The organism is Parasediminibacterium schistidii (assembly GCF_046546515.1).
Taxonomy (GTDB): domain Bacteria; phylum Bacteroidota; class Bacteroidia; order Chitinophagales; family Chitinophagaceae; genus Parasediminibacterium.
The window spans coordinates 57,672-115,342 of record NZ_JBKHKJ010000009.1 but is presented as its reverse complement, the minus strand read 5'-3'; the positions used below and the strand labels follow the sequence as shown (position 1 = coordinate 115,342).

General features: G+C 41.1%; 35 protein-coding genes and 1 tRNA gene (2 of these 36 cut by a window edge). 13 read left to right on the top strand and 23 right to left on the bottom strand.

What is annotated here, in order from left to right; all coding sequences use genetic code 11:
- The 4 genes from serS to ACHFIY_RS07215 form a co-directional block, all read left to right on the top strand.
- Window positions 1-806, top strand: partial view of a serine--tRNA ligase gene (gene serS, locus ACHFIY_RS07230; RefSeq protein WP_410845402.1) — the 3' portion only. The gene continues 466 nt to the left of window position 1, outside the view; only the last 806 of its 1,272 coding nucleotides appear in the window; its start codon lies beyond the left edge, outside the window; the stop codon is at window positions 804-806.
- A 117-nt stretch (window positions 807-923) separates the two neighbouring features.
- Window positions 924-2,375 carry a TolC family protein gene (locus ACHFIY_RS07225; RefSeq protein WP_410845401.1) on the top strand — a complete coding sequence of 484 codons (1,452 nt, stop codon included), beginning with the start codon at window positions 924-926 and terminating at the stop codon, window positions 2,373-2,375.
- Window positions 2,376-2,521: 146 nt separating this feature from the next.
- Complete coding sequence (locus ACHFIY_RS07220) at window positions 2,522-3,883, top strand: efflux RND transporter periplasmic adaptor subunit (RefSeq protein ID WP_410845400.1); 1,362 nt, start codon at window positions 2,522-2,524, stop codon at window positions 3,881-3,883.
- Window positions 3,883-4,896: an NAD(P)H-dependent glycerol-3-phosphate dehydrogenase gene (locus ACHFIY_RS07215; RefSeq protein WP_410845399.1), complete on the top strand. Its 1,014-nt coding sequence runs from the start codon at window positions 3,883-3,885 to the stop codon at window positions 4,894-4,896. The genes ACHFIY_RS07220 and ACHFIY_RS07215 overlap by 1 nt, the downstream gene beginning before the upstream one ends.
- A gap of 11 nt (window positions 4,897-4,907) precedes the next feature.
- Here the strand turns inward: ACHFIY_RS07215 and ACHFIY_RS07210 are convergent, their stop codons facing one another.
- The 3 genes from ACHFIY_RS07210 to ACHFIY_RS07200 form a co-directional block, all read right to left on the bottom strand.
- Window positions 4,908-5,288 carry a clan AA aspartic protease gene (locus ACHFIY_RS07210; protein WP_410845398.1) on the bottom strand — a complete coding sequence of 127 codons (381 nt, stop codon included), beginning with the start codon at window positions 5,286-5,288 and terminating at the stop codon, window positions 4,908-4,910.
- A gap of 52 nt (window positions 5,289-5,340) precedes the next feature.
- Window positions 5,341-6,375: a UDP-3-O-(3-hydroxymyristoyl)glucosamine N-acyltransferase gene (lpxD, locus tag ACHFIY_RS07205; protein WP_410845397.1), complete on the bottom strand. Its 1,035-nt coding sequence runs from the start codon at window positions 6,373-6,375 to the stop codon at window positions 5,341-5,343.
- A 269-nt stretch (window positions 6,376-6,644) separates the two neighbouring features.
- On the bottom strand, window positions 6,645-7,847 hold the full coding sequence (locus ACHFIY_RS07200; RefSeq protein WP_410845396.1) for an HD domain-containing protein: 1,203 nt from the start codon (window positions 7,845-7,847) through the stop codon (window positions 6,645-6,647).
- A 1,197-nt stretch (window positions 7,848-9,044) separates the two neighbouring features.
- Here ACHFIY_RS07200 and ACHFIY_RS07195 point away from each other — a divergent pair.
- Both ACHFIY_RS07195 and ACHFIY_RS07190 read left to right on the top strand, forming a co-directional pair.
- Complete coding sequence (locus tag ACHFIY_RS07195; protein WP_410845395.1) at window positions 9,045-9,455, top strand: response regulator; 411 nt, start codon at window positions 9,045-9,047, stop codon at window positions 9,453-9,455.
- 356 nt (window positions 9,456-9,811) lie between these two features.
- Window positions 9,812-9,943 carry a hypothetical protein gene (locus ACHFIY_RS07190; protein ID WP_410845394.1) on the top strand — a complete coding sequence of 44 codons (132 nt, stop codon included), beginning with the start codon at window positions 9,812-9,814 and terminating at the stop codon, window positions 9,941-9,943.
- Between the two features lie 149 nt (window positions 9,944-10,092).
- On the opposite strand, the gene ACHFIY_RS07185 is transcribed toward ACHFIY_RS07190, so the two are convergent.
- The 9 genes from ACHFIY_RS07185 to ACHFIY_RS07145 form a co-directional block, all read right to left on the bottom strand.
- Window positions 10,093-10,572, bottom strand: coding sequence for a hypothetical protein (locus ACHFIY_RS07185; RefSeq protein WP_410845393.1), 480 nt, complete (start codon window positions 10,570-10,572; stop codon window positions 10,093-10,095).
- A gap of 90 nt (window positions 10,573-10,662) precedes the next feature.
- Window positions 10,663-11,538, bottom strand: a complete 876-nt coding sequence (locus ACHFIY_RS07180; protein WP_410845392.1) for a YicC/YloC family endoribonuclease — start codon at window positions 11,536-11,538, stop codon at window positions 10,663-10,665.
- Window positions 11,539-12,299: 761 nt separating this feature from the next.
- Entirely contained in the window at window positions 12,300-14,135 is a 1,836-nt protein-coding gene (locus tag ACHFIY_RS07175) for a SusF/SusE family carbohydrate-binding protein (RefSeq protein WP_410845391.1), read from the bottom strand.
- A 5-nt stretch (window positions 14,136-14,140) separates the two neighbouring features.
- Window positions 14,141-14,947, bottom strand: a complete 807-nt coding sequence (locus ACHFIY_RS07170) for a hypothetical protein (protein ID WP_410845390.1) — start codon at window positions 14,945-14,947, stop codon at window positions 14,141-14,143.
- A gap of 11 nt (window positions 14,948-14,958) precedes the next feature.
- Window positions 14,959-15,474, bottom strand: coding sequence for a DUF5004 domain-containing protein (locus tag ACHFIY_RS07165; RefSeq protein WP_410845389.1), 516 nt, complete (start codon window positions 15,472-15,474; stop codon window positions 14,959-14,961).
- Window positions 15,475-15,496: 22 nt separating this feature from the next.
- Complete coding sequence (locus ACHFIY_RS07160) at window positions 15,497-16,843, bottom strand: RagB/SusD family nutrient uptake outer membrane protein (protein ID WP_410845388.1); 1,347 nt, start codon at window positions 16,841-16,843, stop codon at window positions 15,497-15,499.
- Window positions 16,844-16,921: 78 nt separating this feature from the next.
- On the bottom strand, window positions 16,922-19,987 hold the full coding sequence (locus ACHFIY_RS07155; protein ID WP_410845387.1) for a SusC/RagA family TonB-linked outer membrane protein: 3,066 nt from the start codon (window positions 19,985-19,987) through the stop codon (window positions 16,922-16,924).
- Between the two features lie 718 nt (window positions 19,988-20,705).
- Complete coding sequence (locus tag ACHFIY_RS07150; RefSeq protein ID WP_410845386.1) at window positions 20,706-21,896, bottom strand: aspartate aminotransferase family protein; 1,191 nt, start codon at window positions 21,894-21,896, stop codon at window positions 20,706-20,708.
- Between the two features lie 108 nt (window positions 21,897-22,004).
- Entirely contained in the window at window positions 22,005-23,135 is a 1,131-nt protein-coding gene (locus ACHFIY_RS07145) for a formimidoylglutamase (protein ID WP_410845385.1), read from the bottom strand.
- Between the two features lie 301 nt (window positions 23,136-23,436).
- On the opposite strand from ACHFIY_RS07145, the gene ACHFIY_RS07140 reads away from it, so the two are divergent.
- Entirely contained in the window at window positions 23,437-24,789 is a 1,353-nt protein-coding gene (locus ACHFIY_RS07140) for a hypothetical protein (protein WP_410845384.1), read from the top strand.
- Window positions 24,790-24,872: 83 nt separating this feature from the next.
- On the opposite strand, the gene ACHFIY_RS07135 is transcribed toward ACHFIY_RS07140, so the two are convergent.
- Both ACHFIY_RS07135 and ACHFIY_RS07130 read right to left on the bottom strand, forming a co-directional pair.
- Entirely contained in the window at window positions 24,873-26,102 is a 1,230-nt protein-coding gene (locus ACHFIY_RS07135) for an aspartyl protease family protein (protein WP_410845383.1), read from the bottom strand.
- A gap of 1,093 nt (window positions 26,103-27,195) precedes the next feature.
- Entirely contained in the window at window positions 27,196-27,624 is a 429-nt protein-coding gene (locus ACHFIY_RS07130) for a DUF5606 family protein (RefSeq protein WP_410845382.1), read from the bottom strand.
- Window positions 27,625-28,091: 467 nt separating this feature from the next.
- Between ACHFIY_RS07130 and ACHFIY_RS07125 the strand changes: the two genes are divergently transcribed.
- Window positions 28,092-28,436 carry an Hpt domain-containing protein gene (locus ACHFIY_RS07125; RefSeq protein ID WP_410845381.1) on the top strand — a complete coding sequence of 115 codons (345 nt, stop codon included), beginning with the start codon at window positions 28,092-28,094 and terminating at the stop codon, window positions 28,434-28,436.
- Between the two features lie 140 nt (window positions 28,437-28,576).
- Window positions 28,577-31,411 carry a beta-galactosidase GalA gene (galA, locus tag ACHFIY_RS07120; protein WP_410845380.1) on the top strand — a complete coding sequence of 945 codons (2,835 nt, stop codon included), beginning with the start codon at window positions 28,577-28,579 and terminating at the stop codon, window positions 31,409-31,411.
- A 161-nt stretch (window positions 31,412-31,572) separates the two neighbouring features.
- Here galA and ACHFIY_RS07115 read toward each other — a convergent pair whose 3' ends face one another.
- Complete coding sequence (locus tag ACHFIY_RS07115; RefSeq protein ID WP_410845379.1) at window positions 31,573-32,229, bottom strand: tetratricopeptide repeat protein; 657 nt, start codon at window positions 32,227-32,229, stop codon at window positions 31,573-31,575.
- Window positions 32,230-32,366: 137 nt separating this feature from the next.
- On the opposite strand from ACHFIY_RS07115, the gene ACHFIY_RS07110 reads away from it, so the two are divergent.
- Window positions 32,367-32,438: transfer RNA gene (locus ACHFIY_RS07110), tRNA-Arg, on the top strand.
- 1,262 nt (window positions 32,439-33,700) lie between these two features.
- On the opposite strand, the gene ACHFIY_RS07105 is transcribed toward ACHFIY_RS07110, so the two are convergent.
- Together ACHFIY_RS07105 and ACHFIY_RS07100 are read right to left on the bottom strand one after the other, a co-directional pair.
- Window positions 33,701-46,441 carry a YDG domain-containing protein gene (locus ACHFIY_RS07105; RefSeq protein WP_410845378.1) on the bottom strand — a complete coding sequence of 4,247 codons (12,741 nt, stop codon included), beginning with the start codon at window positions 46,439-46,441 and terminating at the stop codon, window positions 33,701-33,703.
- Window positions 46,442-47,411: 970 nt separating this feature from the next.
- A complete protein-coding gene (locus ACHFIY_RS07100) occupies window positions 47,412-47,936 on the bottom strand; it encodes a DUF2480 family protein (protein WP_410845377.1) in 525 nt (174 codons plus the stop codon).
- Window positions 47,937-48,094: 158 nt separating this feature from the next.
- Between ACHFIY_RS07100 and ACHFIY_RS07095 the strand changes: the two genes are divergently transcribed.
- Both ACHFIY_RS07095 and ACHFIY_RS07090 read left to right on the top strand, forming a co-directional pair.
- A complete protein-coding gene (locus tag ACHFIY_RS07095) occupies window positions 48,095-48,565 on the top strand; it encodes a DUF1203 domain-containing protein (RefSeq protein WP_410845376.1) in 471 nt (156 codons plus the stop codon).
- 1,047 nt (window positions 48,566-49,612) lie between these two features.
- Window positions 49,613-50,470, top strand: coding sequence for a helix-turn-helix domain-containing protein (locus ACHFIY_RS07090; protein WP_410845375.1), 858 nt, complete (start codon window positions 49,613-49,615; stop codon window positions 50,468-50,470).
- Window positions 50,471-50,486: 16 nt separating this feature from the next.
- Here the strand turns inward: ACHFIY_RS07090 and ACHFIY_RS07085 are convergent, their stop codons facing one another.
- The 6 genes from ACHFIY_RS07085 to ACHFIY_RS07060 all read right to left on the bottom strand — a co-directional run bounded on the left by ACHFIY_RS07085 (window position 50,487) and on the right by ACHFIY_RS07060 (window position 57,207).
- Window positions 50,487-51,359: an ABC transporter six-transmembrane domain-containing protein gene (locus ACHFIY_RS07085; RefSeq protein ID WP_410845374.1), complete on the bottom strand. Its 873-nt coding sequence runs from the start codon at window positions 51,357-51,359 to the stop codon at window positions 50,487-50,489.
- Window positions 51,360-51,480: 121 nt separating this feature from the next.
- Window positions 51,481-52,968, bottom strand: coding sequence for an SET domain-containing protein-lysine N-methyltransferase (locus ACHFIY_RS07080; RefSeq protein WP_410845373.1), 1,488 nt, complete (start codon window positions 52,966-52,968; stop codon window positions 51,481-51,483).
- A 123-nt stretch (window positions 52,969-53,091) separates the two neighbouring features.
- Entirely contained in the window at window positions 53,092-54,216 is a 1,125-nt protein-coding gene (locus ACHFIY_RS07075; RefSeq protein WP_410845372.1) for a D-alanine--D-alanine ligase family protein, read from the bottom strand.
- A 15-nt stretch (window positions 54,217-54,231) separates the two neighbouring features.
- Window positions 54,232-54,720, bottom strand: a complete 489-nt coding sequence (locus ACHFIY_RS07070) for an SET domain-containing protein-lysine N-methyltransferase (protein ID WP_410845371.1) — start codon at window positions 54,718-54,720, stop codon at window positions 54,232-54,234.
- Between the two features lie 253 nt (window positions 54,721-54,973).
- A complete protein-coding gene (locus tag ACHFIY_RS07065; RefSeq protein ID WP_410845370.1) occupies window positions 54,974-56,428 on the bottom strand; it encodes a hypothetical protein in 1,455 nt (484 codons plus the stop codon).
- A 167-nt stretch (window positions 56,429-56,595) separates the two neighbouring features.
- Window positions 56,596-57,207 (bottom strand): phosphatase PAP2 family protein, encoded by a 612-nt coding sequence (locus ACHFIY_RS07060; protein WP_410845369.1) that lies wholly within the window; start codon window positions 57,205-57,207, stop codon window positions 56,596-56,598.
- 374 nt (window positions 57,208-57,581) lie between these two features.
- Between ACHFIY_RS07060 and ACHFIY_RS07055 the strand changes: the two genes are divergently transcribed.
- Window positions 57,582-57,671 carry the beginning of a hypothetical protein gene (locus tag ACHFIY_RS07055; RefSeq protein ID WP_410845368.1) on the top strand. The gene runs 147 nt beyond the window's last position, so 90 of the gene's 237 nt are visible here — the first part of the coding sequence; the start codon lies at window positions 57,582-57,584; its stop codon lies beyond the right edge, outside the window.

The following is a 57,671-nucleotide window of genomic DNA, read 5'->3' as shown; positions in this document are numbered from 1 at the left end:
AACTAGGTAATAAAGTTACCGGCAGCGGTTTCCCTTTTTACACAGGCAAGGGGGCAAAACTACAACGCAGCTTGGTGCAATATTTCCTAGATTTCAATACCAATGCTGGCTATTTAGAATACCTGCCGCCCTTTATGGTGAACGAGCAAAGCGCATTTGCCACGGGTCAGTTGCCAGACAAGGAAGGGCAAATGTACCATGCCACGGAAGACAAGCTATACCTGATACCTACGGCGGAAGTGCCTGTTACAAACGTATATAGGGATACTATTTTGAAGGAAGAAGATTTGCCAGTAAAAATGACGGCCTACAGCCCTTGTTTCCGCAGGGAGGCAGGCAGCTATGGCAAAGATGTGCGTGGGCTAAACAGGGTACACCAGTTTGAGAAAGTAGAAATAATACAAATAACCCATCCCGACAAAAGCTATGCCGTTCTAGACGAGATGGTTGCCCACGTAGAGGCTTTGCTAAATGCTTTGCAACTGCCTTACCGCATCTTGCGTTTGTGTGGCGGCGACATGGGCTTTGCCAGTGCCATTACCTACGACTTTGAAGTTTATAGCGCCGCCCAAAAACGTTGGCTGGAAGTGAGCAGCGTAAGCAATTTTGAAAACTTCCAAACCAACAGGATGAAATGCAGGTTTAAAGACGGTAACAATAAAACCCAGTTGGCACATACCCTCAATGGTAGCTCCCTTGCTTTGCCGCGGATAGTGGCTTGCTTGCTAGAAAACAACCAAACAGCAGAGGGCATAGTGTTGCCAGCAGTGCTGCATAGCTATTTTGGTGGCAGGGTGATTGTGTGAACCTGATACCCCCATCCCCTAAAGGGGCGTTAAGGAGGCGTTAGCTAGCACCCCTTTAGGGAATGGGGGCATAATTTTTTGCTAACATCAAAGTGTTTCGTTTATTTTTGAGTAATTATGAGACGCATATTATATCTCTCCTTTATCATCATAACCCTTGAAGCCACCGCACAGGACAATACTGGCAAGTGGGACTTGCGCCGTTGCGTTGATTACGCAATGAAAAACAATATCTCCGTGAAGCAAGCCGATGTGCAGGCGCGCATTGCTGCCTTGCAGCTAAAGCAGGCACAGTTGGCCAAATACCCCAATGCAAGTTTATCCTCTGGCTTGGGCACTCAGTTTGGCCGCTCAATAGACCGAACTACCAATATTTACAGCGATGTGCAGTCGCTTTACCAAAACATACAATTGCAAAGCGGCATACAGGTATATAATTTCAACCGATTAAAGAATACTGTTGACTATGCCCAGTTTAGCGCACAGGCTGCTTTGATGGATGTACAAAAAGCTGCCAGCGATGCCGCCCTAAGCGTTTGCACTTATTACCTGCAAGTACTGGCAGCAAAAGAGCAAGTAACCATTAGCCAGGTACAAATAACCCAGACAAAAGCTCAATTGGATATTACACAAAAAAAAGTGCTAGCCGGCGCATTGCCAGAACTGAACCAAGTAGAACTGGAAGCACAATTGGCCAACGACAGCAGCACTTATATAACCACTCAAACAACTTTTGAACAGAATGTGCTGGCCTTAAAAGGCGTGCTAAACCTAGATGCGGCTGCACCTTTTGAAGTGGTAATACCCGAAGCAAGCAATATACCTGTATTGCCTTTGGCAGAGTTGCAGCCACAAGCTGTGTACCAATTGGCTTTGGGCAACCAGCCATTGCAAAAAGGCAACGACTTGCGTATAAAAGCTGCCGACAAAAACATACAAGTGTACAAAGCCCAAATGTACCCTACGCTTAGCCTTGGGGTGAACCTAGCAAGCAATTTTTACAATGCCTTTAAAAAATATGGTTACAGTTTCAACGGCTATGTACCCAATGGCGATTTAGTTACTATTGGTAGCAATACATACACTGTTGCTACCCCAAATGCCACAATTACTCAGTCCAAACGCAGCTTTGGGCAATTGTGGGAAGGTTATGGCAACCAACTAAGCAATAACTTTGGCCAAACCGTTGGTTTTAGCCTTAGCGTTCCTATTTTCAACAATGGGCAGTACCGGATAGCTTATGAACAATCGAAGCTGAACTATAAAACACAATTGCTGAACAAGGAAGGTGCGGACAATACATTGAAGCAAAATATTTTTACTTCTTATACCAATGCCATTTCCGCCTTGCAAAAATTGAATGCTGGCAAGAAAAGCGTGGAAAGCAACCAAAAAGCCTATGATTTTGCTACAAAAAGGTATGATGTAGGCTTGTTGAGTACCTTAGACTTATTGACCAATCAAAATAATTTGTTGCGTGCCAAGTTGCAACAGGCCAGTAACGAATATGATTATATCTTTAAAATGAAATTGCTGGAATTTTACAAAGGGCAGGGGCTGAAATTGTAAGAAACAGTAGTTAGGCGAGAGTTGAACGGGAATCGCAAGTTGGTTGCCGATGACTTGCGATTCCCGTTTAACTGTCTATAAACTGCCTTTATTTTCCGATCAACTCCCGCACACTCGCGATTTTTACTTACGACAAAAAAATTACAATGAATAAAACATTAATCTGGATAATAGTTGGGGTGGTGCTGGTAACAAGCGTTTTGTTTGGGTTGAAGAAAGCGGGTATTATAGGCAAAGAAGAAGGCGTGCTTGTAGCCACTGAAAAAGCACAGGTACGCACCATTACTGAAACAGTAAATGCAAGCGGCAAGGTGTACCCAGAAGTCGAGGTGAAAATAAGCCCAGATATAAGCGGTGAGGTAACTGACTTATATGTAAGCGAAGGCGACACCGTGAAAAAAGGCAAAGTGCTGGCAAAAATTTATGCCGACATATATGCTACACAACGGGACCAAGTGGCCGCTGGCCTCACCCAAGCACAGGCGCAGCTTGGCAACTCTGCCGCCAGCATTGTGGGCTTGAAAGCCACGCTAGACCAAGCAAAAGCCAACTACGACCGCCAGCAAAGGCTGTTGAAAGACAAAGTAATAGCCCAATCGGAATTTGAAACTGCACAGCAAACTTATTTAGCTGCACAAGCCAACTACCTTGCTGCACAAGAAGGGCTTAAAAGTGGCCAGGCTAATATTTTAGGCAACAAAGCCCAGCTGGCCAAAGCAGACAAGGACATTAGCCGTACCATTATTACCGCCCCGATGGATGGGGTAATCAGCTTGCTAGCCATTGAAAAAGGCGAGCGGGTGGCAGGAAACAGTTTTAACGTAGGTACAGAGATGATGCGTATTGCCGACTTGGGCAGCATAGAAGTAAGGGTAGATGTGGGGGAAAACGATATACCCAAAGTGAAAATTGGCGATTCGGCATTGATAGAAGTGGATGCCTACACAGGCCGTAAATTCAAGGGGCTTGTATATAAAATTGCAAACCCAACTACGAGCCTTACTTCTAGCACTACCGATGTTACGGAATACAAAGTGCATATCCGCTTGCTGCTGGATAGTTATAAAGACTTGATAATACCTGGCAAAAGCTTCCCTTTCAGGCCCAATATGAGTGCCAGTGCCGATATTCAAACAAAAACGAAAGTGGGAGTATTGTCTGTGCCGCTGAATGCCGTTACTACCCGCAGCAACAAGCCTGAAAAAACGAAGGCAGACAAGAAAGATGACAATTCCGAGGCAACTACAGATGCCAAAAAATCTGTTACTGCCGATGAAGGGTTTGACGAAGTAGTTTTTGTGTTGCAGAAAGACGGTACCGTAAAAAAAGTAAAGGTAAAAACTGGGATACAGGATATTAACAAAATAGAAATCATAGAAGGGCTGCAAAAAGGCGATGAGGTAATTGTAGCCCCATACACACTGATAAGCAAGACCATAAAAACGGGCGACAAGGTAAAAGTAGTGCCAAAAGAAAAATTATACGAAGACGATAAGAAGAAGGACTGATGACTCAATTTGGAATAATAGGAAGCGGCAGCTGGGCAACAGCATTGGCTAAGATATTGACCGACAATGGGAATAAAATCCACTGGTGGATTAGGAATAGTAATACCATTGCGGCCATCAAAAAAAGGAAACACAACCCGCATTACTTGGGGGCTGCCTATTTTGATACCCACCAACTGCTTTTAAACAATAATATAGAAGAAGTGGTGGCGCAGTCAGATATACTAGTTATTGCCATACCTTCTGCATATACCATTGATGCTTTAGCGGTTTTGCCTAAGGATGCTTTCATTGGCAAAAAAATAGTATCGGCCATAAAAGGTATTTTGCCCGATACCAACCAGTTGCTGAATGAATATTTGCTGGAAAATTTCAATGTAGCAATTGAGGATTATTTTACTGTGCTAGGCCCATGCCATGCAGAGGAAGTGGCTTCGGAAAAACTTTCTTACCTTACTTTTTCGGGCATAGATGAAGCATTTGCAGCACAAATTGCGAAAAGCTTTGCCACGGAATATATCAAGACAAAAGTAAACCACGATATATTAGGCGTTCAATATGCCGCTGTATTAAAAAATATTTATGCACTTGGTGCGGGTATTGCCCATGGATTAGAGTATGGCGATAATTTTTTAAGTGTATATATAGCCAACTGCGCCCATGAAATGGCCGGTTTTTGCAAAAAAATGGTATGGGACAAAGAAAGTGAGGAAGAGCAAAGGAATATTAATTATTCTGCTTCTGTTTACCTAGGTGACTTGTTGGTAACTTGCTATTCGCTATATAGCCGAAACAGGACTTTTGGCAATATGATTGGCAAAGGCTACAGCGTTACCGCCGCCCAACTAGAACTGAATATGGTAGCCGAGGGTTACAACGCCAGCAAGTGCATTTACAAAGCCAACGAGCTAGTGCAGGCAGCAATGCCTATAGCCACCGCTATTTACCAGATATTGTGGGAGCAGCTTCCTGTGGGTGAGGGGTTTAAGCTGATAGAGGGGTCATTGGTATGAAGTGTAGCAATTTATTTTGCATACCCCCTTGCAATATTGGGGCTTTCGAGGTTCACGCTTAGTTTTAGCGATTTTGGCTGCACTATCAAATACATGTCTTCCATGGGCACTGCCCCAAGCAATACCTCGTCGCCCATGATAATAGCCCCAACAAAACAACTCCTGTTCTCAAAGCTTACTTTTACAGGGCCGACATAAGGAACACTGCGTGAACTTACATCCGCTATGGTTGCTTCTCTGGTTTCAAGCGTAACTAATTGAAGCTGGATGGCTATATGGTGAGGCAATACCAAATAGGTAGCCCCCGTATCAACCAAACATTTGGTAACTAATGGCTGTAATTCTGTTTTTACAGGGTTTGAAAGCGTTATGAAAGAATAAACTAACCCCATAATACACCAATTATGAAATGAAAATAATACCGAACTATATTAGCAATTGCTATTAATTCCCCTCTCCCAGCCTTTTCTCCAGTTCCCTTACCCTTTTTTCCAGTTCAGGAAGGTTTTTGTACAATGCTTCTAGGCGTTTCATAAACATAAAGTTATCTGCTGGCATACCCGTAACAGATGTGTTTTGTGTTTTAATAGATTTTGACACGCCGCTTTTTGCATTAATTTTTGTGCCATCGGCAATATTAATATGCCCTGTAAGGCCTGCCTGCCCGCCAATCACTACATTCTTACCCACTTTGGTGCTTCCGCTTACCCCAACTTGGGCAGCCATCACTGTATTGTTGCCTATTTCTACGTTATGAGCTATCTGTACTAGGTTGTCTAGTTTTACCCCCTTGCTTATTATAGTAGAACCCATAGTAGCCCTGTCTATGGTGCAGTTGGCACCAATTTCTACATCGTCTTCAATAATTACATTGCCAATTTGGGGTATTTTTTTGTAGCTGCCATCGGGCAATGGGGCAAAGCCAAACCCATCGCTGCCAATAACGCTGCCCGCATGTATAATCACATTGCTGCCAATAATACAATCGTGATAAATTTTTACGCCCGGGTGTAGAATAGTATTGTTGCTAATAGTAACATTATTGCCAATAACTACCCCGGAAAATAATTTTACCCCGTTGCCAATGGTAACATTTTCGCCTATATAGGCAAATGCTGCCACAAAAACATTGCTTCCAACCGTGGACGATTCAGCAATATAAGAAGGCTGCTGTATGCCAACTAATTGCTGGCTTACTATTTCCTCATATTTCAGCATCAGCGTGGCAAATGCTGAATAGGCATCTGCAACACGCAGCAAGGTGGCGGAAGTAGGCTCTTTTAGCACCAAGCTGTTGTTTACAATAACAATAGAGGCTTTTGTAGTATATAAAAATTCTTCGTATTTTAAATTGGACAAAAAGGCGAGCTGCCCCTCTGTTGCGTCTTCAATTTTTCCAAAACTGGCCACAGAGGCGTTCTCGTCTCCTTCTATTTTGCCATTGATCATCATCGCAATTTGTGCTGCAGTAAATCGCATATTCTTATAAATGTAGTTATTTGATGTCGTTTTTATACCACTGATTTTTACTACTCGGGTAGTATTTTACCACATAGCCACAAGTAAGAGAACTGAAATATGCACTTGTCCTATTATCATCAAGGCAAACATAGGCCATTCAAAATCGTTTTTTTTTTTGTAAACTCTACCTATTTTAAAACCTATGCTGGCCTAATCTATACTAATATGCCCTTTTTTCAAATGGGAAATCTATGTGCCTTTTGTGCCTATGTAGTGCGTAGTAACAATCAACCTAAAGAACAAATGTAGAATTTTTTAATTGGGGCGGAAATAGTTTGATGAATCAGTGAATTGTCCACACTGGCAATGTCTTTTACAGTGCCATCTTTTAGCAAAATATTTATTTTTTCGTTGCCAATTTTGTACATGGTATTGTCTGCCTCGCCAGTAAAAACAAAATAACTAGCATCATCAATGCTTATTTGTAGCCTCTTGGCTGCATCCCCTACTTTTTTCGTTACTAGATCATTTTCAAAAGGATCTGCTTGCAATTTTATTTTCAACAGCTCGCGGTTCAATATGCGCTTGCAAAGGTTGCTCAATACAAAGTCGGGGTGTTTTACCCAGCGTTTCATGGCGAATGAACAGTCAACATCGTCTAGCTGGCAAAAGTTATCCAGCATTTCTCTGTTTATTGTTCCATCAAATTCATACAAGAAAAAGTCTAACGCCCCACCTATTGCTAGGCTATTGTCGCCATTGGATACCAATACCCTTGCCCTTTTTAAAATATTTACCAGCATTATTTCTGCGCTCAGCACGGTTTTGTGCAGGTACACCTGCCAATACATTTGCCGCCTTGCCACTAAGAATTTTTCTATACTGAATATGCCTTTTTCTTCTACCATCAGCTCGCCGTTTTTCACGGTCAGCATTTTCAAAATGCGGTCATAGCCAATTACTCCCTCGCTCACGCCCGTGAAAAAACTGTCCCTTGTCAGGTAGTCCATCCTATCCACATCTATTTGACCACTTACCAACTGGTGCAGGAATTTTTTAGGGTAAGTATTAGTAAAAATAGCAATGGCTGTTGACAATTGCCCATTAAAATCATCGTTCATGGCCTGCATCATATATAGGCTCATTTGCTCGTGGTGCACGCCTTGCAGCAACTGGCCTTCCAGTGCGTGCGAAAAAGGACCATGCCCTACATCGTGCAGCAAAATAGCAGCTTTGGCAGCCAGTTCTTCCTCGTCGGTTATTTCAACCTCTTTGGCTTTTAACTCGTTAATAGCATTGCACATTAAATGATAAGCCCCTAGTGCGTGGTGCAGCCTTGTGTGCACTGCCCCCGGATATACCAAATAGGCCAATGCCATTTGGTGTATGCGCCGCAAACGCTGGAAATAAGGGTGGGCAATAATATTAAAAATAAGCGGGTGGTTGATAGTGATAAAACCATATACCGGGTCGTTGATTATTTTCTGCATTGGTGTAAAGATAATAGCAAGATGGTATTGTAGGTTTTGCAGAAAGATTAAAAATTAGTTAGTGAAATTGCCACAAAGACTCAAAGGCTCGAAGATGCACTTAGAAAAAAGAGTACACGATTTGTATTTTCTTTTCACTTAAAAACTTTGTGCCTCTTTGTGTTTTGATGCCTTAGTGGCAATTGGGTGCATAAAAGTTATTCGCTTTTTATATTAAAAAAGCAACCTTGCCAAACCTTACCCCAACGAAAGACCGCGACAAGTTACCTAAAGGAAAAGGCAACAGGAACAGGGCAAGGAGACAATATTTGCATATTTTTAATAATGTATTTTTTATCTTGCTTTTTATTAAAATAGTTTCAGTTTTGCCATTTTTGTGGGGTTTTAACGCTTTTTCTTTTTTTCAAAAATCGTTGCCTCCCTTGTAAACCATTGATTATCAACAATAACATCAAATTTTTGTGCGTAATTCGTGCTTATTTTGTGCTTATTTTTTGAGTGATTTGTGCTTATTTTTTGCGTATTTTATGCATATTTTGTGCGTGATTTGCGCGTATTTTACAGCCATAAATACAAGACCAAATTTTGAGACTACAACTATCTTAATATTAGTAAAAAAAGAACTACGATTAGGATGCCAAGACACTAGTTTGGTAAGTAGTTTGTATCAAGTGCATTTCTACCACAAAGATAAGCTTTTTATAGATTTGGGGGGGGTATCAACAGGGCAAACGCATCAAAATTTAATCTGTGCCTAATTGCCTATTTTATTCAAAAATGCCTCTTTTCAGTCTTTTTGCCTCATAGCCGGCGGGCTTCAACCTCACCCCCAGCCCCTCTCCAAAGGCGAGGGTAGCTTTGGCACCGCCACTCTATTTTATCCTTTGAAAAAAATATGCTGCGCATTTTTTTCAAAGGATAAAATAAGGTGGCATATGCCAGGACTGGTGTCAAACTCGAAGATTCGAGCAAAATGAATTTTGATGCGTTTACCCTGGGGGTATCAAGACGAAGCGAAAAAGTTTTGTGCACCCGTGGCAATCTGCAACACAGGCTTAAATTTTTTTTATCATATTCAAAGTAACTATGCTACATTTAAAACTCGAATAATGATTTTTAAGTTATGTTGGCTCGTTTTGTGCAAATAAACCAGCATATGCACAAGGGCGGAAAGTAAAAAAGTGTAAATTGCTTGAAATGGAAAATTTGAAAGTTTTGATAGTGGACGATGACCCGGTGGTGGTATTGATGCACAAGCGAATTGTTGCCAATTGCAACCTTTCGAATGCGCCATTGACTTTTAAAAATGGGAAAGAAGCCTTTGAGTACATCTCCAATACAAATGACAACAGTGTTTACCTTGTGTTGCTGGACATTAACATGCCCGTGATGAATGGGTGGGATTTTTTGAACTCCATACAGGAAATGCCCAACGACAGTCGTTTTTTTGTAATGATGGTTAGTTCATCCGTTTCGGAGCCCGACAAGGAAAAAGCAAAGGAATATTCACAGGTAATTGGCTATTTGGAAAAGAACTTAAATGCCACGGTTTGCAAGGAAATAAAAAATATTGATGCTATTTCGCATTTTTTTACAGAAGAGGCATAGTTGTTGCTCATGGAAAATAGTACAGGTTTTTTACGACAAAATGCTATTTATTAGGGGCTGCCAATGTTTTTTTTTCAAATTTAGAAATGGATGAAAACATTTTTTTTTGTAAAACATTAATAAAAAGTTAAAATATTCAAAAAGTTTTTGCATATTTGCCTTGGAATAAAAAATTAGTAATGCTACAAAAACAATCACATAATACCATATTGAACAAGTGTTTTGATGCCTGTGTGTATCAATCGTGTAGTGGGGGATTATATTCGTGTTGGTAAAACAGCATTTGATAATAATAAAGAAACCCCCGCAGTATGAATGCGGGGGTTTTTATTTTTAAACAATAAAATTTTTACGACATGAAAATTTTAAGGACCATCATCAAATTCTTTGTCAAACTAGTATTGATATTGAAAAGGCGTTTTGTGCAAAGCATAGACCAAACAGAAGAATTTTTCCTAGGGGCTGAAAGTTATAAACAAGTGTACTGAAATAAACAGTAAGTGCATCAGCATATAACCCGGCCTCCTGAAACGAGGCCGGGTTTTTTATGCCCCTGAAATGAGTGCGTTGTAGGCATGATGTGGAAAAGGCATGAAGGTTGAAAGTAACGCAAAAAGTTTTGGAAAAATTGCAGTGACTATTTGGATATAATCAAGTTGTTGCTTATGCTATCGAAATTGCTGACTATATAATTGTCCCGCTTATAGGAAATGAAAAAGCTATAACAAATTGGGGGGGTGCCGCTAAACAAACCGCCGTACTTCTGCTCGAGGTTTTGGAATTTCATTTCAGATATAGAGACCTTTTTATAGTCGAAAGGGTTGACTATTTGCCAGTCGTACTGATCGTTTATTTGCCAGCTATTGTTGGTTGCATATAGGCTTATGCTGCTGTCTGTATTTGTAACATATCTTGTATTTTGTGGCGATAGCAATACAGAATCTAGCTGTTCCATAAACTTCTTGCCTATGGTGAACCTGCGAAGGATAATTGTATCAATGTTGCTACTGTCGTATGAATTGAATACCAAGTTTAGGCCAATATGGCTACACTGGTACGTTTTAGTACAAGACACTAGCACAAAACTCATAACAAATATGAAAACAAGCTGCTTCATTTATAGTTAACACTGGTTTTAAAGTGATAATTATTGCTTTTTTACAAAAATATTTTTCACCACATAGGCACATAGAACACAAAAATAACCCTATAACACATTCAATACCTGTTCCTTAGCTTTTTCTAGCTCGTCTTTCATCAGCACCACGCATTTTTGTATCTGCGAGTCGTAGGCCTTGGCACCTGTAGTATTTATTTCTCTGCCAAACTCCTGCAACAAGAATGACAATTTTTTGCCTTTGCTTTTGTCTTTCTCTTCCAATATTGTTTTAAAATAACTAATGTGGTTTTTTAGGCGCACCTGCTCCTCGCTAATGTCTATTTTTTCTATGTAGTAAATCAGTTCTTGCTCCAAACGGTTGCTGTCGTAGTTTTCTTTGCCTACTTTTTCTTCCAGCAATTTCTCGAAGTTTTCTTTTATTTTCTGCCTCCTGTTGGGCTCCAGTGCTACTATTGCTGTGCTTTGTGCTTCTATATTGGCTACCCTGATTAGCATATCGGCCTCTATTGATTTGCCTTCGTCTAAGCGGTGGACTATCAAATCAGCAATGGCGGCTTTCAGCACTATTTTAAACTGCTCCCATTCCTTTTCGTTCAGTATCTCGGTAGAGTTTACCATTATTTCCGGCATCCTCAAAATAGCTGCCAACAATTGCTGCGTATCGGCCTGCAGCTCATCGGCTATCTGCATCACGGAAACATAATAGGCTTTCAGCAAATCGGCATTGATGCTGATGGGTTTTGACACCCCGTTTTGCTTGATGGTGATAAAACATTCAACGCTGCCCCTTTCCAAGCCTTCGTTCAGCATAGTCCTTATATCAAATTCGTAAGGCTTTAGCAAAGCTGGCAGCTGCATCCTAATGTCGAACTGCTTGCCATTGAGCGAGCGCAGCTCAATTAAAAATATTTTGTCGCCAATGGTTTGTTCGGAGCGGCCGTAACCTGTCATGGAATAGAGCATAGAATAAAGTTGTTTTTACAAGGAGACTAATCCTTCTGCCCATATCACGGAACTGCCATGAAACCAAGGACTGAAAAATAAACATTGTAAAAATAACAGAAAAAATTGTTACGACTCACCACATATATTGCCGATTGTGTATAAAAGCGTTTTGCTTTTTTATTAAACCTAAATTTTTCAATTGAAATTGATTGCAAGCCCCAACTAATTCAAAGACAAGTGCAAAACGAGAATATTTGCACATTTTTAATAATATCAATTTTGCCTCCTATTTTTATTAAAATAGTTTCAGTTTTGCCAATTTTGGAGCTTTTTGTTGTTCGCGTATTTTTCAAAAATTGTCTCCTCTTATTTAAATCATTGATTATCAACAATATCTAAAAAAAATAATGCGTAAAACGCGCGTATTTGGTGCGTATTTTTTGAGTGATTTCTGCATATTTGGTGCGTAATTTATGCTCATTTTATGCTTGATTTGTGCGCATTTTACAGCCATAAATACAAGACAAAATTTTGAGACTACAACTATCTTAATATTAGTAAAAAAAGAGCTACGCTTGGGATGCCAAGACACTAGTTTTGTAAGTAGTTTGTATCGAGTGCATTTTTACCACAAAGTTAAGATTTTTTGCATTACCGTTGTTTAAGGACAAAGCGAAAACTTTTAAGTTCCAAATAAAATAAGAAGCACCTAGCAAAACCCTTAAAAAAGGCTTATGCTAAGTGCTTCCGTGTAATGTAACACTTGGTACTAAAAATTCTTATTGAACAGAATATGTTTGCGCATATTCATCAACAGTAATGGTATAATTGCCAGCAGTTGCTACGGACAAATTTGCCCCATTGTTATAAGAGAGTTTGCCACCGGTTCCACCGTAGCTAAAGTCCCAACTACCTTTCTTGATAATGAATTTGAATTCGCCAGCGGTAAGGGCTACAACACCTTGCCATTTGCCATTACCCATATAGGTTAATGGTGGCCTTTGCGCGTCTGTTTGTGTAGCCGAGTTGTCCCATCCACCAACAGTGGCAGCACCAATCACATACATATTACCTTCATTCAGGGTATATTTTACGTTATTTACATCAGTGCCATCCCATATTACCCTATACCTTCCAGCAGCAGGTATATTAGGCATATTATCTGCGTTGGTAACCAATGCAGAACCTGAAGGCCCTGTAGAACCATAGCTCCTAGTTTCATCAACCGTTTTAGAACCATTGTCCCACTGGTCGTTATCAATTATCTTCCATCCATCAGCAGTAAAGTCGTGGATACCAAGGAATAAGTTAGTACCTATATTGCCCATAGCACCAGCAGGGAATACATTGCCTGGGACCCAGCCAACACCATTAACTGCTGCACCTACAAAGCCCATACGGCCAAGGCTAATGTTTATTTTTAAAGTTGTCCTATTAAAACTAATGCGATAAACGCCCGCAGCAGTTACTTTAAGGTTAGAACCATTATTGGAAGTTGCATCACCTGTTACAGAACTGCCGTTAAAAGTAATAGGACTCACGCCGCCAAAAGCTATATCCCATCCCCTTCCTTGTGTTAACTTAAATTCTGTTCCTGCTGGCAAGTAGATATAAGTGTAATACAAATTATTGGTTAAACCATCCCTTGTATCTCGTATTAGTTCTGGGGCATTTGCTGGGGTCCAGTCTGTACCATTACCAGTTGCGGTTTGATACCCACCCGGCATATATACCCTTACTTCCCTTAAAATACCCACTATATTTTCATAAGTAGATTGTTGTTTCCATGTACCTGAAGTAGCTACTACCGTCCATTTTAACAGTGTAGGGGCAGATAAGTTTGTAAATCCTTTGCCTACCAAGCTATCGCTGATTGTTTTGTAAGCAATAGAAGCTAGTGTGTCTGTACCAGCAGTATTAGATGCTACGGTAAACAAAGGCTTTGTCCAATCTACTGGTATTTCATTGCCATTGGCATCTAATTTCCTTTCAGCAAACAATACTTGGTATTTTACAGCTGGGCTGCCTACAGCAGGTATTGACTTAGTCCAATTAAACACAATATTGTTTGTAGTAGAACCTGGGTCGATAGCAATTGGTGTAACTGTGGAAACTGGGCCTAGAATAACAAAAGGCGAAGTAGCGTTTCCAAAACGGGTGATAGACAAATTGAACACATTATTTGCCAATAGTTGCGTGCTGCCATTGTCGGCCTGAACAGTCCAGATATAATCTGTTGACGCATTGGCTTTGATGCCTTTGGCATTCAACGAATCGTCGATTTGCTTATACGTAAGGGTAAGTTTAGTATCTACCCCGCCATTGTTGGCAGGAACCGATAAAACAGGGTTTGAAAAATCACCAACCGATTTTAGTGCCAACAACCATTTATAGGTGGGGAGGGTTTTTAACCCTGGGGTTGATGCCCCCCATGTAATGTCAACAGTGGCACTAGGCGTAGAAGCGTTTAGCAGCAAAGAAGTGCCAGATGTAGGTGTTTTTAAATTAAAGCCCACCAAACCCTCGCCCGTGGGTGTGTTGGTTGCCAAGTCTGCCTTTTTACAAGCGGCAAAAGTTGCAGCCATTGCTATGAAAGCGATGAATATTTTTTTCATAAATTTTATTTTAAAGCTGTAAATATGATTTCTGATTCCGAAGAAGTAACACTAGCAGCCGCACCAGTAACATCTAAGGCAGTGCCTATGAATTTGTACCTGAACTTATATAGCGAATGCCCTGTAGTAGGCGTGAAATTGTCGCTTATTACCAACGAAGCATTCCAAATATTACTGGTTACTTTTTTTACAGGGAAAGTAAGCGGGTTGCCCACTTGTGTGCCAGCCTCGTCAAAGGCCGTAACAGTAACTCCTGTTGCGGTCATGCGTTGTTCTTGCACAATAGTACTTAAAGTTCTTTCAAAATTTAGGGTTACAATATCGTCCTTATCGACCTTGGCAGGGAAAATCCTTAGCGTTGTAGGCTTAAAAACCAACAAATCGAAGAAATAAGGCTTGAAATCTGGTGTTTGCTTACTTCCGGTTTGAGATTTAACCAAAAAGCCAAAATCTTTTAATTGACCAGGTGACTGGGAAAACAAAGCAACGCCAGACGTAACTTTAAACGACCATTTATTGGTACCTGCAGCAGTCATTTTTGCCGTAACAGGCGAATTGCCCCATGCAGTGTTGGTATAACCATCCTTGGCTGGATATGCTGCCTTGTCAGCATCGCTTGTTGGCGATGTGTTGGAGAATATCCATATATATGCTTCTGTTTCGCCCGCCATTGGCGTGCCGCTCACATCTACTGTAAGCGTAAACGCATCATTAGCCGTGAAGCTGGCAGGCACAAACGATGGGTTCTGTGCTTTTGCAGTACCCATGCAAAAAGCAAGTGTTAATGTAAATAAAAATGCTATCTTCTTCATGCTTAAATAGTTTATTGTTTAGAAAATTCATAGCTATAGGATATCAATAGCTTTGGTTTGGTAGTAGAATAATCTGATTTTGTAGCTGCCAATTTTAAAATAGGCGTTGCACTCAATGGCAATGAACCTAGCGTAACGGTTGCAGTGTCTTTACCACTTACCAATGTAACTATTTGTGGCGTTTTTGCATTGTCAACAGTCCAGGTTCCACTTGTTAACTTAATTACTTTTGGAGATTTGCCTGGCACAGTAGTAAATGTAGAGGGCACTCCACTAGCTAAATTAAGTGTTAACTTAAAATCGGTAAATGGAAAAGCAGTGGTTAAGTCTGCTGTTTGCACATTGATGGGATCGTAGGAATAACCATTGTTTTTTGCATTCTCGTCTGTTTGCGTAACCTTACTTAGACTCCATGTGCCTGCAAGGGTAGCAACAGGGTCGATAGGCGTTCCTACAGATTTATATTTCTCGGGCTGGCAGGCGAACAGAAGCGTGCAAGCCATTATTAATAGTGATACCTTTTTCATATTATTTATCATTTTTAGCATTTTAGAAACAACCACCTTCAATATTCATTTGGAAAGCTGCATTGGCATCTTGCTCCCCTTTAGGAAACTGGAGAATCAAACCGTTGCAATTCCATGGTGAACCCCTCCTATCTATATTGGTACCATTCCTTACCCCAATACGTTTAATTTCTTGTATCCGGTTGCCTTCACCAACTAATTCCAGCTCTCTTTCGTACCTCGTTGTACTAATAACCAAAGCTGCTACGGCATTGGCAGGCAAATTTTGAGATATGCCATTATAAGCCCTTGCCATAATGTCGTTAATATCTTTAATGGCTGTAACCAAGGCGGCAGGGTTTGATGCTGCTATTTCAGCACCAGCCTCGGCACGTATCAGTTTTATTTCTGTTAAGTGTACAATGGGAAGATCGAAATAATCTTTATTATACTTAGTGCTTACGTTTAGCCCTTGCTGTAACGTATTGCTGTACCATGCTTGCCTTACATCGCCTGGCTTAGCATTGGCATGGTTAAAAAATTGGTCTGTGTAGTTATAGCTTGGAGGGTTTTTATCAGAACGGTACTTGCCCCTTAGTTCAGAACCTGGGTTATACACAATTGTTTGATTAGGTAATACCAAGATGCCCTCTGTACTCACCCCTACGTCATAGCGGCTACTATAACTCATGTCTAGCTGAAACTTGTTGCTGCTAATTACTTTGTTGGCATAGAGATAAGCATTGGCAAAGTCATTCATTTGAAAATATACTTTGGCCAAGTAAGCTTCCGCAGCATATTTGGTAGCTGTATAGTATTTTGTAGTACCCAATGGGGCAGTGGGCAACAATGAATCTGCAGCTTTTAAATCGCTGATAACCTGATCATATACTTGCTTTACAGTGGAACGCAGTAAAGAATTTGGAATAGTATTCACCCTTAATGGTATCCCCAAATGACTATTGTCAGGCGAATAACCATAAGGCTGCGCTAACAATCTAACCATTTCAAAATGAGCCATCCCCCTTAGAAAAAAAGCCGAGCCTTGTATAAAATTTTTGTTAGAGTCTGCAAGACTAAGCGATTCTAAAGTAACATTTGCTCTATTTATAATTGCGTAAGCTTTTTTATACAAATCATCCCTTGTACCGCCAAAAATAGAATTTTGCCTCCTAAATATTTCGCCTTCATCGCCCGTAAACTTGCTACCATTCAATTGGTCGCCAAGCAAATCACTTACCTCCTGTAAACGGCCGCCAAAAAACTCATCATTGCCTACAAGTGTATAGGCACCATAGATAAAGCTTATTAAATTTGAGTCTGTTTTAATAGCCTCTTCTTTTGTCATTTGTTTTTCTGGTGTCCTATCCAAAAATTTAGAACAAGCCATGAGAAATATTGAAAATAATATGCAAATCGTTATGAGTTTGCTGCTATACTGCTTCATAATATACTTTGTTTTAATAGGTTAGAAATTTACATTCATGCCGAATATGAATGTTTTTTGAGATGGTGCAGTAAGGTAAGTAACATTGGGGCTCAAGTTCCTGTCCTGCGGATTTTCAAAATCCCTAGTTATTTCAGGGTCACCACCTGGGTACTTTGTAAAAGTGAGTAAGTTGGTGCCTGTGAGGAACAACCTTACGTCTTTCAAGAAGGATTTGCCCAAAGTGCCCCTCGGTATCCTGTACCCTACTGACAATTCCCTTAACCTTAAATAAGAAGCATCCCGCAGAAACATGGTAGAGTTAAATTGGTCTTCACTTGGCACTCCAGGATAGTCAGTAGCACTTGCCAACAATTTAGGGTACTGCGTTACGTCACCCGGTTTTGTCCACCTGTCTAAGAAGTCTTTCCTAAAGTTCCAGAATTTCTGAGTTACACCTAGAAATTGGTATTTACCAGAATTCTCATAAATCTTGCCACCTATTACATAACTAAACAGCACAGAAAAATCGAAATTCTTGTAGTTTAATGAGGTATTGAACCCTCCGATATAATCTGGCATTACACTACCTGCATATACCCTATGGTTTAACGAAAAAGTTTTGGTTTGCTTGCCATTTTGATCCAGCCAAATGGGCAAACCATCGGTAGGGTCAACACCATGATAGCGCACCAAGAAGTTTACACCAACAGGCAACCCTTTTACAATACGGGTATCGTTAGTACCACCTTTCACTGCATCTGGTCCCAATTCATATTCCAATACCTTGTTTTGGTTTTTGGCAATATTGCCACCTACTGCCCATTTCAAGTCCTTTTTATCAATTATTTTCACATTGGCATTAAATTCTACACCTTGGTTTAAAATTTTACTATTATCCAAGTTTCGCCATATATCCGGAATACCAGCAGATGTAGCCACACCAGGCTGCAATAAAATATTGGTTGTGGTTTTGTGGTAGTACGCAATTTCGCCTGTTACCCTGCTACCAAACAAGGCAAACTCCACAGCTACGTCCACATTATGTAGTGTTTCCCAATGCAGATTTGGATTTCCAATTCTATTTAAATATAGAGTTGAATGGCCATTGTAGGTTATCCCCCCCCCCTGATAGTCATCTTGATAGCTACCATTTGGATAATTTGCATTGCCTACTATACCATAGCTAGCACGCAATTTTAAGAAGTTAATTTGCCTTATGGGCTTCATGAAGCTTTCGTCACTAATTGTCCATCCAGCAGAAAGGGCAGGAAAAAACCCATGCTTGTAGTTAGAACCAAACTTAGAAGAACCATCTATCCTTCCCACAGCTTGAAACGCATACCTGCCCTTGTATATATAATTTACCCTTGCAAAAAAACTATTGAAAGTATATTGGTCTTTGCTGTGGTTGATGCCACCCGGTGTGTTTGCCTTAGCAGAATCTACCAAATGGTTGTATAGCCCCATTTGCTGGTAAAAAGGCTTATTGGTAGATGCATTAATGCCTATACTATAATCTTTTAGGTTTTCTTCTTGTGCCTCTGCGCCCAATAGGAAATTAAACTTATGGTCGTTCGTTGGGTTCCACAGATAGTTTGCAGTGTAAGTGGTTGTCCAGTTGGTACCCCAATATGGCGACCGGGAAGCATAACCAGAATCAGCCACAGATTTTTGCGTCAATACATTGGTTTGGTACTGATCGTCTGATGAAAGTACATATTCAATTGAGCCTGCTGCTTTTAAGAATAGGTTGTTTATTGGTTGATATTCCAATGACAAACCACCCAGCAACCTGTTGCTTATCTCGCGCCTTTGCGATTCATTTAAAACTCTTACAGGGTTAGTCTTAGCAGTAAAATAAGTACCATCGGCATTGTAAACTGGGTAAATTGGCAGCGCACTACTCATGGCATCACCAATACCCCCAGCATAAGAAGCATTTACACGGTGGTTAACGCCACGGTTATAACCACTGGTAAGTGAAACCTTAACTTTGCTGCTTACCAAATAATCCAGGTTCAACCGGGCAGATATACGCTCATAGCTATTGTTTTTTAAATAACCCGCTTCATTGCCATAAGTAAGGTTGGCAAAGGTTTTTAATTTTTTATTGCCTTGGGTCATTGAAATGCTGTGGTCGTCAATAAAACCAGTCCTTGTCAGCAAATCCCACCAATCGGTATTAGTGCTATCAGCCTTTGCATAAGTAATGCCATCAGGCAAAGTTGCCTTCCCCGTATTGCCACTATTAAACCATGCTTCCTGACGCAGTTGCAGCCACTCGGCACCATTTACAAAATTTAATTTCTTAGAATAAGTAGCCCCACCCAACTTGGTAGAGTAAGTAAAAGATGGCTTCCCAGCCTTGCCCCTCTTGGTAGTAACCAAAATAACGCCATTTGCACCACGGCTACCGTAAATACCTGTAGCACCTGCATCTTTTAATACTTCTATTGATTCAATATCGTTTGGATTGATAGATGCCAAAGGATTTTGGTTCATAGCACCGCTATTGCCCCTTAAAAACTGATCGGCAATAAAAGGGATACCATCTATAACATACAAGGGATCGCTAGAAGCAGATATAGAACCTACACCCCTGATCCTGATTACAGAACCTGAACCTGCTAGGCCATTGCCTTGTATTACTTGCACGCCAGGTGCTTTGCCTTGCAACGCAGCTTCAAAGCTTGGGCCAGGCACAGACGAAATTTTGTCGCCACTTACCCTTGATATTGCTCCTGTAACATCCCTTTTCCTTTGCACGCCGTAGCCAATTACCACTACTTCGCTTAAAGAGGCATCTGATTGCACCAAGCTCACTGAAATTTCAGCTCCAGTTGCATCTATCAGCCGGGAATTATACCCAACAGACGAAACGACGAGTATTGATTTAGGCCCCGGAACTTTAATTTTAAAGCTGCCGTCGTTGGTTGTTTGCGTAGCGGCTTTGCCTCCTTTTACCTGCACGGTAACATTAGCCAAGGGCGAGCCGTCTTTTGAGTCGGTTACCCGTCCGGTAACCACTTTTTCCTGTGCAAAGGCTGTGATGCTATTTATTAGCAGCAACATCACCAGCACAGCGAGCAATCGTTTACAATTCATAGTTAAAGTTTTACTGGTTTACTTAAAAAAAGTTGTTTTAAATTTTAAAAATGTGGGGGATTTATTTTGCCCGTAGGCATTGTATAAGGAGCGGGGAGCTAAGCTTTTGTAAATTGTATGCCAAGGAAATAACTGGCAAACGGCAAACAGGCAATAATCGAGTTTTCATATATCCTTTTTAAAAAGTAGCAATCGCAATATTCAATGTGTATTTTCTACACATTGAAGCACAAAGATGTGTACTTTTTACACAATAAAGAAATTTTTTTTTAACCTTTCCTTTTAATAATTGCGGGGGTGTATTTTTTGGCAGGAATTAAGGGTTATTTAAGGGCAAATTAAGGGGGATGTTAGAAAATTGAATGGAGGCGAGAAGGAGAAAAGTCATCTCGCAATACATGAGCCCTAACGCCTCCGAAGAGCTACTGTGCGTATACAAATCTCATTAACGCAAACGTTGCCCTCTAGCATGTTAACCTCACCCCCCAACCCCGACCTCACCCCAACCCTCTCCTAAGGGAGAGGGAGTAAGAACAAAGGCGAGGGGGAGCCAACGCTTGACAAAATGCAAGTGGTTTTATGATAAATTTTACTTGCAGCAATCTTTTTTGGATAAAACTAAAAAGTGCAAAAAAAGATCTGTATATACTCTAGCTGTATGGCATATTGGGAGGGGCAAGCCCTCTGTATGTTTATTGGGCGGGGGCAAGCCCAGCCCCTACGCATTTGCCACTTCTTCAATGGCTTGTACTATTAGCTTGCACATATTGGTTAGTTCTGTTTCGGTAATAATTAAGGGGGGAGCGATGCGCATACTGCGGTCATTAAACAAAAACCAATCGGTAATTAGCCCTTTGGCAATACATTTTTTTATGATGGCGTGATTAGTGGCAAAACTGTCAAACTCCACTGCCATCCACAAACCGCTAGCACGGCGAGCCACAATGGCGGGGTGCTGTATGTATTGCAGCAATATTTGCTCTTTAGCGGCCACTTCGGCAATATAGTTGTCCTCAAGCAATACTTCCAAGCCAGCTTTGCCAGCAGCACAGCTAACTGGGTGGCCACCAAAAGTGGTAATATGCCCTAGCACAGGGTTTTCGGTTAAGGTAGCCATTAGCTTTCTATCTGCAATAAAAGCACCAAGAGGCATTCCGCCACCAAGGGCTTTGCCAAGCAATAAAATGTCTGGCACAATGCCGTATTGCTCAAAAGCCCAAAGACTACCCGTGCGGCCAAAGCCTGCTTGTATTTCGTCTAATATCAGTAGCACGCAATGCTTATCGCATTGTTGACGGATGGCTTTTATCCAATTTGGGTCGGGCTGCACAATGCCCGATTCTGCCTGCACGGTTTCCATTATTACACATGCGGTTGTGCTATCAATTGCATTTATGGCTGCTTGGCTATTGTAGTCAACATGGGTAATGCCAGGCAGCAAGGGGCGGTAGGCATTCCGGAAGTACTCATCCCCTATCATGCTCAATGCCCCTTGGGTGCTGCCATGGTAGGCTTTGTTGAAACCAATCATCTTGGTGCGGTTGGTAACACGCTTTGCCAGTTTCATGGCGCCTTCAGTTGCCTCGGCGCCGCTGTTGGTAAAGTAAACGCAGTTGAGCGAGGCTGGCAACAACTCGGTAAGCATTTTTGCATACGCTACCTGCGGCTGCTGTATGTATTCGCCATAAACTATCAGATGCATGTATTGTGCGGCTTGCTGCTGCACGGCCACCACTACCTTGGGGTGGCTATGGCCAATGTTGGCTACGCTAAAGCCGCTTATCATGTCCAAATATGCCTTCCCATCGGCATCATGTATATATATGCCTTCGGCCTTCACCATTTCCAGCCCTATCGGGGCATTAGACGTTTGGGCTATATGCTGGAGGAACTGATTGCGGAGAGACAATTTTAATTAGGAATTAGGAATTAAGAATTAGGAATTGAAGACCAAGAATTATGAATTAGGAATTATTACGGACCTTACTCGCTTTGTCATTCCTAATTCCTAATTGAATCAAAGCCTTTCCATTGCCCTTAGCCATCTTTCGGGCATTTCGTTGTTGCTTGCAATGATATAATCTAGCTTGCTGCAGGCAATAAAGGCATCGTTGTTTAGCTGCATCCACCAGCGGCCTGTTTTTTTGCTTTGCAAAAAAACGGTTTCTACTTCTGCAAATGCCATGGTGAACTCGTAAAAATGAGAGCGATCTTCCAACTGGGCTTCTTGCTTGCTTTTGTAAATGCCGTCCATCACATACCACAGTAAATGGCTGATTTGTATAGCCGTAAGCCCATGATTGTCAAGGGCTGCATCGTACCCATAAATGCCAATGGAACTCATTTGGCTGTTCATGCCCGCATACTGCATCAGGGTGCAGGCTTCCTCGCCTGTAAACCCGTTGGGGGTAAGCAAATTAGCCGGGGCGTGTGCGTGCTGTATGGCTGCAATGTCAAAACTAAGCAGGTGACTGTTGCGTATGGCTGGCTCCATTTCCTCTAGGTTTTCCTTCACTTTGCCCACCCTGAAACAATCGAAGCGCAGCTTGTCTATTACTTCCAGCATCTGGGGATGCACAAAATAGCTTTGGAAGCCAATATGGTTGTAATGCTTTATAAAATTAGGCTCACCGGTAAGCATTTCCATCAAGAAATTATCTGCTGCCAACACGCTGTCCATGTCTAGGTCTATACGGGCATCTATACAGGTGGCTTCTATTATTTTTTCCAAGGAAACATAAGCCCCATATTGTGCAAGTGTTACATCGTGGCTGCCGCCTAGTATTATTACCCGTTTGCCCTTGGCTATCAATTCGGCCACTACTACTTTCAAAGCGGCATAAGTATCTTGTATGCTTGCACCCATTTTCACATTGCCAATATCGGCCACGGAAACATTTTTGTGCCAATGGAAAAGCGCATAAAAAGCCTTGCGCACCGCATCGGGGGCATCGGTATTATTGTTGCCGCCAGTGCCACGCATTTCGCCACAACCTACAATTACCATGTCTGCCTGGCTAATGTCGGGGAACTCCTCCTCGTAAGCAGCTATGTGGCGGCCTAGCTGGGTATCTTTGTACCCTACGTCATTACTTAGTTCGTACAGGTTGATGGGTTCCAAAAAATCAATTATAGTATCTATAATCATGTATTCAGTGCGTTTGTACAAACATAGTTTAATGCGGTATTATATAAAGCAAGTGGGGGTAAATATAGCGGCATATCAAAGTTGCCACAAAGGCACAAAGGCTCGAAGTGGCACTAAGAAAAAAAGCAAAACGATTATTTCTTTCTTTTTCTTCTTCCCTTAAAACTTTGTGTTGCTTTGTGTTTTCGTGCCTTAGTGGCAAATCACTTGGGTGGCGCATGGGTAGTAACCATAAAATTTAAGTATTATTTAGCCTGCAGAATGCCCATCCATTTCCCCCTAAAGCCTTACTTTGTAGCCAATGCTGGCAAAACACTGCTTTTATATTATCCTTGGGCTTATGTGCTGGCAATGCAGGTTGGCTGCACAGCAAATAGTGCAATTGCCTGGCGGAGTATATGTGCAGTCTAAGAACCTGCGCAGCATGATTGATGAATCCTCCGTTTTGTATCCGGGGCAAGACATCAGCAAAAAAATAAAAAATAGTATTTTCATAAAGGTGTTCACCAGCCAAAAGTCTTGCTTTGTAGGTGAGCCACTATTGGTTACCTACAAGCTTTTTACTAGACTAAACTCCCAATCCAAAGTGGTTGACCCACCCACTTTTACTAGTTGCAGCGTAGTAGAAATGACAACCAACGAGCCATCGGAAAGGGAAGAATACCTTAATGGCATTGCTTATAAGTCGTACATCATAAGAAAAGTGCAACTATTCCCTTTACAGGATGGGCTATTGCAGTTAGGGGTAGCCACTGTGGACAATGACTTATTGTTTTATGAAAAAGATGGAGTAAGCTATAGAATAATTACCAAAAAAATAAAGCTTGTAAACGAGCCACTATCCGTACAAGTAAACCCATTGCCTACTGATACGCAGCAGCATTTGTTTACAGGCGTAGTAGGCAATTTTTTTATGAACGTAAAAGTAAAAAAGCCGATAGATTCCGCCAATGACAACAACGCACTGGAACTAACCATTACTGGCAAAGGCAATTTTATGAACTTGGTTTGCCCCACCATCAACTGGCCATTAAATATACAGGCTTATGAATCACAGGCTACTGAAAAATTAGATAAATTGTCCTTCCCTGTGTTGGGAGAAAAAAAATTCATTATCCCATTTAGCTGCAAGCAAACCGGGGATGCGGTGATTCCCCCCATACAATTTTGCTATTTTGATGCTGCAACAAAAAAATACAGCACTGTACAAACTGACAGTATCCATATAACCGTTAACCCAGCTGCCCCAATAATTGACACTTCAAAACTTTCTGGCGACATTACCAATACCAAATACATTTGGATTGTGCCTGCCATTGCCTTGGCGGCAGGGCTTGGCTTATTTTATTTTTTTGCCCCTAAAAAGAAAAGAAATGTTGAAGAAAAAGTATTGGCAGCAAAAGAAACAGGCATCAAGCCATTAATAACAATTGATTATGCAAGCCACTTGTCTGCTTTGCTATTGATAGAAAACGAAAAAGGGTTTTTTAAGGAAGGAAAAGTACTCGCATCCATTTTATTGCAAGATGGGCAATATGAAACCTATAAAACTGACTTGACTAATGTTATCGTTTATTGCAATCAGGCTTTGTACGCTCCTTTAGCAACTGATAGAGCGGTAGTGGTTACTGTATTGAGAAAGGTGATTGGATAGAAGCATAAAAAATCGTGTTCAAAAGCAATCATATCTTGAACCTGGATTTTGCACCATAGTACAATGTTAACTGGCTACTTAGTTTATCTCCTGTCTAATATGTTTTTTATTTTTAGCTTCAATACTATTAAATCATTATCCCGAGAAACAATTACATTAACTGCTGCACTTGCATTTTGAAATGCCAGCTTTACCAATTGTATATTTTTAAACAGTACTTTATCTACCCCTAAAATAATATCCCCCGTTATAAACCCTGCTTTTTCGGCTGGGGAACCTGGCATAATATCAACAACCGTAACCGCATTGCCTATCTCATAAATACCTAACCCCGTGTAGGCATAATCGAAAGAATCGAGATAATGCTTATTTGGCTTTATGTAAATGCTTGCCTCTTGGTAATTTAAAACAACATTGAAGCGCCTTAAAAGGTCATTGCCTATCACACCCCCCAATATTGGGTATGCAGTAACATTGAAATCGTCTGTAAAAATATATACAGGCACGTTCTTAAACCTATATGGCCCCAAGTGTACTTGCTTTACAACAGACAAATCCATTGGCTTCTTGCCACCAAGACCTTCTGCCTCGGTGGGGTAGCGTTTCCTTTTTTTCTTTAGCAGCAAGCTATCCGTTACAAAATCCTGCGATAAAAGCATGCACAACCCCGCACCTGTGTCAAAAATAAAATGACTTACTACCTGCCTATTGTCTGCTATAGAAAGTTGCTGCATGGCCAGTTGCGAGAAATCAGGGTTCAGCAAGTACCCTCCGCGCGGATATTTGAAAACGCCAGGGCTATATACTTCTATCATTTGCAGGTCATAGTCTATCTTTACAATATAGCGTTTCAGGAAGCTGTAGCCAATAATGCCATCAATTTTTATCCCATATACGCTGGTAAGCAGTTCGTAGTTGTTGATGTGGAAGTTGAGGGTATCTACATCTAGCCCGGGCAGGTGCAGGCAATGGTTGTTGGCAAAAGACACTTCTTTTACGCCAGCAATGCCCCTTATCAGCTTGCTGGTTGGCTGTTGTTTTAATTGAAGCAACGCTGCCGTAGTAGAATCAATTGATATGCCGCCGCAGCCCGTATCAAAAACAAAAGTGAGTGAATCTTTCTTGTCGTCAAGCCTGGCATTTACAAGGATGATGCCGCCTGTAAGCTGTGTAAAAAAGAACCGTGTTAGCAATTTGGCTGGTTGTGGCACAAACTGTTCCTGCCCGGTAGCATACACCGAACACCAAAACAAGCACCTAAACAAGCAAGCTTGTTTTTTTATAAAGTGGTTATATGCAGCCCTATTTGCCATGACAAAGCAATGAGTTGATAAATTTAACACTTTTTAATTACCATTTACCAAATAGTTAGGCGATGGCCTAGGTGCATTTCAAATCTTAGCTTTTATTGCCCTTTTATATTTGTTAGCAACATACATAATTGATCGTAATATCCGCACCCTAAATACCGGCCTATGGCCATCCCTCAGAAGGGGAATTGTATACGCACAGTAGCTCGAAAGGGGGAGGGCGCAAGAACAAAGGAGGGAATGTGAAGAAATAAGCGAAGATTTGGAATGGATTTTTCTCTTCTTTTTCGTGATTTATTTTTTTTACTATTTTACTTTATTGCCCGTAACTCGTTGTTATTCAGCTATTTTTCTTTTTTTAAGCCTGATTTTTTATTATAATTTAAGTGAATTTTATGATAATTTATTGATAATAGAATGATAGTTTTATAATAATAAAGTGATAATTTACTGATAAGAAACTGATAAGATTTTGATGGTGAATTATCATTTTCCTAAGCCAACTAATATTCGATGTAGGAAGCAAGCCCAAGGTGCCCTTAGTTGTTACTACTCAGGTATTTTTTCACCACATAGACACGTAGTACACCTAGATTTGAGTGAGTAAAAGAAAGAAAACATAGTTTTTAACCTATTTTAAATTTCATTATATGACTATAGAAGCTAAAAAGTAAGCAAAGCATTATGTTTTCTTTCTTTTTTCTTACCTATGTGCCTATGTAGTGAGTAGTAACTCTGGGTTTATTGTAAAATTCGCATGGATAGGTATATAGCACAAAATAAAAATCCTATATGGGGGAAAAATGCCCCCATGAGCATCCAAAAATGCCCCCATATAGGATACTTGTTGAACGAAAACTTTGAAATGCACCCTATATAATGAAAAGAAAAGTAACATATTGCTAGCTTGAATAATAACGATGTTGGGTAGCTAAAAGTATCTCTAAAGCAACTGGTGTTTAGCTATAAACTTTTATGCGTTGGGCTATACCCATCGCTAGTATATAACACCCCTTCAGGGCTTTACAGCACAATTTGCAATGATTTGGTTGTATAGGAGTTTTTTGCTCGCAACATACCGGAATTAATAAAAAAATTATCCTTCCGCTTCTTCATCATCCCCTTCTTCCCCAGCAGGTGCTTCGCTCAATTTCAATGGCACTTCGTTCTTTTTCAACACATTGAACCATTTTACCATTTTCTTCATGTCGCTTGGGTACACCCTGTCAAAATCCATTTCGGGGTAAACGATGGTGAAATAGGCTTTTACTGCCTTGGGGTCTTTTTCCGAAGGTATGGGCTCCTCACTTTTTTCCATTGCAATGAAAATTTCCACTAGGTTTACGTTTTCACGTATAGTGAACACTTCTATTGTTTCCAAGTGCGAAAAAGTATTGACACGGGAAGACACAAACTTTATACTGCTGTCTTCCAAATTTTTAACTATTGCCCCATCTGTCCTGTTGCCCACCAATTCAAACAAGCCCGGCATACCAGTGATTGACATTAACTTACTATATTCCATGTGTTCTATTTATGAACGTGCAAAATAAGGGGAATTGGGCAGATATGAATGTGAAAATGAAATATCGTAGCGAAACTTACAATGGCTACCCAAACCTAGACTGTTTTGCAAACCTTCTAAGTAGGCTGTTCAGAATGGGCTTTAAAGACTTCATACAGTTTTAAGCGAAGGTTTAACCACAAAGAACACAAAGTTTTTCGCAAAGAAGCACAAAGAAATGTTGCAAGAAGTTCAAACCTTCCATGCTTAGCCCCAACTGTTATTATTTACCACGGGTTGCACCCGTGGCTACCATTATTCAACCCTTATCGAGGTTTTTTGACGCAATATTAGTTTCCCAGCCATCAGCAGTTAAAAAAGAGCATTAGCCTGCTTCTCTGTGTTTTTGTGGCTTAATTGCAATTTTATTAATTTTGCAACTATTTCTTAATAATTTTCGTCCCAATTTATCCAATACCCCCTACAATATGCTGTACAACTTATCCATGGTAGAACTGATGGGAGATAATGACCCAGCGTTTATCAAAACCCTGCTAGGGCTTTTTATAGAATCTATACCGCCAGACCTTGAAGCCTTAAACCAAGCCTGGGCGGAGAAAGATTGGGACAAGGTTGCTTTTGTAGTGCACAAAATGAAGCCCACTATCGATAGCTTAGGGGTAGATACCCTAAAGCCCACCATATTGGCACTGGAAGCAAAAGGCAGCAAGGACAAACTAAGCCTATCAGTTATTGCTGGGCACATAGAACAGATAAACGCTGCGCTTCAACAAGTAATCCTGGACATGAAAGCCGATTTTCCTGATTTGTAAGCACCCCAATTCCTTGCCTCTTTTGTGCCTTGACACTCGCATTTTTTTGTCGAGCAATAATTAATGTCATTTCAACACTTTTTAAGGAAATTTAAACTTTTCTTCGGATACTTGCAATTCAAATAATTAAACTTGCCGCGATGAAAATTCCTATCCTTTTTTTTTTCTTTCTCTTTTTATGTTGCCTGGGAGCTACTGCCCAAAAACCTGCTGCCCCTGTTTATGCGGCACACGAACGCTTGTCTCTGGACAATGGCTGGCGTTTTTACCTAGGCGATATACCTTTCCCCGTTATTAAAGGGCAAGGAATGAGCTACCCCAATGCAAAAGCTGGCAAAGCATGGGGAGCGGCCGCCCCGGAATTTGACGATACCGACTGGCGTTTGCTAAACCTGCCACACGACTGGGCTGTGGAATCGCCGTATGACTCTACAGAAAATGCAACCCAGGGCTATCGCAGAAGGGGCTTTGGCTGGTACCGCCGCAACTTTAAGTTAGACCCGAAAGACAAGGGCAAATACTTGGAACTCCAGTTTGATGGCATTGCCACCAATTGCACAGTTTGGGTGAACGGCACCATACTGCACCGTAATTTTTGTGGCTATACTTCTTTTTATATTGACATCACAGCAATGGCAAAATATGGCGATGACTTAAACAACATTGCCATTCGTGTAGATGCTGTAACACAAGAAGGATGGTGGTACGAAGGGGCAGGCATGTATCGGCATACATGGCTGGTAAAGCAATCGCCTGTGCATATCATGACCAACGGTGTATTTGCGCAGCCAATTAAAAGCGAGCAGGGCAATTGGAATATTCCTGTAGAAGCAACAATTGAAAATAGCGGCAAACAAGCTGCAGGCATTAGTGTTACATCAACACTTTTGGACAATACAGGCAAAGTAATGGCCACTGGCACAACTAGCGGCAGCGTTGACCCGCTTGGCAAAACCATTGCTACCTTAAACCTGCCTGTAAGCAACCCGCTATTGTGGGATTTGGAAAACCCTGCCCTTTATAAGGTAAGGACAATAGTAACAGCGGAAGGTAAACCAACGGATACCCTATTTACAACTTGTGGCTTCAGAACCATAAAATTCACGTCTGATTCTGGCTTTTTCCTAAACGATAAGTATGTAAAAATAAAAGGCACTTGCAACCATCAGGACCATGCTGGCGTAGGCGTTGCTGTGCCAGATGCCTTGTGGGATTTCCGTTTGAAAAAACTGAAAGAAATGGGCGTAAATGCCAACCGTTGCTCGCACAACCCGCCTTCAAACGAGTTTTTAGATGCTTGCGACAGGAACGGCATAATGGTTATGGACGAGAACAGGAACTTTAATGCCTCACCCGAATACCAACGCCAGTTGGAATGGATGGTGCGCCGGGATAGGAACCACCCCAGCATTATACTCTGGAGCGTTTTTAACGAGGAGCCGATGCAAGGCACAGAAAATGGCTACGAAATGGTACGCCGTATGAGTGCCGTGGTAAAAACACTAGACAAAACTCGCCCCATAACGGCCGCAGCCAGTGGCGGCTTGTTTACCCCAATCAATGTATCGCATGCAGTGGACGTGGTAGGCTTCAATTACCAGCAGAATGGCTATGAACGCTTCCATAAAGAACACCCGGAAAAAGCCATCACCAGCTCGGAGGATGTTTCTGGCCTAATGAACCGTGGGGAGTATGTAAATGATAAAAAGAACCATTTTTTAGCCGCTTATGATGATAACAAGCCCGGCTGGGGCAACACGCACAGGGCATCGTGGAAGGCAATAGCAGAGAAACCTTATGTGGCAGGGTGCTTTGTATGGACTGGGTTTGACTACCGTGGCGAGCCACAGCCTTTTGAATGGCCTTCTGCTAGTTCTAGCTTTGGCTGCATGGACGTATGCGGTTTCCCGAAAACTGCTTTTTATATGCACCAAGCACAATGGGTGCCTGCTACACAGCCCATATTGCAACTAGTACCACACTGGAACTGGCCAAAAGACAGCATAGGCAAAACCATAAGGGTAATGGCCATGAGCAATGCAGAAACCATAAAACTTTTGCTGAATGGAAAGCTGATAGGAGAGCAAACAGTTGACAAATATGAAATGAACACGTTTAAAGTGCCATACCAACCCGGCAAGCTAGAGGCTTATGGCTACGAGGCTGGCAAACAAGTATCGCATTTTGTAGTAGAAACCACTGGTGAGCCAGCAAGCATTCAATTGATACCTTATGCTACGAAATTGGTAAATGATGGCTTGGATGCGTTGCCAGTAACAGTAAGGGTACTAGACGCCAAAGGCAGGCCTGTAGAAACCGCCAACCTACCTGTTGAATTTGAAATTAGCGGGCCCGGTAGGATTATTGGCATGGGCAATGGCAATAACAACAACCATGAGCCAGAGAAAGGGAACAAACAAAGCTTGTACAACGGCCTAGCACAAGTGATACTACAAAGCAATGCTGGCAGCACAGGGCAATTGATATTAACAGCTAAGTCTGCTGGTATAAGATCGGCAAGCATTGCTATAACAGTAAAAGATACTATTCAAATACTTGCGGTTGAGGTTTCGATGCCCGTATTGGTATTGGACAAATGGAAAATATCGCCTTTCACGGCCACAAAGCCCGACCCCAACCAAGAAGTTGCAAGCTACGACATGAACACATGGGCGCCCATAAAACCGGGCAGCCTGCAACCTTTCGACAATAGTTTTGCCCTTTACCGTACTACTTTCAAGCCTTTCAGCGAGCAAAGCAACAAGGGGGGTAAAGTAACATTACAATCTGTAGCTGGCAAAGCCGAAATATGGCTAGACAAAAAATTGGTGGCCACCAAAACAGATGCTGCGAGTAAAGACATGACTATAGATTTGCCCGCCGGCCAGGGCAATAGGACAATTACTGTGTTGATAGAAGCAGTGGCAGGGAAGAAAGCGGGGCTAGGCGGTGTTGTTACAGTAAAAGGAATGTAAGAAAGGCAACAATTAGGCAACTATAAAATAAAATGCCACTGTTTCTGGGTCACATAACTAAAGTACATCCCTTTAATAATATGGTTCAGAAACAGTGGCATAAACATAAGGTACAAACATCAAATAACTTAAATCCTAAAATACAAAACTTAAAACAACTTCTAGCCTGGCACTCTAGAAATATACTTTTCTATTTCCTTTATTTGGTCAACCACTTGCTTTGTTTTGGGCTTGCAATCTTTTGCCTTGCGGAAAAAGTCTTTAGCAGCTTTAAACTGCCGCTTGTTCATGAATATCTGGCACATGCTTATTAGTGCCACGGCTTCGCTTTCTTTATCTGCAAGGCCAAGGCGCAGTGCAGCCCTTATATAGCTTTCCCCTTGCTTCATATCCCCTTTTTGCATGGCCATCATGCCTAGTTGCAACTTGTTGGCGCCTTCTGCCATTGGCATGGGGCTGCCAATGGCAGAACTTTGTTTCAGGTATTTCTCGGCGCCATCAAAGTCTTGCCTCATCATGGCCAAATTGCCTTTGATAGTATAAAAAGTGCTACGGACGGGTGAGTACAACAAATTTGGGAACCAAACAGAAGCCAATATTTTTTCTACCTCTTCCACATTTCCTGCTTCCATAGGCGCTTGTATCAAGCGCAAAGGGCCAATAAAAAAGTTGCTGGCCAAGCCAATAACACCCACAAAGTACAAAGGGAAAGTAGGCCAAAAACCAGCAGAGCCTGTAACATTCATTAAAACAGCAATACCAATAGCCAGTAAACTTAACCAAAACCGATATTTGATTAATAGATTGTAAAACTTCATAAATTCACCAATTGAACGCCAAATATAAGAAGGTTAACACTTGCAGCAGGATATACCTGCTTGGCACAGAAAATTTTTTTATTGAATAACGAGTATTTTAGCAGCATAACTATTACTTTTGCCGCCTGAAATGTAATGGTTGCGTAGTTCAACGGATAGAATAGGTGTTTCCTAAACACTAGATCCAAGTTCGATTCTTGGCGCGACCACGGAAATCATATAATTAAAAATAATTGTATGGCAATAATAACAAGGGTTTTGGCAATTGCCAGAACCCTTTTCTTTTGAACGTGTAAAACATTTGTGTAAAACATTTTCGATTATAAAAAATCTTAATTGCTCGAGCCATATACCACAAAGTTCGGGTTAATTTGGAATCTATACAAAAGTACAATTCTATATGGGGGAAATATGACCCCATGAGCAGCCTAAAATGCCCACACTATGGGTGAAATTTGGGATACTCATGGGGGAAATATGCCCCATATAGGATTGTTATGCTGGGCTTTATACCAATCCATCCCAACTTTGTATTAAAACAGGAACTAACCACCTTAGCTGTAGCCCTTGTATTAGTTGTTGGTTGGCTTATAAAATGATAATTCACTATTAAAATCTTATCAGTTTCTTATCAATAAACTATCATTTTACTATCATAAAACTATCATTCTATTATCAATAAGGTATTATAAAATTCACTTAAATTATAATAAAAAAAGAGGCTTAAAAAATATAAACAATTGAATATCAATGAGTTATAGGCAGAAAAGGAAATTAGCAAAAAAAAATAAACCACCAAAAATCAAAAATAGCCTAGTTGAAATATTCGCTTAAGTCTTCATTTTCCCCTGCTCAAAAGGGATTGTAGGGGGGTATTGAATTATTCAGCAAGTCAAAATGTTAGCATTTGGCATCTTGTTTAAAAAACTTCCGGGCCTACCCAGCGGCCTACTAGCATTAATTCTTGGGCATTAAAAAAGCCTAGAGGCCACGTCAAACGAGTATTCTAGGCTTATATATAGTGGTGTGAGACGAAACAAAATTGCTTTACTGTATTTAACGCTTAGCGTTAAACACGGTTAAAAGAAATGGGTTTGAATGTCAAGTGCTTTACCATGCTTTACTATTAGAGTTAAGCACTATAAAGCAAAACGGCCTACTGGTAGGCCCGATGTTGCTCTGTTTTTATTTTTAAACCCAGATTTTGCAGTTGAAATCTATTGCAAGCCCTAACTACTTCAAACACAAGCATTTGCTTGAATTTTTGGCTTTATCATGGTTCATCTATGTTTTCAGCCAAAAAATCGGCTCAAATGCTTGTCTTTATTGTATTTGAGCCTTTCATAACGAAGTCAACTGCAAAATCTGGGTTAAATGTAGTATTTATAGAAAAAAACTCCATCTAATTGGTACAAACCAACTTGATGGAGCTTTATGGGGTTTTTAATGGTTGTTGGGGGTGTGGGCAAACTTATCTTGTGCCAAAATTGGTCTCAAGAGGGTATATCAATAAGCCATTGCCCGCTTTGTTGCTACGATAGGTAATGGGCATGTAGATGGAATTTACATTGCCCAATACTGAATAGTAGGTAGTGGCTGCGGCAAGTGCTAACCCTGTTTTGCTTAGGGTGTAAGGTCCACTGCCTGCAGGTGTGCCTACAGATGAAACAGTGTACCCCAAATTGAACCAACCCTGCTCGCAAGCACTGCCTACTGCAAAGGCCGAAGCCATGTTGGCGGTATTAAACTGGTGGAGCAATGTGGTGGATGTAGTGGCTACCGAAGAAGCTATTGACCATTGCAATTTCACAATATGTGAGGTATCTAAAACGGCATAGGTAATGGATGGACTCACACCAATAGTCATATCGCTAGCTGTGTTGTTGGTGACCGTAAGCGGCGCATAACTGCTTGAAGTGCCTACAGGGAATAATGTTGCTGTCGTTACTGCTTTTCTTATTAGGCCTCCTGTCCCACTGGTTACAATATAACTAGATGCTGAGGGTGTAGTTACCGTAACACCACTGTTGAGGGTAAGATTGCTACTGCCTACATCTAATTTGCCAGCCGTAAGTGTCAACGTGTTAACAATCGTCATAGCACCGCTGAGCGATAGGGTACCACCGCCAGAAGTGGTATTGTTGAGGGTTAATTTATAGAGGCTGATACCATTGGTGGAGGTTGCTGTTTGATTGGAAGTACCATTGAAGAGTATGGTATTGTTGGTATTGTTGAGCGAACCAGTGGTAAAAGTTGGATTGTATGTGAAATTACCTGCCACTCCAATGGTTGCACTTCCCGCCAAAGTGATGTTATTGGTGGTATGTGTACCCGAAATTGTGAGGTGATAATAGTTGAACGCAGCAATGGTTTGTGCACCCGTACCATTGAAATTGATGGTGCTGCCAGTGTTTATTAATGCTCCCGTAGTGAAAGAAGGGGTATAGGTGAAGACATTGGCTATCCCAATAGTTCCTGCATTGGCTAGCGAGACATTATTAGTAGTTCTTGCGCCTGAAATAACCAAAGTATTATAATTGAAAGCAGGCACTGTTTGCGCACCAGTTCCATTAAAATTGATGCTTCCTTGTGTGGCACCTGTGATGCTTCCGGGGTTAAATGCACCTTGAATATTTACACTTCCAGTTGGGAATGTAGTACTAGTTCCGGTAAGGTTAAGATTGTAAAAGGACATACTATTAGTCAAGGCTTGGTTGGTTCCAGTAAGGTTGACAGTAGTAGTACGAACAGTGAACTGTGTACTGACAGTAGAAATAGTTCCCCCAAAATTGAATACGGCAGACGGATTGTTGCCATTATCAAAATTGACGGCCTGAGATACCCCATTGTCAAAATCGATATTGTTATATGTGCCAGGCACGATACGGTTGTTTGTACCATTGTAATAAATCACACTTCCACCCCAAGTTTGATTGATTGGAAATTGATAAACAGCACCACCTTGAGCTCCAATGCGCAGCGTACCATTGGTATTGGCAGCGTTGAAACTGCCAGTGGTACTGATGTTGTTGTTCTTCATGTCGAAAGTGCCTCCAGCTGTTGTAACAAAGTTTCCATTGATGGTGAGCCCTCCCGTAGCAGTATCCGTACCGCTGCTATTGCCCACTGTCAACCCATTGGAATAAGTTCCTGCCATAACAGACTGTCCACCAGCCGCATTGTTGTATGCAAAATTGAAACTCCAAGTTTTACTAGATGGCACAGGCAATGCCCCAACATATTGTGTCTGTAATGTCCCTGTTCCAGTTGTGCTGCTTATACCTGTCAATTGGTTGCTTCCCATATTGATTGTAGCACCGCTGGCAATATTGAGTATAGCATTTACGGCAAGGTTGGCTTGCGAAGTAACTGTTCCAGCCGAAATGGTTAAGTTGTTGAAAGGACCAGAACCAATTTGGGTAGAAGCACCATTGAATACAACAGTTCCTGTTGAAGGAATGAATGTGTCATTATTCACCCAATTGCCCGAAACATTTAAGGTGGAAGCAGCAGAAGCAGTTAAGCTAGAACCAACATTGATAGTAACATTGTTGAAATTGTTAGTGCCAGAACCTGATGTATTAGTAGTCCACGCAAACACATTAGTACCTGTTCCTCCATTATAAGTACCATTGTTTACCCAATTGCCAGATACTGTTAGGGATTGGCTATTTAGTGAAACCGTATTTCCCGAACTAATGGATAGATAAGCAACAGTTGGCGATATATCCATTGACAAGTTATTACTTCCTGTTTTTGCTATGGATACACTGTCAATAGCTGTTGGTGAACCATTAGGAGTCCAGTTGGTGGTAGTAGTCCAAGAAGTGTTGGTTGCGCCAGTCCAAACATACATGGTTGTTTTCTTTACGGTTAATGTTCCGTTCACATAGACCAAAGTATAATTGCTCAAACCAGAACCATTAGCAGCACTAGGAATGATATTATAAGTTCCTAAAGCATCAGTGGTTGGAGATAATCCAGTGCCAGTATTACTGTTGGTAAGTGTTACTGAAGTCACTACATCAGGAGAGACTAAACCAGTTGTTGTAAAGGCTGTATTTCCTAATACCAAATAGCCTTGATAGTTTTTGTTTTGGGCATTGGCAGTGATGGTCAAGGTTGCAGACGTGATATTCGCAGAGGAAGTTGCTGTTGTATTACCTAAAGTATAATTCCCTGCATCAGTGCCTGATACATTGATTCCGCTTACAGATACCGTCTTTCCATTTCCAACATTTTTGTCTGAGAATGTCGATGTTGTATAGCCGATAGTCAAGTTGTCGCCAGAAATTCTGCTATCCCCTAAACTTACTGTTGCGGTTGTGTTGCCATCATAGGTTTTGTTGTTGGCAGTGGTAGTAACGGTCAAATTGATACTTGAGATATTGGCCAAAGTAGTTGCATTATTGGAAGCGAGGCTATAGTTCAGCGCATCTGCGCCAGAGAGGCTAATGCCATTCACTGTTACTGTCTTTCCGATGCCAATGTTTTTATCAGAGAATGAGGAACTGGTAAACCCAATTGTAAAAATGTCTCCGACTATTCTGTTGTCGCTGAACGATACAGATGCGTTTGTGTTGCCATCATACGATTTATTGCTAGCAAAGGGAGTTACTGTTAAGCTTCTTTGGGCTATATCGGCATTGGTTGTGGAGGAAGTGGAAGCCAACGAATAATTACCTGCATCAGCACCCGTCAATGCAATTCCATTGATAGTTACAGTTTTTGCTGTACCTACATTTCTATCTGCAAAATTGGCTGTGCTGTATGTTTCAGCAACATCATCCCCAGCAAGCTTATTATCAGAAAAAGATGCCGTTGCACTAGCATTACCATCATAGGTTTTATTGGCAGCAGATGGGCTAATGGCTAGCCCAAAAGCCATGATGTTGGCAGAGGCGGTTGCACTTGTGGAGGTGAGGGTATAATTCCCAGCATCTGCACCAGACAAACTGATACCATTGACGGAAACCGTTTTCCCATTGGCTACATTCTTATCGCTAAAGGTTGCATTTGTATAATTTACCGTTAGGACATCACCTATTAATCGGTTGTCGCCAATTGTAACGGATGCATTGGAAGTTGCATCATAGATTTTGTTTGCAGCAGTGGCTGTTGCTGTCAAAGAGCGGCCTGAAATGCTGCTAGCAGTATTGTTTATAAAAGTGTAAGCATAATTATTACCTCCATTTCCATCATTTACATAACCCGAAGAAACAACTGTTTTACTGGTTGAAACATTTTTATCCAAATAAGCTTCGCTGAAATTAGCCACATCACCGCTTATCAAGCTACCAGCAGTAATACTTGGGATTACGGATGAAGTGCTATTACCATCATACCCTTTATTAGAAACATTCGCTGTAATGGTAAGCGGTTGTGCATTGATAGTGCCTAATGTGGTAGCAGCATAAGCTATAGAATAATTATTGCCCCCGTTCCCATCATTAATAACTAATCCAGATGGCGTGAGTGTTTTGGCAGTGCCTGCATTTCTGTTATCAAATGATTGAATAGGCGCAGTGGTTGTGGCATCGCCTGTTTGCAAACTGTAACTAGGTACACCAGTAGAAGCAATGGTGCCATCGTAGGTTTTGCTATCTGCAACTGCCGTTACAGTAATTGGTCGAATAGTGATATTCTTTGCAGACAAACTAGGTTGTGTTAATGTATAAGCAGCCGCATTTACACCGCTAATGGTGCAAGTTGGCGTTACAACAATACCGGTTCCTATATTTCTAGTAGCAAATGTTCCACTTTGATTAAGAACAACCACATCCCCAGCAGAAATACCAACCAATGAACCGCCACTTACTATAGCATTATTAGTACCATCATACACTTTATTGTTAGATACAGCTCCAGTTATAGTAAGCGGTATGCCAGTTTCACCTAATGCTACGTCATTGGATAAATTGGATGTGCTAAAACTGCTTGCATTGGTATATGTAGGCAAACTAGTGGTAACTGAATTTGAAGTACCTGCACTTGAACCTTCTCTTCTTAACATTAAGACTGTTCCAGTTGTGGATACACCGCCACCATTTAGAGTAACATTGTAAGATAATCCACTAGTAGATTGACTAATATTCCAATACCTGTTTCCAAAATGCCCTACGCTTGATCCAGTAGGAACGGAAGGGAATTGACTTTCATACTGTTGTATGCCCACATATTGACTGCCGGGTGTGGTAGTATAAGCAAACACCACTGGACGATAATTGCCTCCACTTCCAATTTGGAAGGTAGTAGCAGCAGCACTATTTATTGGTAGGGTTAACCTACCATTGATGTATGCCGAAGAAGATGCCCCTGTAAAGGATGCCCCACTTTTAATAGTTAAACCATTGCCTCCAACAGTTACTATTCCATTCACCAAGTTGAGGGATGATATAATATTTACTGAACCAGCAAAGCTTACCCCATTTGAATTGTTGATAGCAAGCGTTGCGATAGAATCTGTTACAAAAGCCGAATTTCCAATTGACTGTGCAATGCTACCATTTAGGAATAATGCACCCGTTTTAGCATTAATATTGCCTGAAACGACTGTTATATTTCCTGCTACTGTATCTGTTTTGCTATTAAGATTGAGTATCCCATTGGTTAGTATGATGTCTTTGTTTACCACTAATGAAGCTCCGAAAGAAACTCCTGCCGCATTGGTAATTTGTAGGGAACCATAATTATAGGTAGCGTTGGAAACCAATTTAGGGATAGACTGTGCCGCAGTTCCATTGAAATTGATAGTACTGCCTGTGGTGATATATCCACTGCCTGTGAAGGTGGCTGAAGGATTGAACGTACCAGCTATTCCTACTGTTCCACTCGAGGCAAAAGCTACATTTACGGTTCTAGAACCAGAAATGGTGAGGTTGTAGTAATTGAATGCTGATATGGTTTGCCCTGGTTGAGAAACACCCCCACCATTTGGGGTAACAAACGAAATAGTGCCAGACGTTAATCCAGTCATGATGCCAGGATTGAATGCTCCACCAATATTCAAAGTAGTAACCACGGGTGGTTTGGTATTATCCGTTCCAGTGAAGCCAACATTGTAGTAGGTCAATCCACTGATTACTGTTTGGTTGTTGCCCGCATAATTGATGGTCGTTTTATTGAAGGCAATATTACCACTGCCGCTCCATGTGAGTGTACCTGAAATATTGAATGTGCCTGTTCCAGCCCCAGAGCCTATATCCATATTTCTAGCTACGCCCGTTCCGCCGTCTATATCGAGGTTATTATAATTGCCTGGCTGGATGGTATAAAATCCTGTGGTACTGTTGAATATGACAGTGCCTGTCCATGTTTTATTTGTTGGGAATGTGCCTTGGGTTTTGATAGTTCCTAAACCTGCATTGGCAAATCCAGTTCCTGCTGTGAGTGAATAACCTCGCAAATCTACTGTTGCACCCGTATTTACTGTGAATGTTCCATTGATGGTAGTTGCACCGTTTAAAGTATCTATCCCTGATGTATTTCCAGCTTTTAAGCCCGAAGTATATGTTCCTGAAGCAAGGGTTTGTGTGCCAGTAGCATTGTTATAATTGATGGTGAATGCCCATGCTTTACCAGTAGGCATTGCGGTTGTGGTTGTGTTTTGCGTATTCAATGTGCCAGTACCCGCAGTGGTGAATGTTGCTCCCGTGGCAAGGGCATTTGAACCTAAATCCAATACTGCTCCATTGTTGATGGTGAGTGTACTACTGTTTGCAATGGTCAATGGAACAGTTGCAGTTACATTGGCTGTAGTGTTCGAAATCATTAAGCTTCCAAATGTTTCTCCACCTGTTTTGGTAATGGATTGAGCAGTTGTTCCATTGAAATTGACTACACCACTGCTTTGTACAAAACTTCCATTGTTCACCCAATTGCCACTTACATTGATGGCTGTGGTAGTGGTTAAACCAAAGCCACTATTGATAATAAGATTGTTGAAGTTGGTATTGCCCACACCAGAAACTGTAGCATTTCCTGCAATGATGATATTGCCAGTGTTGCCATTCAGGGTGCCGTTTATTACCAAATTGCCTTTTGTAGTCAAGGTTTGAGCATTGAGCGACACGCTACTGAATGTATCAATGATCATTGCACCAACGGTTATTGAAGTTTCCAAAGACAAGTTGTTAGAGCCAGTCTTTTTTACCAAGATCGTATCAGAAACCCCAGGAAGAATGGCAGGAGACCAGTTACTGACGGTGTTCCATTTATTGTCAGTTGCGCCTGTCCACGTGAAGGTGGCGGGGCCAAAATTCCAGTTGGTTAAGTTGCCATTGCTATAACTATTTACTGGATTAATAGCTGTTGCATTTACATTGTTATTATCCTTTACCGCAACATAACTAACCACTCTAGCACCATTGGGATTGATGCTTGCTTGTGTGCCATTTACTGAGGCGTTCACAGAAATCAGGTTTCCGTAAGCCCCACTTAAAGTCAATGTACCGTTGATGGTTTGTGTGGTGCCAGATTGGAAAGTGAGTGCGCAAGCAGCAGCAGTTGTTTTGGTGAAGTGATAGAACGTATTGTTTCCAGTAATTGATTGGCTGCCCCCATTGAAAATAACAGTTCCGCTATTGGGATTGAATGAACCAGCGTTGGTAAAATTTCCAGCAATGTTCAAAATTCCACCTGGGGCTGTGAGGCTGGCACTGGATGCAATTGCAATATTATTCAGGGAAATGGGTGCTGTAATCACTGCTGCACCATTGAAAGTAATTGTGTTATTGGTCGAAACCAAGGCTCCAGTTCCTGTATTAGGTACTAGATTTCCTGAAATGCTGCATGTGCCACTAGAAGGCAATAATCTTCCGCCAGTGCTACCACCAGAAAGATCGAGGTTGCTGTAGCTACCGTTTACGATTGTTTGTGTGCCTGTTGCGCTATAATAAGCCACGCCCATACTCCAAATCTTGTTGGCTGGGATTGGGGTTGCAGCAGTGTTTGCTGTTTTCAACAAACCAAATCCTGCGGTATAATTGATAGCGCCAGAAAGTTGATTGGTATCTAAGTCTAAAGTGGTATTGCCATTGATGTATAGCGTATCCACTACAGATATTGCACCTTTTGCTAACAGCATTCCAAGAGATGCTCTGTTGCAAGAAAGGTTTTGGTAGGTACCTGATGGCACAAACTGCCCACCTGCATTGGCATTGAACACTACTTTGCCAGACCATATTTCGCCCACTGGAACACTCGGGTTGGCTGTGCATTGTGTTTGTAAAGTACCCGTTCCAACAACACTTGTGATGTTACCGTTCATGATATAATTACCCATGTTGAGTGTGTTGCCTTGGGCAATATTCAAACTTCCATAAAGCGATAACGTATCTGTAGCATTGGAAATACTTCCATACTGAGTAGCATTGATGGAAAGGCGTTTGTTGTAAGTTCCCTTCATCACATTTTGCCCACCACTGGCATTGTTGTATTCGATGTTCACATTCCAAACTTGCGCATTATTAATGGGCGTTACGGAAGTGCTATAGGTTTTGACCGTTCCATTTCCAGAAAGTGTTCCCAACATATTGAATTCACCACTCAATTGCAGAATAGAATCTACCCTCAAGGTTGCACTTGGCTGAACGGATAGTTTATTAACCACAGCCACTGCATTGGATATAATGGGCATATTAGCAACCCCAGATGGAATAACAATATTGTCAGTGGCAGTTGGCACATGACCTGCGGCCCAATTGCCCGCAGTATGCCAATCGGTATTTACATTACCCGTCCAATATGCACCCGTATCGGCAGCATTGAGGGCAATATTGGTTCTTCCTGTGCTATCGATTGCAAAGGAAATGGTGTTGGTAACGCCTGCATTATATACGTAGAGTTTTGTTTTATCAGCACTCCAATTGGTAATTGGAAGACTATCGCCTTTGTTATAGGCAAAGAGCATCACTTTAAATTGCGGATCAATGGCATTGGCTTCTAACTTAAACCGCATTAGACCGCAACCTGCACAAGTGTTGGTGGTATTATAAATGGAGGAATCTACAACCCCAGCAATCGTATTGCTAAGGGCTCCATTTGCATTTAGCACCCTTATCAATAACCTGCGGTTGCCAGTGGCAACGGGTTCTTTCAAAATCACATCAAAGCGATAGTTGTTATTGGTCAGATTTGCAACCGTGGTATCCACGCTCAAATCTGGCGCAAGCGGGCTTATCCATTTATAGTTATTGGTATTGTTGTCTCTTTGTATATCATCCACAATAATGGCATAAGGATTTGTTGCTTGAATTAAGGAAGCAGTACGATATACTTTTTTCACAGGCCCATTGAGGTATGGGGCTTCTACTGTGCGTTGGTAATAATAGGGTGGAGAAATGTTATAATCGGGATAGGTGTATTTGTTATAATAACTCACATCATCAAAACTGTAGTATTTACCATAGCGATAAGAATTGATGCTGGCAGTTACCTTGTTCCAAAATGGAGGTGCTAACTCGGGGCTTTCACCAATGATGCCGCCAAATCCAAAATTCTGGAATTGATACCCATATGCATGGGTGGCATCTCCTGCAATGCTCAATAAATTGGAACTGTTTTTATAATACACCATTTTGCCAGGCACCACACCATAACTATAATACATGCCTGTATCTGCCAAAAGGCCAACATCGTTGATGAGTATGGAATTAGACACTTTTGTTGGCATCACAGAATCTTGAACTGCCAAGCCGCTTCCTGTTGTGGTCACTCTAGGAAACCAAATTCTTCCTTTTGAGCTAAACAATACTTCGTTTTTATTGGCATAAGTGTGACCACCTCCATCTTGCCTACAGGCAAAGAAAAGCATGGCTGCAGTACTATCAAAGCCGCTTCGCATGATGGCTTGACCTCCTAAGGAGTCGAAATAAAATTTATTGCCACCAAGTGCTGCTTGCGCTTCGGTTGCCAAAGGCATATTGAAATAATCAGAAGCAAACATCAATGCTGGCACGTGCATATTGAAACCTGATCCATAATTTTCAGTTACTACATTGTAATTATAAAATGTTGGAGAAAGTGTTTGACTGTAAGGGGCATTGGCATATTGCCTTTGCATCAAGTTGCGAAAAGTGAAGTCCACTGCCGTATCGGTCGGGAACATCCATTTCAAACCACCAATATCCATCCATCCTGGATTCCAGCCTCCTGTGCTTGGGCTAAGGTTTCCTGTTCCTCCCAAAATATCTGTACCAATAAAAGAATAGCCGAAAGGCTGAATGACTGCGGGCAAATATTTGGTGGCAAAGGACCGAATGCCAGGATGCCCCAATACACTATACCCACGTTTTGCCATTGCAATTAGTAACGCTGAATTCAATCGGTTTTTGCCAATTCCTTCATAAGTGTCTCCTGTTTTATCGTATATGCCATAGGTGATAAAGTTCCATACACATTTGATCCAAGTGCGCAAGAGAGCAGAGTCTTTGAGACCATATCCTGGCTCCCCTTCCACTGCCATGTTGGTGTAGATTTCACCTCCGAAGGTGGACCAGTTGGATAGTGTGGCAAAGGATGGAGAATAATAGCCATGTTCTCGGCTACTATCTGGCAAAGTCTTGAGGATGGCCATACGGATGGTGTCTTGTTGGTTTTTGGTCATTTGGTCATAAATAAAATCATAGGCAAAAGCATTGTGCAAGCCGCCGAAATTGCTCATGTTGAGGTCTGGTTGTATGGTGGTGTCTGCAATCACTTTCTTAGCCCAAACGGTTAATGCCCTTGCAAGTTTTTGCGCTCGAGTGGCATAGGAAGTGTTCGTTACACTGTCCGTTTGGTTTCTGTAAAGCCAACATTCTGCAGCTTCTTGCGAAAAGTTGAAAGCCATTCTCGTATAACTATTCCCCCATAAGTTGGAATAATTTTTTGCAACACCTATGTCTCCAGCAGCAAGCGAATCATACAATGCTTTAGTATCACTTGCACCAACATTAGATAAATAGGCATTCCCCATTGTATCTTTTGCATACCAAGCATTCCTATTATATCCAGAATAACCCAATTGTAACAAAATGGTCGTTGCATGGATCCAACGAGCGGCATATTTGCCACTGATGGAATTCTTCAATCGATTTCTTACCTCGGTAGAATCTTCTGGATTGATGAGGATTCGTGGGTGAATACCAGGTGCTGGGGCACGACGCAAGTACCGCATACTGGTCATATCCATTGTAGCGGGGGTGAAGGTGGAAGGCCCAATGCCATAAGGAGAATTGATGGTGGTTGGGTCAAGAAATGCCATATTAAACGAAAAGCCACCTCTTGCAGAATCTGTCAATTGAACAGACTGGGTGCTGCTCCATCCTGATTCAGTGGTTGCTCCTTTGATGGTGTCCATTATTTTAAATCGATAACTGTAGGTATTTCCATTTATTAATCCCGAATCTGTAAATAAATTGGATGGGGCATAAGCCCTTATATGCCCACCTCCCGAAGGGTTATCGAAATAATATTTTAAGGGCAATCCTGCCAAAGGAATGTTTGCAGACATGAACAATTGATTGCTGGCATTTGCCTGTGGCACCATCATCCAAGAGGGGGCGTTGCTACTGGGAATTGCTTGTGTGCTGTCGCTATATAAAGACTCTTTGCCTGGAGCTGCTACTGCTGTAATGAAGTAGGAATAGTTGCTACCATTGGTTAGGTTGTAATGCGCATAATAGGCTGGTTTTCCATTAGTGCTGTCTATCAAAGCTAATGAACCACCGTTCACTTTTACATATATCTTATAATACAAAACTGGATAACTAAATTGGCTACTATCCAGTCCAACGTAATTATAAGTATTGCCCGCAACAACTATTGGTTTTTTGGGTGCAAGCAATGAAAAGTTGGGAGTGATGAAATTGCCAAGATTGGGTATAAGGGCGGTGGAAGTTCCTTTGGCTGCATACACCAAAGTATAATATCCATTGGCAAGGTTGAGTACATCCACTTGAAATTGGAGTTTGCTAACACCACCAGCCGCTTGAGCAATGGAATTTAGTTTCACGAGATAATTGCTATCGCTGCCAAAGCCGCCATTGGTTTTATTGAAGAGCAAATAGTAGCTGTTGTGCAGCGTGTCTAATGAATTGGTCATACCATAGGTAGCAAAATCGAAACTTAGGTTAATTAATCCACCAATACCCAAGGTGTCAGTTTTTTGAATGTACCAACTGCGAGACCATCGGGTGAAAGCTGTGCCCAATGCCATGGTGCCACCACTACCATTGTCAGCCGCAAACAGGTAATCGCCCTGTGCCCTTAGAAAGCCTGCATTGCCCGCCACATTTTGAAAACTAAGTCCATTGTTAGACCCTGTTGTGGTAACAGAATCGCCAATATCTTCCATGCCTATTCCCACAAGGCTGTTGGTGAAAATGGGGTTAGAAGGTGCAAAAAGATTGTTGTTTCCACCAAATAATGAATCCCTCATAGCCCACTTATTGGCAAGATATACATTGAGTATTTTATTGGCAGATGCCCCTCCCGCATAATTGAGTTGCACCATCTCCCCAACCCCCCAATGCACGCCATAATATCCCGAAGGGTTGTAACTGTTGCCGATGGTAGCACCAGAATTGTTGTTTACATAGCCCGCAACGGTGGTATTGAGTGTGCCGCTTCCATTGTAATAATAATTTGCTAGTGTGTTGCTGGCATTGCAATTAGCAGCACCAATTGTCCACCGCCCACGCACATCTGGGTAATTGCTATAATAATAATTGGAACTGTTTCTATTGCATGCATATTCATACTTATTATCAACTGTCACAAAACGCACAGTAATGTAGGGAGAACCTTGATTGCCAATATTGTTGCAATAAGTGCCACATCGGAAATCTGTATTGGTGATGGGGGCATCGGGATAAACATAGAATATCTGGGCAATATTGAAGCCGTTAGCAGGCACTAACGCACTATTGTAAGGAATGCTCAAACCCTTTGTACCATTAAAGTTTACCACTTTTCGTCCATCTTGCAAGGTATCGTTGGGTTGCTGTGTGGCGGTAGCTTGTGCGGCTACCAATGTGCCATTCACCTTGTCCTTCCAAGCCGATATTCGCCCCGAGGTCTTGGTGATGGAGGAACTATCATTTACATCAAACCAAAAACCTAGTTGGCTTTTAGCAAAACCACCTGGATAATACTGGGAAAAGCCCATTTGCGCATTTCCAAACAAGGCAACCAACAGAAATAGTGCAACAGCACGTACAGTTCTTTTCATATGACAGAAGCATTAGGGTGGGGGATGGCATTTATCTCACCGTGAAACAAAATCAAGCAGGCAATAAACAAACAATGCTGCGAAATAACAGCGGTATTTGTAGAAAGAATGTATTGGTTGTTGCAAAATATGGTTAACAAAGCCCAAATATTGTAAGTCGTAAGTTTTGAGTGATAAGTTGTAGGTTGTAAGTAGAAAGTTATAAGTTATACAAATCCAAATTCAGACTCCATCACCACGCAAATCATTAGCGAAGAAAAAAGAAAAAAAATTCCCTTCGGAAAATAAATAGCGTAAAAGGAATTGACAATTGATCACGAAGAAGTCACACTTATCTGTAAGGCGAGATGCGCTGCGCTAACATTTTGCCCAGCGTGAGGGAGCTGGGATATTGTGCAATTTTTTCTAATGGTAGGTGAGGAAACCGACCATTAGAAAACATACATAATTGATGGTAATAGCAGCATTTAAATCTCAACCCCTCCCCAGTTATCTCCGAAAGGAGATGGAGCAAGAACAAAAGAGGGAATAATAAGAACTAAGCGAATATTTGAAATGGATTTTTTTCTTCTTTTTCCGTGATTTATTTTTTTAGAATCTATCTTTTTGCCTATAACTCATTGATATTCAGTTATTTATGTTTTTTCAGCCTCGTTTTTTATGATAATTTATATGAATTTTATGATAGTTTATTGATAGTAAAATGATAGTTTATTGATAATGGAATAATAATTTATTGATAAGAAACTGATAAGATTTTGATGGTGAATTATCATTTCCCCTTGTGATATACCAGCTGGTGAAGGAGCTAAAGCTAATGTGGCTAGTTGCTGTTTTAATGTAAAGTTGGGATGGAAAAATATATAGCCCAAAATAAAAATCCTATATGGGGGAAATATGCCCCCATGAGCATCCAAAATTTCCCCCATGGTGGGGGAATTTTGAATTATGGATTATGAGTTATGAAAATTTAAAAGCGAAGCTTGCCTGATGTCTTCTTATAAATAGGCACGGTGCTGCAAGGCTCGCCATACATTATGCTTTTGGCAAAGGGGCGCAGTTTTGCTGTAATTTCCACATAAGCAGTTTCGGGTATGGCTATCTCGCCGCAGCCTTTTACCACTACCCTCTTGTCTGCGTATGCCTCGCCGTCAAAACTTGCTAGGTTTTTTGTGATGATATTGGTAACCAATTGTGCCTCATTGCCAAAGGAAACATCTTTTGCTATAGGTTGCAGGTAGTTGGCAGCTAGCATATATGCCCACATGGGTATAATGGCATCGGCGGTACAGGTAATGGCCACATATTTATCTTGGTATTTTGACCAGTCTGTTGTTTGCAAAGCAGCCCTATAATCTTTCTCTTTCAGTATCAAGCCCATGAACAGGTATTCCTTTAGGTCGAAAGTGGTTATTTCACCTTTTGGGTAAAATTCCTCCAGATTCAATGTTACAATGCCGCTTTCTGCTACTTTATTGGTGATAATTGCTTCCATGTTCAATAATTGTTTTTAACCCGATAAGTATAAAAGTACAGCTATACCAGCAGTTTTGTTTTCGATAGCAGTAAAAGGGTGTCGGAAAAACAAAACATAGCAAGATTCGGTTTTAAACTCAGTTTCCCAAACTCGACTTTTGCATAAACAACAAGACAATGGACTTCCAAATAAAATCACTGAGCGACAATGAATTTGCTAATCTTTTCAAGCTAGACTATTTAGCATTAGAAAAGATAGGTGCTATAAGAATGACGGCAAACGAGTTTCCTGGGTTTCCTTGCAGGGTAAGCTTGGAAGATGCAGCAATAGGCGAAGAAGTTATTTTATTGCCCTACCAACACCATAAGGCAAATTCGCCTTACCAAGCAAACGGGCCCATATTCGTGAGGAAGATTGCAAAAACAGCATCCTTGGGCAAAAACGAAATCCCCAAAATGCTTAACCATCGGCTACTTTCGTTGCGTGGCTATGATAAAAAGGGCATGATGCTAGCCGCATCGGTTACGGAAGGAAACAACTTAAAAGAACAAATTACCAAGATTTTTGAAAATGAAGAAATCAATTATATCCACATCCATAATGCAAAACCTAGTTGTTATAATTGCGTAGTAGAAAGGGCTTGTTAAGTTTATTTAGCAAGCCCAGCAAAAGTTTAAATGAATCTATTTACAAATCTTAGCCATGGAGATAATTGAAATTTTGGAAAAACAAAGACAGGTTTATCTTCACCAGTTAGACAAGTTTTGGCAAGGTAAAGTGGGGTAAAGGAAATTTAAATTGCCTATTGTAGCCCCATTCCGCCAATGCTTTTAAACTTGACAAAATTTTACTATCTAGAAAAGGGAAATAACGAATTTGATATTCAAGAATTATCGCCAGACAGATATATAAATCATTAGAGCATTGAATTTAGTAGCGTTTATGTCAGTTTAATTACAGGTTATTTAACCGGTTTCCTTCCGACCTTAAAGTTTTGCAAAGCGGCACAACTAGCAAATAACTTGTAAGGGTATTTGTTTTTTCTCAACCTGCACTCATCTTTAACAATCCTGTACCTTTTTGTGCTTCCTACAGCATGCCCTACCATGGCCCTCACCTAGGGAAGCAACCCTAAAAATCTTCCACTTTTCGTACATACCTATTCCAATACAGATATAAACGATTTTTTCAGGTTTTTATTTCGCACGGGACTGTAAGGCTTCTAATTGATATGAACTCTAATTAATAATATAGTTTATTGTCTTTTAAAGTTTATTCAGCAAAAATTACTTTAATAGTCTCCATTGCAGCCGAAAATCAGAAGTCCAAATTTTAAAGTCGTCAGTTTCATTTCTAATGAATGTTCGATGTTTAAGTGACGTCCTACAATAATCGCTAACAAGGTAATTGATGACATTCATGCCTTTAAGTATGCAGACATAATTAAGTTAATACTATTTATTTTAGAGACCTCACCCCAACCTCTCTCCGAAGGAGAGGGGCAAGAACGAAATCCTCTTAGAATTATATTAAGATAATTATGGCTTATTACTTAATTGATTTAGTGAAACAATAAAGTAAAGGTATCCGGCGTTAACTACCCTGAAGCTTTTGAATAGTAAAAACTTGTAAATGAGATGTAAAACGTTTGTAAAACCTCCGAAAACTGTGGTGCAATAGATTATTTTGCACGCATGAAGCCATTTATGCTGTTCGCATCTTCAATACTATTCATTGGTATGCTGATCGCTGCTGTTGCATTTTTCAATAATAAAAATGAAATTCCTGAGAAGCATTTGGAAGTAGTATTATGTAATATAGGACATCAGCTTTTACTTACGGGTAAAGATTCTTCATCCCGAGTGCTGCCGATTAAGAAATTAAAAGAAAATACATACCAGATTTCCTTTCAAAATGATGTTGGTTTTATTTCAGATACACTCATCAATTTAGTTCAACGAACATTTCAAAAAAATGCGCTAGCAAAAGATTATATATTGAATTTGAGGAATTGTGAACAAAAAGAAACAGTATTTGCATTCGAAAGTAATAGACAAACAGGCAATTTAACACCCTGCAAGGGTCGTAGGCTGGAGGCTGGTTGTTATGTTATTGAGATTGATTTTTTGAAAACAACTCAATTTAATTTCTTTTGGTTGTTGCTATTGATTATTCCTTTGGGTATTGTTGGTTTTTATGTGAAAAATCAATTTCGGAAAAAAGAAGAAAAAGAAACAATCCTTGATAATAATGATTGTATACAGTTAGGAAATTTTAGGTTTTATACAGATAATAATGTTCTTAAAATTGAGGATAGAAGTATCACGCTTTCCGAAAAAGAATCAAAAGCACTGAAAATATTTGCAGAAAATATAAATCAAATAGTAGAAAGGGAAAAGCTGATGAAAGAAATTTGGGAAGATGAAGGTATAGTTGTTATAAGTAGGAATGTTGATGTATTGGTGTCTAAGTTACGTAAGAAATTAAGCGACGATAGCTCCATTAAATTTATTAACGTACATGGGAGGGGTTACAAATTGATGATTGAGTAGGTGCCAATTTTATTTTTTATTCCTCTATATCGTCAAAAGAAATGCGGCCGCTGATGTCTTTCAGGCTGGTTAGCCTTTGCACGGTGTATGGGATGGTGTCTAGCCCCGTGGCAAACTTTAGCACATAGTTGTAAATGCCAATAATAGCCCCTGGCATCACGGCTACATGGGCTGTGCCATTGATGGTAACCAATAGCGACAATACAATAACCACCAGCACCATCAGCTCCATAAACCCAAAGTTCCATGCTTCGTTGTCCGATATTTTTACTTGCCATTTGCGTAGGCTGGCATAGTGTGCAGCTATGGCACTTAGGTTGTGTGTGCTAATAATTTCTACTTGCTTTTCCAGCTCGTCGTTTTTTTCAAGCGTAAGTCGTTGCATACGCTTGCCGTAAAAATAGCTGGCAATCATTACTGGTACAAGTATAACTAAGCAAATCAACACTACTTTTTTATTGTAAAAAAACAGCATGGCCAATGATCCTAAAAGGTTGTAGGCGGCCTCTGCCACATAGTTCAGGTCAAATTCTAGGAAATCTACAAATTCCCGGGCAAGCGTGCTATGGGCACTTAGTTTAGACACTTCTTCCTTGCCATATTTTTTGGCCAATAGCCCCTTAACTAAGGTGGTATAAATGGCGGTATAAGTGCGTGTGTCGTAGCTGTGGCGGATAGTGCCAGCCACCAGCCATACAAAATGCGAGGCTGCCAGGTAAACAAGCCCCCGGTAGTTACCCGCAATAAGGCCATCTACCGCTTTGCCCAAGAAATATGGCCGCAGAAGCAAGCCCACCATCTCTATGGTAAACAAAGTATAGGTAAGCAGCAACTGGTATTTGTGCTGCGCTATAATATGTTTGAGTACATGAAAACGGGACTTGGACATGGTGAGTTGTACGTTTTACGTTTGCGATTTTTTTGCCACAAAGGCACGAAAGCACAAAGAGGCACGAAGGAGTTAAGTAAAAAGGGTCGAACAATTGCACGATTTCTCTTTGCCCCCTTGCCTATTGCCTCGCTGCCTCCAACATTCTTCCTTGAACAAGCCCCTTGCAATTAGCAGATCCGCAAGTGCATTGGAAGGGTTCCATGGTGCTGTCAAGGAAAGTACTGTAATCCAACGTAAGCTCTTCCCCTTTTGCAATATCCCTTGTGGCATATGCATTCAGCCCTTCATAGGCCGTGTTGGCATTGCAACTATGGTTTTGTGGCGCCCATTCAGATGGGTTATCGCTCCACAATACATATACATCACCACCTATTGGGTAGGCATACTGCCCAAAGACCTTTTTTTCGGCCTCGCTCCAATGCTTGTCAACAAAACTTTTAGTAACAATACGCTGTGCTTTTCCTTCCCCCTCAAAAACCAAGCCCTTTGCAGCAATGGCTTGCGTGGCAAAAATGCCATAGCCTGCAATGGCATTGCCTTTCACGGCAAATTTTTGCTGCTTCCTTTGGTGGCGTGCCATGCCCTCGGCAATAATATGCTGCAAAAAACGCTGCTGCCCATATCCATCGTGCTGCAAGATATAATCTGCCGAGCCTTCGTAGCCATTGGTATAAAAGACCGAGCAGGTAAAATTAATTTCTAGGAAATATAGCTTGCCTGCTGCATCCATCCTAAAATCGAGCCGGGCATAGCCCACGCCATTAAACCCTTTGAATATGGCAGTTGCCGCATCCCTTAATGATTGTTCTACCTCTATATCATTGCAAGGGATATTTGCATTTGGGTGCAAGACACTTGTTTTTAAGGAATAGGTTTTAAAACTATCACCTTCCGGGAAAATATATTCCACGGGTTTAAAGGTAGTGCAGGTTTTGCCATCGGCATTGGCGGCAATCATAACGGTAAATTCCCTGCCTGCTATGTATTCTTCTACTAATAATTCGTCATATTCCTGTAGCAGCAATGCTACCTTGGCTTGCAACTGCTGCTTGTCATTTACCAATGAAAACGTGTCAATACCAAGGCTATCGCCAGCTTTTGCTGGTTTTACAAATAAGGGGAAGTGAAGGGATGGTAAGACCTCACCCCAACCCTCTCCAAGGGGAGTGGGAGCAGGAAAAGGAAGGGGCAAAACCGAAGGAGAGAGGCAAGAATGCAGCCCATTTTCTATTTGTTCAACATCAGTAACTAATAAATAAGCTGGCGTTGCTACACCTGCACAATAAGCCACATATTTCATCAATTCCTTAGGCGGGTCGTAAAGCAAAGTGGTTGGCCCGGTAAATGGCAGGTTGAGCAATTCCAGTGTATAAATGACATCAATAGAGGGAACTTCCCATTCCAAGTAGCCTTCGCATAGGTTCACGAAAATATCGTAGCCCTTTTGCTGCAAGGCTTTCAGTTGTTTGTAAGTGGTGAGCTTGTTTAAAAAAACGGTATCCACCACATCGCCCGGCAGCAAAACGGACAAATCCCGTGGTGGGTCGTAATGCTGGTAATCCACGTTGCTGGTGGAATAGTCGGGGAGGAGGACGCAGACATGCATTAATTAGGAATTAGGAATTAAGAATTAGGAATTGTCTGAACCATGATTTATGGGATTAGGGGGATTAAAGGGAATTTATGTAGTACCCCTAATCATTCTAATCATTTAAATCATCCGTATAAATCATGGTTCAGACGATATTTCTACCACGCAAAATTGCTTGTTATTGTTATTCAGTATCCTTGCTACCAACTCTGTAAAGCTAACGTTTGCAAATTTCAAGATAGCACCAATGCTGGTATAGTCCTCGTCTTTGCTGATGCCGCACTGTGCATTTACCTCCAGCACATATAGCTTGTCAGTTGCCTTGTCCTGCCTTATGTCTATGCGGGCATAGCCTGTGCCTTTCACAGCAACAAAAGCATCCCATGCTATTTGCTGTATTGCTGGTTCCAAATGGCTGTCTGGCAAAGCATACTCATAAAAATAATCGTTGTTGGGCATTGCTGTTTCTTCCTCATATATCTCCCAAAGGCGGTCGAACGACAAGAATTTTTCCACTTCGGGCAGGCTATGGTGGAACACCCTTTTCACCGAGGGATAAATAATAGCTTCTTCCTTATACAAATGATTGCCTACCAAAAAAACAGTAAACTCGTCCCCGTTTATAAACGATTCTGCCACTATGCCGCCGCTGGTTAGCTGCCAGCCACGGTAGCCTTCAAACATCCTGTGTAGCTGCATGGCAAATGCTTCTTGGCTTGCCACTACGTTATTAACCCCCACCCCCATGCTGCCACCTGCCACGGCAGGTTTCACCATAATGGGGCTGCCCAAATCTTCAAAAATAGTGTCATGGTTTTCGTTTGCTGTGTAAATGGCTTTCCACTTTGGCGTTGCTACTTTAGCAGTGTCAAAAGCCTTTTTCATCGCTATTTTAGAAGTAGTAATATCATAAAACGTAGCATCGGCACCTGTATAAACTAAGCCTTTTTTGTTTAAGTAATTGATTACGGAAATACCCGGCGTTCCGTTTACCTCATCCCCGTCGCAGAGGTTTAGCACAATGGGAAAAACATTGCCTGCTTTTTGATCACCCACAATGGTATCAATCACCGATGTATAATTTTCTGTGGTTACTTCTTGCCATTGCCAATCAATGCCCAGTTCTGCAAACACGGCCGTGTATTCGGCTATGCTTTGCGTGAAATCGTAGTAGTAATCTATATGGGCATCGCCCGTTTGCAAGTAAGGGGCAAGGACGAAGGCTTTTAAGTTATAAGTCGTGAGTCGTAAGTCATAAGTCATAAGTGGCATTTGCTTTTACTTCCTTTCCTGCAACTGTTTCTTTATAAAATCGGTAAATCGGTACTTGGCAGTAATTTCATTGCTAAGAAACGAAGCTCCTTGAATTAGACCCAAGCACGATGGCGTACCGCAATTGCATACAAAAGGGGTTTCCATTTCCCACTCAGAGGAAGGGTAGAAAAAACGCAATTCATCACCCTGCTCAATTGGTTTTATGCAAACCAACTGCATGGCTGTGGTGTCGAAAAAAACATTTGGCTCGCAACTGTGGTTGATGTATTGCAAAAACACGGGTTCCAGTATGATGTGCTTGCCAATGCCCGTTTGCACCGTAAGGTAGCTTGGCTGCTGCACCACTTTTGCCGCACGAAAAGAAATGATGTCTTCGTTTGCCGCAAAAGCCTTTTTTGTAAACAACGATTGTTGGTTGGTGACTGTGTCTAACACTATTTCAGCAAACCCGTGGGTGCTGACAACCTTGTACTTTTTTTCTAATGTAAGCATACGTTAATATGAGGGATTGAAAGTATATTGGTTTAACTAGATAAGCAGCAGGATGGCAAACGTTATGATAATTTTATAAAAAAGTGTTTAACCACAAAGGGCACAAGGAATAAGAAACACAAGGTACACAAGGAGTAAAATGTATCGAAGAGGAACAAAAGATTTGCACTTTTGTAACGTATTACCTAAATATTGAGTATTTTACCTACTGTACCTTGTGAAAACACTTATGCGCTTTGTTGTTAGACTCTTTTTATTTTGCATAATCAACCATATAAAAATAACTGCTATCAAACACAAGTGTAAGCTCCTTTTTATTGGCTAGCTTGTTTTCGGCTACATTAAATCTAAAATCTTTTTTTGCTAAAGCAAAGCTATAAGCAGGCTTTGCTTGTATTTCCTGCTCGGCAGGAATATATATTTTAGATGTGTCTATTTGATAGAGCCAGGCAATACCTTCCTTAAAGCCAACCCTGAACAATGGCAGCCCACGGAACTGCCGTGGGAAATTGGTTAGTATGATGGTGTCTTTATTGCCTTTCTCGCTTGCGAAATGGGCATAAAAAGTTTTTGAAATGCTGCCCGCCACGCCATAGTCTCGCGCATTGGTATAGGTGAAATAGCTATTGTAAAGCAATAGACCAACTAAGTACACCGATAGTTTTAATGGTGATAGTGCCATTTTTAGCAAACTGTAAACCATCAACATACAAAGGAAAACAGAAGGGAGGTACAAAAAACGCTCCGATTCACGGGAGTGGGTGCTGATGCCCAGCGTAATAACAGGCAATAGTGCACAACAAAAGGAAATAAACAAAATTCCCAATAAGCTATCAAAAGATTTAAGCAAATATATTTTCCGGCAAACAACAAATAAAACAATTATTGCCAAAGCTAGGCAACCCATGAAAACGGGTGCAGAAATGCTTGGCGGCACAAAACTCCGGGTAAAAAGGCAAAGTCCGTTGTAGGTAAGTTTTTTAATATTGCATACAAACAATTGGTCATCGCCATAACTGCCGCCTAATTCCCCTAATATTATTTTCCTCAAAACGAGGTTAGCAAAAAATGAAGCAAAGTAAATGGCGGAATAAACCCATTCTTTTTTCCATTGGGTGGTTTTATTATTTACACTAGCCCACGACAATAAAAAAACAAAAAGGGGTGCAGCCCAGATAGCTTCATAGGTAAACAACCCTATTTGAAAACAGAGAAGTGATAGGATAAAGTACAAAAGACCCTCTCTCCGCTTTATATATGTAACGGCAGAGAGCAAAAAGAACACGGTGGCCAAGGATGCGCCAGAACCTAGCAGCCATAATACTGACTCGGAATGAAAAGCATATACCGAAAACAAAGCTGCGGAAAACAGGCTAGCAAGCACTATACGCTTGTATACAAGGTTGCTGTATTGGCTAAACAAAGCGAAGGCGAATGGGTATATCAATAAAGAGCAAGCAGCATGGATGCCCCACTGAATCAAGTGATATCCTAGGGCATTTATGCCCCACCATTTATATTCTACGCATAGCAGCAAGTCGTGCACTGGGCGGAAGGAATGGTGCTGGAACATAACCCCTTGGCTGCTCAATGGCAAGTGCACCATGTCGTCATTGAGGAAATAAAGGGCAAAGGGGTTGTAAATGAACAACGCAATACATACAAATGAAAAAAAGAATACTGCCTTTACCCCATAATATTTGCGCATAATGTTTTAATTTATTATTTAGCCACAAAGACACGAGGGCTCAAAGCAGCACGAAGGAAAATGAAAAAAAGAATTCTTTTCTTCATTTTATTTTTTTTGCTTCTTCCCTTAAAACTTTGTGCCCCTTTGCGTTTTCGTGCCTTCGTGGCAAATTGCTTAACATTCGGCTAAACAGTAATTTTCTTTGCACTCAACCTCAAACTTATGTATACTGTTATTATTGCGATTAGCATACCCCCCGCCACGTCCCTTGGGAAATGCTGTGCAAGATATATGCGGGAATAGCCCACCAGCAAAGCATACACAAACCCAACTGGCAGCACCCATTTTTGCCTGATGCACAGGCAAGCTATAAAAAAAACAGTAAATGCAGTGGTGGTATGCCCAGAAGGGAAGCTGAAAAACTGATGTAAATCTACCCCCTGTACCACATGCACCAGTTGCAGGTTGGCAATGGCCTTGGTAGGTCGTGGCTGCACAGGCAACAGGTTTTTGATGCCTTGCGCCAAAATGGTGGAAACAACAAAGCTATACACCAACAGCAGCAAGTATTGTTTGCGCCACTTTAGCATCAACAGCAATGCAGTAACCCAAGGGATGGTCTCGCCAAGCTGGGTTACCCATTTAAAAAAGAAGTCTGCGGCCTTGCCTCCATCGCCATTTAAGTATAGGAACAATGGCTGGTTGCCAATAATAAAAGACAATACCAATATTATTACAGCTAGAGTGGCTGTAATAATAGCTGCTATTTTAAAATTGGTTAAATACAGTTGCTGCATGGATAGATGGCAATATAATGTACAATTTATAAGGGTGCAAAAAAGTTTTTCGCAGGTTTCAAAATCTTTATAGGGTTCCGAACCCTGTAAAGGTTAGCAGGTACACCACCCAAGTAAAAAGCTTTTATGCACCCCACCAAATTACCTTGTCTTGTATAATGTTTATTTATCACCCATACTCCGTTGTTTCACGGTAATACTATACGGTTATTTCACGGTATTTTACAAGAAACAAATGCTTATTCAATTGATTTTCAACAAGTTAAATTTGTATATATCTATTCATTGCAAATATTTTTTTCTTCAAAGCAATGAATAAATGTATATTTATTTGCACTAATTGTTTAACAAATAACGCTTAAAAACCAAATTGTATGTCAGATTTGAAATTTGTAATTAACGTAGCAGAACTAAAAGCCTTTTTGGAAGAAGTAGGGGGCGACCAAAGTTTTGCAATGGAAATT

What these genes read in the sequence shown, in the direction of transcription:
- lpxD (WP_410845397.1), bottom strand. Translation starts at nt 6,375, where the DNA reads ATGCGATTTACTGCAGCACAAATTGCGATGATGATCAATGGCAAAATA.
- ACHFIY_RS07080 (WP_410845373.1), bottom strand. Translation starts at nt 52,968, where the DNA reads ATGCATGTCTGCGTCCTCCTCCCCGACTATTCCACCAGCAACGTGGAT.
- ACHFIY_RS07140 (WP_410845384.1), top strand. Translation starts at nt 23,437, where the DNA reads ATGCTGGCAAAACACTGCTTTTATATTATCCTTGGGCTTATGTGCTGG.
- ACHFIY_RS07075 (WP_410845372.1), bottom strand. Translation starts at nt 54,216, where the DNA reads ATGACTTATGACTTACGACTCACGACTTATAACTTAAAAGCCTTCGTC.
- ACHFIY_RS07145 (WP_410845385.1), bottom strand. Translation starts at nt 23,135, where the DNA reads ATGATTATAGATACTATAATTGATTTTTTGGAACCCATCAACCTGTAC.
- ACHFIY_RS07160 (WP_410845388.1), bottom strand. Translation starts at nt 16,843, where the DNA reads ATGGCTTGTTCTAAATTTTTGGATAGGACACCAGAAAAACAAATGACA.
- ACHFIY_RS07115 (WP_410845379.1), bottom strand. Translation starts at nt 32,229, where the DNA reads ATGAAGTTTTACAATCTATTAATCAAATATCGGTTTTGGTTAAGTTTA.
- ACHFIY_RS07130 (WP_410845382.1), bottom strand. Translation starts at nt 27,624, where the DNA reads ATGGAATATAGTAAGTTAATGTCAATCACTGGTATGCCGGGCTTGTTT.
- ACHFIY_RS07175 (WP_410845391.1), bottom strand. Translation starts at nt 14,135, where the DNA reads ATGAAAAAAATATTCATCGCTTTCATAGCAATGGCTGCAACTTTTGCC.
- ACHFIY_RS07125 (WP_410845381.1), top strand. Translation starts at nt 28,092, where the DNA reads ATGCTGTACAACTTATCCATGGTAGAACTGATGGGAGATAATGACCCA.
- ACHFIY_RS07155 (WP_410845387.1), bottom strand. Translation starts at nt 19,987, where the DNA reads ATGAATTGTAAACGATTGCTCGCTGTGCTGGTGATGTTGCTGCTAATA.
- ACHFIY_RS07180 (WP_410845392.1), bottom strand. Translation starts at nt 11,538, where the DNA reads ATGCTCTATTCCATGACAGGTTACGGCCGCTCCGAACAAACCATTGGC.
- ACHFIY_RS07195 (WP_410845395.1), top strand. Translation starts at nt 9,045, where the DNA reads ATGGAAAATTTGAAAGTTTTGATAGTGGACGATGACCCGGTGGTGGTA.
- ACHFIY_RS07200 (WP_410845396.1), bottom strand. Translation starts at nt 7,847, where the DNA reads ATGCAGAAAATAATCAACGACCCGGTATATGGTTTTATCACTATCAAC.
- ACHFIY_RS07185 (WP_410845393.1), bottom strand. Translation starts at nt 10,572, where the DNA reads ATGAAGCAGCTTGTTTTCATATTTGTTATGAGTTTTGTGCTAGTGTCT.
- ACHFIY_RS07105 (WP_410845378.1), bottom strand. Translation starts at nt 46,441, where the DNA reads ATGAAAAGAACTGTACGTGCTGTTGCACTATTTCTGTTGGTTGCCTTG.
- ACHFIY_RS07085 (WP_410845374.1), bottom strand. Translation starts at nt 51,359, where the DNA reads ATGTCCAAGTCCCGTTTTCATGTACTCAAACATATTATAGCGCAGCAC.
- ACHFIY_RS07065 (WP_410845370.1), bottom strand. Translation starts at nt 56,428, where the DNA reads ATGCGCAAATATTATGGGGTAAAGGCAGTATTCTTTTTTTCATTTGTA.
- ACHFIY_RS07095 (WP_410845376.1), top strand. Translation starts at nt 48,095, where the DNA reads ATGGACTTCCAAATAAAATCACTGAGCGACAATGAATTTGCTAATCTT.
- ACHFIY_RS07090 (WP_410845375.1), top strand. Translation starts at nt 49,613, where the DNA reads ATGAAGCCATTTATGCTGTTCGCATCTTCAATACTATTCATTGGTATG.
- ACHFIY_RS07170 (WP_410845390.1), bottom strand. Translation starts at nt 14,947, where the DNA reads ATGAAGAAGATAGCATTTTTATTTACATTAACACTTGCTTTTTGCATG.
- galA (WP_410845380.1), top strand. Translation starts at nt 28,577, where the DNA reads ATGAAAATTCCTATCCTTTTTTTTTTCTTTCTCTTTTTATGTTGCCTG.
- ACHFIY_RS07165 (WP_410845389.1), bottom strand. Translation starts at nt 15,474, where the DNA reads ATGAAAAAGGTATCACTATTAATAATGGCTTGCACGCTTCTGTTCGCC.
- ACHFIY_RS07215 (WP_410845399.1), top strand. Translation starts at nt 3,883, where the DNA reads ATGACTCAATTTGGAATAATAGGAAGCGGCAGCTGGGCAACAGCATTG.
- ACHFIY_RS07225 (WP_410845401.1), top strand. Translation starts at nt 924, where the DNA reads ATGAGACGCATATTATATCTCTCCTTTATCATCATAACCCTTGAAGCC.
- ACHFIY_RS07190 (WP_410845394.1), top strand. Translation starts at nt 9,812, where the DNA reads ATGAAAATTTTAAGGACCATCATCAAATTCTTTGTCAAACTAGTATTG.
- ACHFIY_RS07135 (WP_410845383.1), bottom strand. Translation starts at nt 26,102, where the DNA reads ATGGCAAATAGGGCTGCATATAACCACTTTATAAAAAAACAAGCTTGC.
- ACHFIY_RS07060 (WP_410845369.1), bottom strand. Translation starts at nt 57,207, where the DNA reads ATGCAGCAACTGTATTTAACCAATTTTAAAATAGCAGCTATTATTACA.
- ACHFIY_RS07220 (WP_410845400.1), top strand. Translation starts at nt 2,522, where the DNA reads ATGAATAAAACATTAATCTGGATAATAGTTGGGGTGGTGCTGGTAACA.
- ACHFIY_RS07070 (WP_410845371.1), bottom strand. Translation starts at nt 54,720, where the DNA reads ATGCTTACATTAGAAAAAAAGTACAAGGTTGTCAGCACCCACGGGTTT.
- ACHFIY_RS07210 (WP_410845398.1), bottom strand. Translation starts at nt 5,288, where the DNA reads ATGGGGTTAGTTTATTCTTTCATAACGCTTTCAAACCCTGTAAAAACA.
- ACHFIY_RS07100 (WP_410845377.1), bottom strand. Translation starts at nt 47,936, where the DNA reads ATGGAAGCAATTATCACCAATAAAGTAGCAGAAAGCGGCATTGTAACA.